The sequence below is a fragment of the Devosia sp. Micro-HW1 genome (assembly GCF_056341075.1).
Genome location: NZ_CP094375.1, coordinates 2,158,430 through 2,213,684, shown reverse-complemented (window position 1 = coordinate 2,213,684; position 55,255 = coordinate 2,158,430). Strand labels below are relative to the sequence as shown.

The window sequence follows — 55,255 nt, the reverse complement described above, 5'->3', positions numbered from 1 at the left end:
AGGGCGTGCCGACGAATTATGCGTGAGGGAACACGCTGACCCTTTTGGGGAACGTGCGCCAGGGGCGCTCACTGCTGCGCCCATCGTCACCACCCGGCTTGTCCGGGTGGTCCATGATGACGCAGCAGGGTGGATTGCCCGGACAAGCCGGGCAATGACGGTCGCTGAGGCACCGCGCTTGAGCCTAGAAGACGTGCTAGCCGTCAGACCTTCGCCAGAGCCGCCTGCATGGCGGCCTGGTCATAGCCAAGCGCGGTGAGCGCAGTGGCGACGATGCCTGAGCGGTCGAGGCCGGCGGCGGCATACATGTCGGCCTGGCTGGCATGCTCGACAAAGGTGTCGGGGATCATCAGCGGGCGGAAGCGCAGCTTGCCGTCGAGGAGGCCATTGGAGGCAAGGAAGGTCGCGACATGGCTGCCGAAACCGCCAAGTCCGCCTTCTTCCGTGGTCACCAGCACGTCGTGGGTCTGGGCCAGCCTGGCGATCAGCTCCTCGTCGAGCGGCTTCATGAAGCGCGCGTCGGCAACGGTCGGGTTGAGGCCGAGAGCGGCCAGCTTGTCGGCAGCGGCGAGGACCTCGACGAGGCGCGTGCCGTAGGACAGAAGCGCAATGGTCGAGCCCTGCCGGAGGATGCGGCCCTTGCCGATGGGCAGGATTTCGCCGCGCTGGGGCATGTCGACGCCCATGCCATCGCCACGCGGATAGCGGAAGCTGATCGGGCCTTTGTCATAGGCGGCAGCGGTCGCCACCATGTGGCGTAATTCGGCCTCGTCGGCGGCGGCCATCTGCACGATGCCGGGCACGGCGCCGAGATAGGCATTGTCATAGTTGCCGGCATGGGTCGGGCCATCGGCGCCGACATAGCCGGCACGGTCGATGGCAAAGCGCACCGGCAGGCCCTGGATGGCCACGTCGTGGATGACCTGGTCATAGGCGCGCTGCAGGAAGGTCGAATAGATGGCGCAGAAGGGACGGGCGCCCTCGGACGCCATGCCGGCGGCAAAGGTCACGGCATGCTGTTCGGCAATGCCCACATCGTAGATGCGGGTGGGGAACAGCTCGGCGAACTTGTCGAGGCCGGTGCCCGAGGGCATGGCGGCGGTGACGGCGACAATGCGCGGATCGGCTTCGGCTTCCTGAATCAGCGAGGAGGCAAAGACCGAGGTATAGGAGGGCGCATTGGACGGCGCCTTGGCCTGGGCCCCGGTGATGACGTTGAACTTGGAGACGCCGTGATACTTGTCGGCCGAGTTTTCGGCCGGGGCATAACCCTTGCCCTTCTTGGTCACGGCATGGATGAGGACCGGGCCATCGCCCATGTCGCGCACGTTTTCGAGAATCGGCAGCAGGTCGTCGAGATTGTGCCCGTCGATGGGCCCGACATAGTAGAAGCCCAGTTCCTCGAACAGCGTGCCGCCCGTGAAGAAGGAGCGGGCGAATTCCTCGGTCTTGCGAGCGGGCTCGTGCAGGAATGGCGGCAGCTTGTGGACGATGTTCTTCGCCGCCTCGCGGGTACCGCGATAGACCGGGCCCGAGACCAGTCGTGCGAGATAGGTGCGCAGGGCTCCGGTTGGCGGGGCGATGGACATGTCATTGTCGTTGAGAATGACGATGAGGCGCGCATCCATGGCGCCGGCATTGTTCATGGCCTCATAGGCCATGCCCGCCGACATGGCGCCGTCGCCGATGACGGCGATGACATTGCGCGGCGTGTCGAGATGCTTGCTGGCCTCGGCCATGCCCAGGCCGGCGGAAATCGAGGTCGAGGAATGGCCGGCGCCGAAGGGGTCGTATTCGCTTTCGGCGCGGCGGGTGAAGCCGGAGAGGCCGTCCTTCTGCCGTAGCGTGCGCATGCGGTCGCGGCGGCCGGTCAGGATCTTGTGTGGATAGGCCTGGTGGCCGACATCCCAGATGATGCGATCATGCGGGGTGTCGAAAATGGCATGCAGCGCCACGGTCAACTCGACCACGCCCAGCCCGGCGCCAAGGTGTCCGCCCGTCACCGAGACGGCGTCGATCATTTCGGCGCGCACTTCGTCGGCTAGCTGCCGCAGGCTTTCACGCGGCAGGGCGCGCAGATCGGCGGGCGAGTTGACGGTGTCGAGCAGCGGCGTTTCGGGCTTGTCGGGCAAGCGTGTCCCCATGGAAGTCTGGATCGACCCTGTTTAGGCGCAGGGTCCGGGCTTGGCAATGCCATGGGGCCGGATGCGGCGAAGGGTCCGCCTGTTATTGCGGGCCTTTCTGGCTTTTAGAGGGCACCACTTGCCCGGCCCGGGCCTACTGGCCGGCAACCGCCGGTGGCGCCACGCGGGTAAAGCGGTTGTGGACCGGAATGAAGTCGCTCGCACCAATGCCCTTGACGGTGACCTGGGCGCCCATTTCTGGGGTCGGATCGAAGTCGGCAACATCGTGGTCGAAGATGACGGCATAGCGATCGGACGTCAGGGCGGCCGGATCGGTGAAAATATCGGCTACATGTTCGAGATCGGGCGGCACCAGATCAGGCCGCCGCATGTCGCCCGGAACCGGTTGCCGGGCCACCAGCTGGGCCAGTGCATCGGCCAGCGGCGCTGCCTCGGCGGCGTCGGTCGCGCCAAAGGTGCCTGAGAAAAGCGAGGTCACGTCGCCACCGAGCGAGGCGGTGCGCGCAGCCGGAACCAGCGCCGGCAACTCCGGAAGGCTGGTGGTGGGGCTGGGCGTGACGCTGCCGGTGGTCGAATTCTGGATGATCATTTCCAGCGCCCGCTGCGCGCCCGGTTCCGTCGCAGGACCGGCGGCGGCATAGGCGGTGAGAATGTCGGCTCCCGGCTCGGTCATGATGACGCGCGGGGTCGGCATGGTGGGGGCGGTGAGGGCCGCCAGCGCCGTTACCGCGGAATTTTCGCGCAGGTCGGCCGGCATGCGGACCGGCATGGTCACGGCGGCGACAAGGCCAAGCTCTTCCGGGGTCAGCGGCGCGCTGCCGGCGGCGCCGAAGGGGATCGTGGTGTCGGTCAGCGAAGCCACGGCCATTTCGGCGCCACCCAGATCGGCGGGGCGGCTGACGGGCATGGTCGGGGCGACCTGAGAGGATGGCCGCTGCTGGGGGACCAGCGAGGCAGTCTGCACCTGCGGGGCCGGCGCGGCCTCGGGAGCAGCCTGGTCATTGCCGCCAAACAGCACATCCATCAGCGTTCGGCCGTTGCCGCCGGTGCTGGCGACCTGGGTGCCCGAGGACGATGAGCCGCCGCAGGGATAGGCATGGCAGCGTTTCCATTCGGCCATGGCGACCTGATAGCCCTCCTGCGAGAGCGGCTTGCCATCGGTCGGCAGATGCATGGTGCGGCCGTCGGGGAAGATTTCCTGCAATTGCGCGCGGGTCATGCGCGGCCAGGCGCGCACCGAACCGGTGTCGAGATGCACGAAGGGGCTGCCCGAGGTCGGGTAGTAACCGACGCCGCCGACCTGCTTCTTCATGGCAGCGGCGCGCAGACGCGTCAGGGGCACGCCGGGGATGAAGAAATCCATGGCCGTGCCACGCATGTGCTGGGAATTGTCGGCCACGCCCGAGGACTTGGCGGCCAGCATGGCATTGGTCTTGGGCGAGCGATAGGCGGAAACGACGTTGATGGGCTGGGTGCCGCCGACTTCCTGATAGACTTCCCAGATCAGGTCGAAGAGGCGCGGATCCATATTGGCCGGCTCGTTCTGGCGCCAGTCGCGCAGGAAAACATTGAGTTCGCGCAGGCCCGACTGAACATAGCTGCCATTGCGCTTGAAGACGATGCGCGCCGTCTCCTTGGTATGGGTATAATAAAGATAGAGAGCGCGCTCGCTCGCCGCCTGCGCCGGCACGACCGGAAGCAAAGCCGTAATGCTCACCACCGCTGCGGCAAGAACCCGCGCGGCACGCCGCCAATTGATCAACCCCATAACCGCCACGCCAAACTCTGTCCGGTTCACTCGTCAGATTAATGGTGGGACGTTAGCGTCCAATTCGCACGAATTGATTAACGCTAACCAGTTGTGAACAGGCTCCCATGCCCCCTCACGTCCCTGTTACTAAGGTAAAAACGGGGCGCAACCAAGGCGAAAATACTAACGCCGGGTTAACCGGTGCATTTGTGAAGAGGCGGTCAGATCGCAAGAAAAGCGCGATCCGGAGGTCCGGGCCGCGCCGTTTCAATCAGGGCGAAAGTTCGGCCGGTGCCGTCTCGACTGCGGCAACAATGGCCGGTTCGGCCACGGGATTGAGGCCCATGGCGGCAATCAGCTTTTCATTGTGGCCATAGACATCGCCATAGGAGCGGATGGTGCCATCGGCATCGATGCGCAGTGTGAAATAGGCCAGGTGCACGGGAATCTGCGTCTGCGGGTTCACCCAGCGCTCGCTGGGACCGAACATGGCCTCGAGCGAGCTGCGCGAAATATTGGGCTCATTGGCCATCAGCGCATCGGCAAAGGCCATGGGGTCTTCAACGCGGACGCAGCCATGGCTGAAGGCGCGGTAGGAGCGCGAGAACAGCGACTTGGATGGGGTATCGTGCAGATAGACGTCGTGCTTGTTGGGGAAGAGGAACTTGATCTGGCCCAGCGCATTGCCTGCACCCGGCCGCTGGCGCACGCGGAAGGGGAAATTGGAGGGTGAGACCTGGCTCCAGTCCACCTGCCAGGGGCTGATCGGCGACCCATTATAGAGAAGGTCCATATTGTGGCTGTCGGTATAGCCCGGATTGGCCAGGACCGCCGGGGCGATCTCGCCGCGAATGATGGACGAGGGCACGTTCCAATAGGGGTTCACCACCACATGCCGGATATTGTCGGAGAAGACCGGCGTCTGGTTGCGCGTGGTGCCGACCACGACGCGGGTCGTATATTCGGCCTGGCCGTCGCGCTCGATCCAGAGGCGGTATTCGGGAATGTTGACGAAGACACGGAAGTCGCCGAGGTCCGACGGCATCCAGCGCCAGCGTTCCATATTGGCGATGATATCCTCGCGCCGCGTGGCGGCGCCGCCATTGAGCGCGGCCACCGTCGCCGGCCCGATAATGCCGTCGACCTCAAGACCCTGACCTTCCTGGAAGGCCTCGACGGCGCCGACGGTGAGGTCGTCATAAAGCTCCGAAGTGGAGGCCGAGAGCTTGAGGCGATCACGAATGGCGGGCAGGCGCGCATCCGAATTGCCGGGGCGCAGCACCGGGCCGTCGCTGATCGGGGTGGGGCGGGTGGCGTTGGACTGCTCGAACGTGGCGAGTGCCGCCTTCAGCGCCTGGAATTCGGGATGCTGCGGTTCGAGCTTGGCAAGGATTGCGGCCGGATTGTCGCTCCCGGCCAGCTGCTCAAGCAGGGCCGCTTCGTCAATGGGCTTGGCCTTGATGTCGAGCAGCGGGCTGATCGAGAGCGGGTCGATGCGCCCATTGTGGATGTGCCGGGCATAGCGCATCGTCGCGGCCGAAAAGGCGGTTTCGAGCGTGGCCAGCGCGACCCCGTCGCCGCCCAGCTTGTCGCGCGAGATGGAGGGCGTCAGGTAGTCGGCCGGATCGAGCCCCTCGGCCCCGGCTTTTTCAAACAGGGCGATAAGCTTGGCGGCCGCCGGAGAAAAGGTGACCTTGCCCTTGGCGTCTTCGGACAGCCAGATCGGTTCGAAATGGCGTTCGCCATAGAGAAAATAGAGCCGCTGCGCCTCGGCATGGGCCGCCGTCTCGGGACGAGCGCCGTAATAGGCGGCCGACAGGCCTTCCTTGATGGTGCGGGCCAGTTCGGTCTGGGGCGGCGCGATGACAATGCGGCTGGCCTTGATCTCCGCCACCTGTTGGGAGTTTGCCGGCACCACAGAAACGGTGGCGGCAAGAAGGGCGACCAGACTGACCAGAACCTTGTTCATCATTGCTCCTGACGGCGCGACGCTGGACCCGGCTCAAGCCGAATCCGGCCCGAAAGAGCCCGCCGCTCCGGTCTCAATACGCTGCAAACCTTAACAGGGGCAATTGCTCGCAAATTCGTGAAACGCGCCTGTGGCAGACCTGCAACGGATGTCGTCCCGGGGTCGCAGGTGCCGGGTGTTTGGGGATGCAGGCCAGCCGAACGCGGTTCGCCTTGTTCTGGTCATCAATATCTGCAATAAGGGCGTCATACGTTTTCAGCCTAAGTCGGCTCGCTGCATGCTGGTCTTTCCAGCTCTGGCTCTCGATATGATTTGCGAACGTTTATACCCCCCGAGCATGTTGCCAAGGGGAGAATTGCTCGTTTGCATGTGCTCCGAGCCAAAAGGAAATACCTATGTCCAGAATCAACGGCACCGTTAAGTTCTTCAACACCACCAAGGGCTTCGGCTTCGTTACCCCGGAAAATGGCGGCAAGGACCACTTCGTCCACATCTCCGCCGTCCAGCGTTCGGGCGTCGACGGCCTCTACGAGAACGACAAGATCTCGTACGAACTCGAAACCGGTCGTGATGGCCGCGAGTCCGCGATCAACATCATTCTCGAAAAGTAAGTTCGGGCGCAAAGCCTGGAGTTCCGAAGGCCGCCCCAGGGCGGCCTTCGTCGTTTCCGGTGGTCGGACAGGGCGGTTGAAGCACTCAGCGCTCGACCAGCCGGTAGCCGACGCCCGCCTCATTGACGATGACGCTGCCGGCATCGTCGTTGTCGAGCTTGGCCCGCAACTGGCCGACGAGGACACGCAGATACTGCGTGTCCTGGCTATGGGCCGGGCCCCAGATGCGGCCGAGGGCAGTGGCATGGGTGACCACGCGGCCCGCATGGTCGGCCAGCAGCACCAGCAGGTCATATTCCTTGGGCGTGAGATGCACGGGATGGCCCGCGCGGGTCACGGCGCGGCGCTCGCGGTCCAGCGTCACCGCGCCAAAGGTCTGCGGCCCCGCGGCCGCGACAGACGGTGCGATGTGGCGCAGGGCGACGCGGATGCGTGCGAGCAGCTCACCAATGCCGAAGGGCTTTTCGAGATAGTCGTCGGCACCCGCATCGAGGGCTGCGATCTTTTCGGTTTCCTGGTCGCGCGCGGAGAGCACGATGATCGGAACGCTGGAAAAGGCGCGGACTGTGGTGATGACGTCCTTGCCGTCGCCATCGGGCAGGCCCAGATCGAGCACGATCAGCGCCGGAGAGCGCGTGGCAGCGAGGCGTTTGGCCATGGCCGCGGTGTCGGCAGTTTCGACCTCGAAATCCACCGCTTCGAGGGCCGGACGCAGGAAGCGCTGGATCTGCGGCTCGTCGTCGACGACGAGGATGCGGGGTTTCATCGCGGGCTATTCTCCGGCGCGGGGCAGGCGCACGATGAAGCGGGTGCCGCGCCGGCGCAAGGCCGGGCTTTCGGCGCGGATCGTGCCGCCCATGGCGGTGACGAACCCGCGGGCAATGGCAAGGCCCAGGCCCGTCCCGGCCTGGCGCCCGTCGCCCTTGGCACGGCGATAGAATTTCTCGAAAATCCGCTCGAGCTCGTCTTCGGCAATGCCCTTGCCCTGATCGGTGACGGCGATGACAATGTCCTGCGCCTCGGCACGCGCATAGACGGCCACCGGCTCTTCGCCGGCATATTTGGCGGCATTGTCGAGCAGGTTGAACAGGACCTGTTCCAGCAGCGCCGCATCGGCCGAGGCCGGCGGCAGCTCTTCGGCAAGGCTGACCTGAACCTCGAGGTCGGCATGCACGCGTTCGGCGCGGGCGACAGCGCCGGCAATGGTGGCGCCGACATCGACAAGCGACAGGCGCACCGAGGCAATGCCGGCCTCGATCCGGCTCATTTCGAACAGGTTCGAGACAAAACGGTTGAGACGATCCGATTCCTCCTCGATGGACAGGAGCAGATCGTCCCGGCTCTCCGGCGACATGCGCTCACCCAGTTGGCGCAGCGTGGTGACGGCGCCGGTAATGCTGGCCAGCGGGGTGCGCAGGTCGTGAGAGAGCGAGGAGAGCAGGGCGCCCTGAACCTTCTGGCCCTCGCGGGCCACCGAGGCGCTGGTAATCTCGCGGGTGAGGCGGGCCCGGTCGAGGGCAATTGCGGATTGCTCGATCAGGGCGTCGATGGTGCGCTGGTCGTCCTCGGAAGGCGGGCCGTCCTCGTGGCGCATGGCAAGGCCAATAACGCCCAATACGCGCTGGCCGGACTGGATGGGGCGCAGGAGATAGGGCACCTGTGGCAATGTCGCAGTGAGGAAGCCGGCGGGCTCGCGCTTGTCGGCGGCCCAGCGGGCGGCGGTCATGGCCGCGGCGTCCAGTTCCTGATCGGGTGGCCAGGTGGCGGCCATTTCAAGCTCCCCGGTTTCGTCGGGCACCAGCACGATGGTGGACCGCTTGAGGGCACCCTGCAGGTGGCTGGCAATGGTCTCGACCACCTGCTCATAGCCGAAGGCGCCCGACATCTTGCGGGCAAAGTCGAGGAGCGCCCTTGTCTGGCTGGCCTGGCGGCGGGTGCGTTCGACGCTGAGGCGCAGGCTGGCCGCCAGCTGGCCGGCGGCGAGGGCGACGACCACGAAAATGGCGAGCGAGAGCACTTCCTCGGGCTGGGCGATGGTCAGGCGCCCGGTGGGCTCGATGAAAAAGAAATTGTAGGCCAGGAAGGACAGGGCCGAGGCGATCAGCGCCGAGAACCGTCCCGCAAAAACGGCCGGCAGCAGAACGGCCGCAAGGTAGAGCATGGCCAGGTTCTGCAGGGCGACAACGGCCGAGAGGCCAAGGCCGAGCAGCGTCGTCGCGCCGACGGTCAGGACCGGCAGGGCAAAGGTGAGCAGCCATTCGGGCAGGCCACTCTTCCGTCGCCGGCGCGGCTGTGGCCTCGTGGCGGCAAGCGGCACGATATGGACGCCGATATCGCCTGCCTGCTGCAGGAGGGCGTCGGGCAGGGAAGGGCGCAGGCGGAAGCGGCGGGCGCTGCGGCCCACGATGATCTGGGTGGCGTTTTCACGCCGCGCCGCCTTGATTATGGCTTCGACGAAATCGTCACTGGTATCGCGGCGAATCTGCGCCCCAAGTCGCTCGGCCAGTTGCAGTGTGGCTTCGAGCCGATCCACGGTGGCGGCGCCGGGGGGCATGCCGTGGCTGCGCGAGAGGGTCAGCACGGTCCAACGGGCATTGAGGCCCGAGGCGAGCCGGCTGGCCTCGCGCACGAGGCGTTCGGCGCTTTCATCGCGCCCGACGCAGACAAGCAATCGCTCGCCGGTGGCCCAGGGTCCTTCGATGGCGGCCTGGCGCAGAAAATCGACCATCTGGTCGTCGACGCGGTCGGCGGCGCGGCGGAGGCTGAGTTCGCGCAGAGCGGTCAGCGTGGTGGGCTGGAAAAAGCCATCCAGCGCCCGCCCCGCATTGTCGGGCAGATAGACCTTGCCGGCTTTGAGCCGTTCGATCAGTTCGTTCGGCGGCAGATCGACCAGAATGACGTCGTCGGCCTGCTTGAGCACGATGTCGGGCACGGTTTCGCGCACCGGCACGCCGGCGATGCGGGCCACGAGATCGGAGAGGCTTTCCAGGTGCTGTATATTGAGCGCGGTCCAGACGTCGATGCCCGCGCCGATCACTTCGGCAATGTCCTGGTGGCGTTTGGGGTGGCGCGCGCCCTCGGGGTTGGAATGGGCCAGTTCGTCGACGATCAGCAGTTGCGGGCGGCGGGCGAGGGCCGCGTCGAGGTCGAGCTCGCCATAGGCCCCGGCGCCATTGGCGCGCGGCAGGGTTTCAAGCCCTTCGGCCAGGTGAGCCGTTTCCGAGCGACCATGGGTTTCGACCAGGCCGATGACCACGTCCTGGCCCTTGGACTTGAGGGCCCGGGCGCGCTCGAGCATGGCATAGGTCTTGCCCACACCGGGCGCCATGCCCAGGAAGATGGTGAGCTTGCCGCGCTTTTCGCGCGAGGCAAGCTGCAGCAAGACCTCGGGGTCGGGCCGATTTTCGTTTGCAGCCAGGGTCATTCTACCTCGCCGGAGGCGTCTCCTGATCGAGCGCCAGATTGAGCGCGAGCAGGTTGATGCGGGGTTCGCCGAATATACCGAAGACGGGCCGCTCCGTCATGCGATCAACAATGGCCTGCAGCGCGGCGGGTTCCACAGTGCGGGCGGCGGCAACGCGCTCGACCTGCCGGGCGGCATTTTCCGGCGTGATATGCGGGTCGAGCCCTGATCCGGAGGCAGTGGCGGCGTCGGCCGGCAAAGTGGGTGAACCGGATGCCGCAATGGTTGCGGCGGTGCGCTCGACCAGCCTTGCATCGGTGGGACCGAAATTGGAGCCGCTGGAGGCGCCGGCATTGTAGGGCTCGGGTCCGGTCGCCGACGGCCGCGACCAGAAATAGTGCGGCGCCGTGAAGGACTGGCCGATCAGCGCCGAGCCGACAAGCACGCCGTCGCGCTCGACCCGGCTGCCATTGGCCTGATCCGGAAAAACGGCCTGGCCGATACCGGTCATGGCAAGTGGATAGGCAATGCCGGTCAGGAGCGTGAAGGCAAGGGTCAGCACGATGGCGGGGCGAAGCTGATTGATCATGATGAACTCCTAGATGATGCCCAGCGCCACGACGGCCATGTCCACCAGCTTGATGCCGAGGAAGGGGGCGACGAGCCCGCCAAGGCCATAGACCAGCAGATTGCGGCCCAGCAGCGCCGCGGCGCCGACCGCACGGTATGTGACGCCGCGAAGGGCCAGCGGGATCAGCGCCACGATGATGATGGCGTTGAAGATGACGGCCGAGAGAATGGCCGATTGCGGGGAGGTGAGGCCCATGATGTTGAGGGCGTTGAGGCCCGGATAGTTGGCCACGAACAAAGCCGGGATGATGGCGAAATACTTGGCCACGTCATTGGCGATGGAGAAGGTGGTCAGCGCACCGCGCGTCATCAGGATCTGCTTGCCGATTTCGACGATCTCGATGAGCTTGGTGGGGCTGGAACCGAGGTCCACCATATTGCCCGCCTCGCGCGCGGCCTGGGTGCCCGATTGCATGGCGACGCCGACATCGGCCTGGGCCAGAGCGGGCGCGTCATTGGTGCCGTCGCCGCACATGGCCACGAGCCTGCCGCCGGTCTGTTCGCGGCGGATGTAGTCGAGCTTTTCTTCCGGCGTGGCCTCGGCGATGAAGTCATCGACCCCGGCTTCCGAGGCGATGGCGGCGGCCGTGACCGGATTGTCGCCGGTGACCATGACGGTGCGGATACCCATGGCCCGCAGGGCCGTAAAGCGCTCCTTGATGCCGGGCTTGACCACGTCCTTGAGGTGCACGACGCCCAGCAGCTGGTCGGCTTCGGCCACGGCCAGTGGGGTGCCGCCGGAGCGGGCAATGGTATCAACCGCCCTGTTGAAATCGGCGCCGGCCTGGGCCTTGTCGAGGCCGACAAAGCGCAGCACGGCATCCACCGCCCCCTTGCGGATGCGGCGGCCTTCGACATCGACGCCGGAGAGGCGCGTCTGGGCCGAGAAGGGAATGAAGGTCGTGGCCCGGGCAGCGTGAACCGGCTCGGTCACGCGATAGTCGTCGCGGGCCAGGGCCACGATGGAGCGGCCTTCGGCGGTCTCGTCGGCAAGGCTGGCCAGCAGCACGGCCTCGGCCAGGTTCTGCTCCTTGATCCCGTTCACGGGGATGAACTCTGAGGCCATGCGATTGCCGAAGGTGATGGTACCGGTCTTGTCGAGCAGCAAGGTGTCGACGTCGCCGGCCGCCTCCACGGCGCGGCCGGACGTCGCCACGACATTGAAGCGGATCAGCCGGTCCATGCCGGCAATGCCGATGGCCGAGAGCAGGCCGCCAATGGTGGTGGGGATCAGCGTCACCAAGAGGGCGGCCAGGACCGCAACCGGCAGTTCGGTGCCCGAATAGGCGGCGAGGCCATAGAGCGTCACGACGACTATCATGAAGATCAGGGTAAGGCCCGAAAGCAGGATCGAGAGCGCAATCTCGTTGGGGGTCTTGTGCCGCCGGGCGCCCTCGATGAGCCCGATCATGCGATCAACGAAACCCTCGCCCGGCCGCGTGGTGATGCGCACCTTGAGCCAGTCGGAAATCACCTCCGTGCCGCCGGTCACGGCCGAGCGGTCGCCACCGGCCTCGCGGATGACGGGGGCACTCTCCCCGGTAATGGCGCTTTCGTTGACCGAGGCAACGCCTTCGATGACCTCGCCATCGCCAGGGATGATGTCGTTGACTTCGACGATGACGACGTCCCCGACCCTAAGACTTGCGGCAGGGATGACTTCGGATGCGCGGTCGCCGGCCCTTTCGGGGAAAAGCAGCTTCTTGGCGATGAGGTCGGTCTTGGATCGCCGCAGGCTCTCGGCCTGTGCCTTGCCCCGGCCCTCGGCGACGGCCTCGGCAAATGTCGCGAAGAGCACCGTGAACCAAAGCCAGAGCGCGATCTGGCCTGAAAAGGCCACGCTCTCATTGCCGGTGACCACATCCTCGATGACGACAGCGGTGACCAGGATCGCCACGATCTCGGTGACGAAGATCACCGGATTGCGGATCAACTGGCGCGGGTCGAGTTTTGCGACGGCGTCACGCAGTGCCGGCAGAAGGATGGACGGACTGAAGACGGAAACGGGTTTGGCTGATGTGGACATGAGACGTTCCTAGAAACTCTGGCCGGCGAGCATGGCGAAATGCTCGGCAATCGGTCCGAGAGCGAGGGCGGGGAAGAATTGCAGGCCGCCCATGATGAGGATGATGCCGATGAGAAGGCCGACAAACAGTGGCCGGTCGGTGGGGAAGGTCCCGGATGAGACGGGCACGCGCGGCTTTGCGGCCAGCGATCCGGCAATGGCCAGGACCGGCACGATATAGGCGAAGCGCCCCAGCAGCATGGCCATGCCAAGGGTGGTGTTGTACCATTGCGTATTGCCGGTCAGGCCCCCGAAGGCCGAGCCGTTATTGCCGGCTGCCGAGGTGAAGGCATAGAGGATTTCGCTGAGGCCATGAGGGCCCGCCGTCAGGATCGAGCTGACCCCAAAAGTGGCGGTGGCCGAGATGGCGGTGAAGCCCAGAATGGCCAGCGGCAGGATGAGAATGGCCAGCATGGCCAGCTTCATCTCGCGCGCCTCGATCTTCTTGCCCAGGAATTCCGGGGTGCGGCCGACCATGAGGCCAGAAACGAAAACGGCGAGAATGGCAAAGACCACCATGCCGTAAAGACCCGATCCGACGCCGCCGGGCAGAACTTCGCCAAGCTGCATGAGGAACATGGGCACCATGCCGCCCAAGGGAGTGAGCGAGGTGTGCATGGCGTTGACGCCACCATCGGAAAGGCCGGTGGTCACGGCGGCATAGAGCGCGGTCATGGCCTGGCCGAAGCGGACGTCCTTGCCTTCCATATTGCCTTGAAACGCCTCGACGCCCACAGCATGGAGCAGCGGATTGCCCGCGGTTTCGGCCCAATAGACCCCGCCGATACCTGATGTGAGCAGGACCATGGTGACCGCGATCAGCGCCCAGCCCTGGCGGCGGCTGCCAACCAGCTGGCCGAAGCTGTAGACCAGGGCCAGCGAGATCGAGAGCATGGCTGTTATGTTGAGGTAGTTCGAAAAGGCATTGGGGTTCTCGAACGGGTGGGCGGCGTTGACGTTGAAGAAGCCGCCGCCATTGGTGCCGAGCTGCTTGATGGCCTCCTGGCTGGCAACCGGGCCGGTGGCAATGGTCTGATGGCCGCCCTCGATGGTGGTGGCGACGAAACCGGCATCGAGCGTCTGCGGCAGGCCGAGCGCCACGAAGGCCAGCGCGACGGCAATGGCCAGGGGCAGCAGCACATAGAGGGTGGCGCGGGTCATATCGAACCAGAAATTGCCCAGCTCGGACACGTTCGAGCGGGCAAAGGCGCGGGTCAGTGCGATGGCCACGGCCATGCCTGACGCGGCCGACAGGAAGTTCTGCACCGTGAGGCCGGCCATCTGGCTGAAATGGCTCAGCGTGGTTTCGCCACCGTAGTTCTGCCAGTTGGTATTGGTGACAAAACTGACTGCGGTGTTGAAGGCCAGATCCGGCGGCATGCCGGCAAAGCCCTGCGGGTTGAGCGGCAGAAACTGCTGCAGGCGCAGCATGGCATAGAGCGCCGCAAAGCCGGCAAGGCTGAAGGCCAGGACGGCCATGGTGTAGACGAGCCAGGACTGTTCCCTGTCCGGGCCAATGCCGGCCAGGCGGTAAAGGCCCCGTTCGATCGGGACGAGGATTGGCGAGAGCCAGGTGCGCTCTCCGGCAAAGACGCGGGCCATGTAGAGCCCGAGTGGCTTGGTCAGCAAAAGGACTGCGATCAGCACGAAGCCGATCTGCAGCCATCCGGTAGTGGTCATGGGACGTCTCCGGCTCAGAACCGCTCCGGACGCAGCAGCGTCAGGAGGAGATAGGCGGCCAGGCCTAGGGCGATGGCAAAGGCGAAGATCAGCATGGAATCCTCACAGCCGGTTGAGCGCCAGCGCATAGGCCGCGAGCAAAGCAAGCGTGCCGGCGCCGAGCAGAATGAACAGGAAATCGAGCATGGCTTGAGCCTCCAAAGTGGAGCCTCGCTATGCGCCCTCCTGCCGTGAGGTTTCCATTCGGAATGGGCCGGGACGGCGTAAGGATTTCATAAGGAACGGCCGGGCGGGCAGGGGTGCGTGTTCGTGTTCCGGGGCTCGTGCGGGAACGCAAAATTAACCAAGACGTATCAGTTTCCAGTCTTGATTGATCCAGATCAAGATGGACGACTTGCCGGTGGATCATAGGGCCTGAAACGTAGCGGAAGCACCCTCTTGACCACTCCCAGTTCCCACGATCAGCTGCAGTCGCGGCTGGATTTTGTTCACCTCGACGCGGCGGCGCGCGCGCGTCTGGCGCGTATCCAGCCTCAGATCGAGAAACATCTCGGACCGGCGCTCGAACGCTTTTATGCCCATATCGCCACCGTGCCCGAAGTGGCGCAGTTCTTTGATGGCAAGGGGCAAATGAATCGCGCCCAGGGCAAGCAGGTGGAGCACTGGCAGGCGATCGCCTCCGGCCAGTTCGACGCCGACTATTACGAGGCCAGCAGCAAGGTGGGGCTGGTGCATGCGCGGATCGGGCTCGAACCGCGCTGGCATATCGGGGGCTATGGCCTCATCATGGAAACGCTGATCAGCGGCATTGTGGCTGACTGCATGGCCGAAACCCTCAAGCCCACCAGGGGGCGCTTCGGGCGCATGGTGCCGCGTGAGCCGGCCGAGGTCATGGCCGATGTTGCCGAGATGACAGCTTCGCTGGTCACGGTCATCAAGGCCATCATGCTCGACATCGATATCGGCATTTCGGCCTATTTCGACCGGCTGACGCATGATGCCCACAATGCCGAACTGGCGGCGCAGCAGAAGATTCGCTCGGCGGTCACGGCGACCGGCGCCGTGCTTCAGGATGTGGCGCGGGGTGACCTCACCACCAGGGTAACGGCAGAGCTTGACCCCGAATTCGACCAGATCAAGCAGGACACCAATGGTGTGTCGGAGCGCCTGGGCACCATGGTGCGGCAGCTTCAGCACACCTCGCGTGCGCTCAAGACCGCGACCGGAGAAATCCTCTCGGGCGCCAACGATCTGGCTGATCGCACCACAAGGCAGGCCGCTTCCATCGAACAGTCGAGCGCAGCCATCGAGCATCTGACCACCGCCGTGGCCGACAATGCCCGCCGCGCCGCGACAGCTAGCCAGAAGGCCCGCAGCGTGGCCGAGAGCGCCACCAGCGGCGGGCAGGCGATAACCGCCGCCACAGGGGCAATGGGCGCCATCGAAGCGTCGTCGTCCAAGATTTCCAACATTATCGGGCTGATCGACGACATCGCCTTCCAGACCAATCTGCTGGCCCTCAATGCTTCGGTGGAAGCGGCGCGCGCGGGTGAAGCAGGGAAAGGCTTTGCCGTCGTGGCCGTGGAAGTGCGGCGGCTTGCGCAGTCAGCCGCGCAGGCATCCTCGGACGTCAAGGCGCTGATAGAGACCAGCGCCAACGAGGTGCGCAACGGCACCCAGCTCGTCTCGCGCGCTGCCGAAGTGCTGCTCGACATTCTCGCCGGGGCCGAGGACAGTGCCGTGCTGATCGACACCATCGCCCAGGCCAATCGCGAACAGGCCGTGTCGCTTGAGGAAGTGTCCGTGGCCGTGCGGCAGATGGACGAAATGACCCAGCACAATGCGGCTCTGGTGGAACAGACCAATGCCGCCATCGAGCAGACCGAGGCCGAGGCCACCGAGCTCGACCGCATCGTCGAGGTCTTCCAGGTCGACGGCTCGGTGCCGGCGGAGACGGTCCGCCGGCCACAGCAGGCCCGCCGGGCAGTGCCGCGCGCTCTCGGCAACACCGCCCTGTCGGCGGATTGGGACGCCTTCTAAAAATGCAGCGACGCTGCTCCCGGTGGGAACAGCGCCGCCTTTGTCTTCGGCGCTGGGCCGGGGCCTAGAACTTGTAGTTCAGGCCCGCGCGGACCACCGAGAAGCGCTGGCCGATGTCGCGATCGCCGACGGAGGGCAGGCCGTTATAGGGCTGGGTGCCGAGGTCGACATAGAGATATTCCGCCTTGAACGACAGGTTGGTCGTGGCCTGGGCCTCGAGACCCACGCCGGCCGTCCAGCCGAAATGGTTGGCGGTCCTGGTGGAGGTGATGCCCGTGTCGACGGTGGCCGAGCCACGGCCATAGGCAACGCCGAGGGTGGCATAGGGCATGACCTGGCCGATCGGGACACCGGCTCTGGCGCGTAGCGTGCCGAAGAAGTCGGTCTTTGCCTCGAAGGTGCCGCCGGCGATGTTTTCCTGATAGCCGATATTGGCCCATTGCAGGTCGCCTTCGCCGCCCAGCACGAAGCCACCCATATCCATGTTGTAGCCGGCCTGGCCGCCCAGGGTCCAACCCGAGGCATTGTTGTCGGTGACGCCACCGGCGAGAGCCGGGGTGTTAACCGTGGTGCCCCAGGCATAGCCGCCGCTGACGCCGGCATAAAATCCGGTCCACTGGGCAACGCTGGTCGGCGAATAGATCGGCGAGGGGCTGGCAGTGTTGCCCCAGGCATTGAGGTCGGCGGCCTGTGCGTTAGCCGAGGCCAGCAGCAGGGCGGAAAGGGCGATAAGGGACAGTCTCATGATGGCCTCGTCGTTAAGTTCAAGGCGCAAATTGCCGCCAATCCCTTAACGGCTCGGTAAGGAACAAGGTTAACGCGTGCAGTTTGCGAAATGGCCTTGTCTCTCAGGCCGCGTCGTTGATGAGCCCCTCGGCCATGCCGTATTCATGCAGCTTGCGATAGAGGGTCGAGCGGCCGATGCCGAGGGCACGGGCGACCCGCGACATGCGTCCGCCGTGATGGGCGATGGCAAAGGCTATGGCCTCGCGTTCGATATCAGCCAGGGCATGCAGCTCGCCGCTGTCGGACAGGAATCTGTCCCTCGTCGGCAGGGCCTCGGGCTCGGGACGCTGTCGGGCGACGGCAGCGTCGATATGCACGGGCTGGCTGGGCGCGGGGAGCTTCTCGACCGCACGCAAGGCCTCTTCGCGACCGGCCGACTGGGCGATGATCTGCGGGAAATCCTGGGTTTCGAGGAACGGTCCGTCGCTGAGGACGATGGCCCGATAGACGGTATTTTCGAGCTGGCGGACATTGCCCGGCCAGTCATAGGCGTTGAGCAGGTCCATGACTGATGCCGAAGCGCCCAGCACGCGCTTGCCGGCCTCGGCCGAGAAGCGGGCGATGAAATGGTCGACCAGGGCCTGCAGATCTTCCCGGCGCTCGCGCAGGGGCGGCACGTAGATGGGAAAGACATTGAGGCGATAGAACAGATCTTCGCGGAACTCGCCTGACTTGGCGAGATTGAGCAGACGCCGGTTGGTGGCCGAGATCACCCGCACATTGACCTTTTCGGGACGCGTCGCGCCGACCGGCTCGATCTCGCCCTCCTGCAATGCCCGCAGCAGCTTGACCTGGGTCTCGAGCGGCAGCTCGCCCACTTCGTCGAGAAACAGGGTGCCGCCATGGGCCTCGGCGAATTTGCCGATCTGGTCGGCATGGGCGCCGGTAAAGGCCCCCTTCTTGTGGCCGAACAGCACCGACTCCACCAGATTGGGCGGGATGGCGCCGCAATTGACGGTGATGAAAGACTTGCCGGCGCGTTCGCCGGTGCCCTGGATGATGCGGGCGATCAGTTCCTTGCCGACGCCGGTCTCGCCTTCGATCAGCACGGGAATGGTGCTCTTGGCGGCTTTGGCGCAGAGGGTGATGACCCGCGCCATGCTGGGTGCCGAGGCGATCATGTCCTTGCGCGAGAACGTGCCGGCCCTGCGCGCCTGCTCGGAGCGGATGGCGGCTTCGAGCGCGTCAAGCTTCATGGCATTGCGCAGCGAGATGACGAGACGTTCGGGTGAAACCGGCTTGACGAAATAGTCGGCCGCGCCCTGGCGCATGGCGGTGACGACGGTTTCGAGCGAGGCATTGGCGGTCTGGATGATGACAGGGGTGGTCAGACCCTCCTTGCGCATGATTTCCATGACCGACATGCCATCGAGATCGGGCATGACCAGATCGAGGATCATGGCGCCAAGCTGGTTGTCCTGGCGCAGGATGTCGAGCGCCTGCTCGCCGCCCGTAGCGGTGATCGGCTTGAAGCCGGCCCGGTTGGCAATCTCTGCGGTCAGCCGCAATTGCACCGGATCATCATCCACCACCAGAACACGCGTCATAGGGCCCAAAACCTCTGTCTACTGGCACGAATCGTGTTGTGCCGTTTTGGGATAAACGATGCCCCCGGCTCCTTAAGAGGATGTTAAGCCTACCGAATTTTGCACGCGATCGGCCGAGTAAGGGCATGAAAAAGGGCCGCGGCAAAAGCCGTGACCCTCCAGAACGTTCGATGATTATCTGTGCTGCCTTATTGCCGCGTGGCGCCCTGGAGCTTGTAGAGTTCGTCCTTCACCTCGAGCTTCTTCCGCTTCAGCGCTGATACCATCAGGTCGTCGGCCTGCCTGTTTTGCATTTCCGACTGGATCATCCGGTCCAGTTCCTGATGGCGCCTTTCCAGCGCTGCGATGTGGCCTTCAGTCGTCATGACAAGTCCTTTCCGCGTGTTGGACAAAGGTATCGTCACAAATATTTCATGCTTTGTCGACGCCCGATTCCGGGTCGTCGAAATTCAGATGCAAAACTCTCTGTGATGGGCTAACCAAGAGATAATCGATGCCTCTTTGCGCCGGTCACCCATGTTGCAGTTGAACAAGGAACAGGAAGCCCAGCTGGGGCTGGAACTGGCGACAAAACGTCAGGAACACTCGGACCTTGACGCTGCCATCCACACCTTGCTGCAATCGCAGATGGCCGACCGGATGCTGATCCAGCGCCTCAAAAAGCGGAAGCTTTCGCTCAAGGATCGGATCGTCCAGCTGGAGAATATTCTCTTGCCCGACATCATCGCCTGACGTTTCTGGCTGCCTTGAGTTGTGGCGAGAATTGGGCTAATTGCGCGCTTTGCGGAGCGGCACGGGGGAATCGCCATGCTCAAGCCACCGGTCGCCATCGTCATGGGCAGCCAATCGGACTGGCCCACCATGCGGCTGTGTGCCGAAACCCTCGAAAATCTGGGCGTGGAATATGAGGCGCGCATCGTTTCTGCGCATCGCACGCCCGAGCGCATGGTGGATTTCGCCACCAATGCCCGCGCCGAGGGGATCAGGATCATCATTGCCGGCGCCGGCGGGGCCGCACATCTCCCCGGCATGATCGCATCCATGACCTCGCTGCCGGTCTTCGGGGTGCCGGTGCGCTCCAAGGCGCTCAATGGTCTCGACAGTCTCTATTCCATCGTGCAGATGCCCGGCGGTATTCCGGTGGGGACGCTGGCCATCGGCGAGCCCGGCGCCATCAATGCGGCGCTGCTTGCCGCTTCCGTGCTGGCCCTCAATGATGAGGACCTGGCCGAGCGGCTCGATGCGCATCGCGCCCGCCAGACCCAGTCCGTGCCCCAGTTCCCGTCCGACCTCGAGTAGTACCTTGACCGACACGTCCACGATCCTTGCTCCCGGCTCCACCATCGGCATCCTGGGCGGGGGGCAGTTGGGCCGCATGCTGGCACTGGCGGCGGCAAAGCTTGGTCTTAAAAGTCACATCTATTGCCCGGATCCGCAGAGCCCGGCCTTCGATGTGACACCGCTGAAGACCGTCGCCGCCTATGAAGACGTCGAGGCGCTGAAGGCCTTTGCCGCGCAGGTCGATGTCGTCACCTATGAGTTCGAGAATGTCCCGGCGGCCACGGCCGAAGTGCTGGCCGGCATAAAACCGCTCCGGCCCGGCGCCAATGCCCTGGCCATTTCGCAGGACCGCCTCCTCGAAAAGGGCTTTCTCGCGTCCAAGAATATTCCCGTCGCGCCGTACCGTGCCGTGCACAGCCTCGACGACCTCAACCAGGCCGTGGCCGAGCTGGGGCTGCCGGCTGTGCTCAAGACCACGCGGCTTGGTTATGACGGCAAGGGGCAGCGGGTGCTGCGCGAGCCGGAAGATGCGGAAGGGGCCTTCAATGAATTGAAGCCGCATCCGCTGGTGCTCGAAGGCTTCGTGCCCTTCGAAAAGGAAATCTCGGTGGTGGTGGCGCGCGGGCTCGATGGCACGGTGCGCGCCTTCGACGCGGCCGAGAATGTACATCGCCATCATATTCTCTATACCTCGACCGTGCCGGCCAATGTGCCACCGGGCATCGAGAAGCATGCTGCCATGCTGGCCAAGGTCATTGTCGTGGCGCTCGACTATGTGGGCGTGCTGGGCGTGGAGTTCTTCGTCACCGGCGGCGAGAAGCCGGGCCTGCTGGTCAACGAGATCGCGCCGCGCGTGCATAATTCCGGGCACTGGACCGAGGCGGTATGTCTCACCGACCAGTTCGAACAGCATATCCGCGCCATTGCCGGGTGGCCGCTCGGCGACCCGCGCCGCATGGCCGATGTGGTGATGCAGAACCTTGTCGGCGACGAGGTGGACATTGTCCCCACTGGCCTAGACGGCGACACGCAACCGCATCTTTATGGCAAGGCGGAAGCAAGGCCGGGCCGGAAAATGGGGCATATCAATAAGATCGTGCGGGGCTGAGCCCTCCCGGAGCCCCCTTCTCCCCTTAGGGGAGAAGGAAAGGCAGGCTCTCTATCTTCCCAGCCACCTTTGCATCGCCTCGACCACCGGCGCCGGGTTCTCCATCGTCGGCAGATGCGCTGCATCAGGAAAGGTCACCAGCTCTGCACCCGCAATGCCAGCGGCCATTTCCTCGGCCAGTTCTGGCGGGGTCATCTTGTCCAGGACTCCGACGCCGACCAGGGTGGGAACGGCAATATCCTTCAGATGCGGCACGGAATCGATCCTGTTCATGATCGCCTTCTGCTGGCGAATGTAGGCGTCAGGTCCCACGCGTTCGGACATGGCCTGCACGTCCTCGGCCAGCGGCGTGCCCAGGTGATGCGGGGCAACGAGCTGGCCAAGCAGGCCCCTGGACACACCGATGAACTTGCCCTGGCCAATCATCTCGATGCCCTTGCGGCGGGTTTCGCGGCGCTCCTCGGTATCCGCACGGGCCGAGGTGTCGAACAGGGCCAGATGGGTGACGCGCTGAGGTGCCTGGCGCATGATTTCGAGGGCGACATATCCACCCATGGAGAGGCCCGCCATGGCAAAGCGCTCGGGCGCGGCGGCAAGGGTCCTTGCGGCCATGGCGGCGATGGAATCGTCGAGCCTCAGATCCGCCACCATGGGCGCAATGCTGCCCGAGAGGCCATCGATGACGTCGCGCCACAGCCGCTGATCGCAGATGAGTCCGGGCAGGAAGACGACGGGCTGATACATGGTGCTCTCCGTTGCTGGGCGGAACAGGGGTAGCCGGGGAGTCGAAAACCCACAAGATGCCTGCATTTTTCATGCGGCCAGTGTGGACAGGTGCAGATTGATGGGCTATAGAGCCCGCCACGGTGACCGGTTCAGCTGGTCGGCGGGGTGGCCATTTGGCCGCAACGCTTCCATCCACACAGATTGCATAGCTTTGAAAGGGCGGTTGACCTTTGCAAGTAGTCGTTCGCGATAACAATGTTGACCAGGCGCTGCGCGCACTGAAGAAGAAGCTGCAGCGCGAAGGCGTTTTCCGCGAAATGAAGCTGCGCAACTATTACGAGAAGCCCTCTGAGAAGAAGGCTCGCCAGAAGGCCGAGGCCGTGCGCCGCGCCCGCAAGCTGGCCCGCAAGCGCGCTCAGCGTGAAGGCGGTATCGTTGCCGCTCCGGGTCGTCCGAGCTAAGACGCGCGCCAACAGCGTGAAGAATTTGACGCCGTCCCTCGCGGGGCGGCGTTTTCTATTGCCCGGGATAGAGGCGCCGGTGCAGCAGCGCAGTGGCAATGCCTGATGCGGCCAGGAGCGGCAGCAGCGTCGAGATGGCCTGCCGGGCGTCGGGAAACAGCGAGATGGCGAGCAGCGAGGCGACAAAGCCGCCACCCATCTGGAAGAAACCGGTCAGCGCCCCCGCCGAGCCGGCAATGTGCCCATAGCGCGCCATGGCGCTGGCGGTGGCGCTGGGGCCGATGGCGGCCAGCGCCAGCATCCAGAGGCTTACCGGCGCCATGGTGGCCAGCACCGCATCGGGGAAAAGCCGGGGCAGTACCGCAAAGCCGAGCCCGCCCAGAGCCAGGAAGACCAGTCCCAAAAGGATCAGTTTCGGACCATCGAGATTGCGCGCCAGCCGGCCCGCCAGCACGTTGCCCGTGATGAAGGAGCCCGTCTGGATCAGCATGGCCATCGCGAACTGGAACGGCGTCAGCCCGATGGCATCGATGAGAATGAAGGGCAGCAGCGCCGAGAATCCATAGAAGCCGCCGAAGGCCATGGCCAGGACCAGAGCGGGCAGCAGGAAATCGGGCGCGGCCAGGAGACGCCCGTAATTGGCGAGGATCGTGCCGGGATTGAGAGGCGTGCGCGCAGTTTCCGGCAGGGTCTCACGGGCGCCGAAACTGAGCAGCGCGATGATGGCGAGACCAAATCCCGCCATGACCAGGAACATCAGGTGCCACGACCCAAGGAGCAGGATGATACTGCCCAGGGTGGGGGAGATGGCCGGGGCCACGGTAAGGATCAGGTTGACCATGGTGAGGATGCGGATGGCATCCATGCCGACGAACTGGTCACGCACCATGGCGCGCGACAGCGCGACGCCCGCCGAAACGCCAAAGCCCTGCAGCAGGCGTCCCAGCAACAGCACTTCCAGGGTCGGCGCGAAGGCGCCGACCAGCGAGCCCAGCACATAGATGGCAAAGAAGCCAATGCCCACCCAGCGGCGGCCGAACCGGTCCGACAGGGGGCCGCAGATCAGCTGCGAGAGGGCAAAGGCGGCAAAATAGACGCTCATGGTCAGCTTGCCGCCGGCATCCGACGTGGCAAGGTCGGTCACCATGGAGGGAAGGGCCGGACCGTAGAGCGTCAGGCTCAGCGGCCCGGTCGTGACCATGAGGCCACCGATAATGGCGGTGCGCCGGGGCGACATGCCCAGCATGCGGGGCGGTTTCACGGGCCAGCTGCTGCCTTGAAGAAAGGTTCGGCACGGCTCCAGATGCCGGCATCCCAGAGATCGGAATGGTCGGCACCTTCGACGATCCAGAGCTCGGCCGGATTGGGGGCGAGGGCATGGAGCCGCTCGCCATTGGTGACGCCGATGGTGCGGTCGGCCGTGCCGTGGGCCACGAGGACCGGCTCGGTCACATCCTTGATCCAGAGATCGTTGCGGAACTGGTCTTGCATGACGAGGCTTACCGGCAGGATGGGGTAGCGCTCGGCGGCGACCGTAACGGCCGAGAGAAAGGGCGTTTCGAGCAAGAGGGCGGCAGCATCGCGCTGGCTGGCGACATAGGTCGCGGGACCCGAGCCCAGTGAACGACCCCAGATCAGGATCGGGCCATCGACCTGGTTATCGAGCCAGTCATAGGCGGCAATGGCGTCGGTCAGGATATTGGTCTCCGAGATTTCGCCGGGCGAGGCGGGAAAGCCGCGATAGTCGAAGGCGAGAAAGCCATAGCCGTCGGCGACGAACTGCTCGTAGCGCTCATGTTCTTCCGAAAAGCTCTTGGAATTGCCCTTGTAGTAGAGAATGACCGGCTTGCCGGACGCCGGGGGCTGGTACCAGCCGTTGACCACGGAGCCGTCGCTGGCAATCGCCACATCCTGGGCGTCGGCCAGGTCTGTATCCGACAGCGAGAAAACCTCGCCCTGAGCGCTGTACTGCAGCGCGCGCTGGTTGAAATACATATAGGCGACGACGCCCCCGTAACCGGCAATGACCAAGAGGAGGAGGGCGAGCAGCAGGCGGGAAAGCAGTTTCAACAGACGAATCCTGACAGGGCTGGACGCGCCACCATAGCAGGTGGCGCATTGGTGTCAGAGTTCGGAAATGGTCTTCTCGAGCGCCTGGGCAAAGACCTCGTCGGGCTGGGCGCCCGAGAGGGCATACTTCTCGCCGAAAACGAAGAAGGGTACGCCGCGAATGCCCTGCTGGGCGGCGCTGGTGGCCAGCTGCGCGGTGATGTCGAGTTCGGTCTGGTCGTTAATGGCATCGAGCGCATCCCCGCGATCCCAGCCAAAGTCGGCGGCAATGTCGACCAGCACATTGTCGTCATTGATCTGGCGATGGCCAAGGAAATAGGCCTCGGCAATGGCATTGGCCAGTTCGTGCTGGTTGCCATTGGCCTTGGAGAGCCGGGTCAACGTATGGGCCTTGGCGGTATTGAACATGCGCGGCTGCTGGCTGAGGTCGAGCGTGATGCCGGCCTTGGCTGCCTCGCCCTCGACGCGGGCCCACATTTCCTTTGGATCCCGCCCATATTTCTCGGCCAGCATCTGCCCCACATCGACGCCTTCGGGCGGGACGCTGGGATCGAGATAGAAGGGGTGGTTTTCCACCTCCACCTCGACATCGTCGGGCAGGTTGGCGAGCGCAGAATCGAGTCGCGCCGAGCCGACCAGACACCAGGGGCAGACCACGTCGGTGAAAACGTCGATCTTGAGCAGCTTGGGCATGATGCACTCCGAAACGAAAACCTCCCGTCCAGATGGCTTTCCGGACGAGAGGTGGCAAGAGGGTACCTGGAGGTAACCGTGGGACGGTACCGGGGTAGTCGCCCGACGCTGGAATGGTCAGGCGGCGGGCGCCGCGTGGTGGGCCTGCATCAGGGCAAAGGGCGGAGCATAGGCGGCGGCAATAACCAGACCCATGACGGAGCTGAGGCCGACAACGGCCAGCATCGGTGCCATCAGCCAGCCGGCCAGCGGCGACGTGGCCCCGACGCGGGTCGCTGTGGCGATCGCCAGCAGGAATAGGCTGGTGCACAGGATGCTGAGGCTCAGCGAGTCGAGCGGCGGGGTGATGAAGGGCAGGGCGATATAGGCGGCGATCAGGGCCACCAGCCAGTAGCGGCCGCTCGCATGCAGGTCGCGCTGCGTCAGCGCCCAATAGGCGCTCCCCAGGAGAGCAAGCTGCACAAGATGCGCCACGGCGCCGAACCAACCCGGCAGGCCAAACGGCGAAAAGTAGAGCGGAAGAATGCCGAGCGCTTCACCGCCCAGATTGGCGAGGCCGAACAGGCCGACGGGCAGGCCGGTCAGGGCGAAAAAGGCGAGGATGCTGTCGCGCTTGCCGCGGGTCGCGGCGTGGTCGTGGCGGGCAATGTCGAAGCTTGCAGTGGTGGCCATCGAACGGCTCCCAGTGTCGTTTTGTTGCCAGAACAATCCCCCGACGCGGTAACAGGTTCCGTATGCGTCAACCCTCTTGTGCTACACTAGGACGCACGGGAGTGCAGATTCCCCACCTGTTTCGATGGGTAAACAAAAAGGAAACGCCTTGGCTGACATGGATCACAGCGAGCGGATCGACGCGCTGGAAACGCGGATCGCCTTTCAGGATCAAACCATTGAAGAGCTCAATGCCGCACTGACCGAGCAGTGGAAAATCATCGATCTTCTGACCAAGAAACTGTCAATGCTGGAAGAACAGATGCGCTCGGGCAGTTTTATCGCCGACCCGGCGACCGAAAGGCCGCCGCCGCATTACTAGGCGAGCTGGCTATGCGTGGCGACGCTCGAGCCCCACAGCGTCGCGGAAGGCGGTCACATGGGCGGAAGGCGGCTCGCCCGCGGTTGCGGTATCGGTCCAGTAAAGATTGTGTGTAAACAGGCGCCAGCCCATCTGTCCCCAGGTGATCTCGACCCTGACATCGCAGATTCCGGGGCCAAAGCGCTCGTCTCCCGATAGCGGTCCCGAAATCGCGTCGCCCAGCACGAAGAGCGGGGAATCGGAGCGATCATAGAGATTGGTCCAGCGCACCGCCGCAAATACCCCGGCATGATGGGCCACCTGGCCCTTGGCTGCGTCGGGATAGAGCGTGCCATGGCTCTGGTCATAATTCTGGGGCGGCGCGGTCGGCAGGACGCGCTCGATCTTCATGCGCGCAAAGTCGTCCTGGCCGTCGGTGATCAGGAACTCTGCGCTGGAGAGCGGAGAACCCAGGGTCACGAGATCGGAAATCTTCCAGCCCGAAAGGTCCGCTGTCCCCGCCTTGCCCTTCTGGGCGCGCAAGGTGTCGAACAGCTTCCATTGCAGCGCCTGGTAGGCCTGCACCGTCTCAGGGGGCCAAGTGTCCTTCGGCGCGGTGGCGACAAAGGCGTCAAGCGCCGCAAAGGCGGCGACCGCTTCCGGGCCGGGCGGGTTGTCCTTGGTCGGGCCCACTTCACGCCAGAGAATGTGCAGGAGGTCATAGGCGAGGACCGAGCCCAGCGAATGGCCGATAAGGATCACCCGGTCATATTCAGGGTCTTCGTGCAGCGCCTTGAGGAGCGCGAGGCCCCGATTGCGGACGCCCTGGCGCGATTGCACGGTTTCCGTCTGGGCCGAGAGGTAGCTGGCCGCGTCGCCGAAATAGGGCAGGAGCAGTGTGCCCGCGAAATAGGCCATGGTCCCAAGGAACATCAGGTTGGCCACATGCCCGTTCCAGCCAAAGCTGTCGAGAATGCCCACGGCAATGATCAGCACCATGATCTGGCGCGGCAGGCGCCTGATGAAGGCAAGGGGCCTGAAAAATTTCGGCAGCAGGATGAGTGCGAGTCCAACAAGGCTGATGATGTGGCCGCGGCGGGCCGCGTCGGAGAAGAAGTGGTCGTACCAGTTGATGTCGAGCACCTGCGGCAGCGCCAGGATGGCCCCCAGAGCGCTGGCCGCGGCAAATATGGTCAGCACCCAGAAGACCGCCCAGGGCCAGCGCATATGCACCGGGACATAGGCGGGATCGATCCAGAGCAGGCGGCGGATCCAGCGCCAGAGGTTGCGCACCGGCGTCGCGTTGAGCAGGTCGGCGTAGTAGAGCTCGAAGAAATCGGAGCGGCGGCCATTGTGCTCGGGCGTGGTGATGCGCTGCAATTCGTAGAGCCCGCTCTTGTCATCGGGTACGATCCAGATGGGGCGCGGCCGCTTATGGGCTTCCGTCGCAGTGTCGAGCTGCGGATTGTCCTGCCAGAGGACCTGCACGAAATCGCGGATCGTCCCCATCGGGCGCTGCTCGCCCTGGCCATGGACGATGACGATGGCCTGCCGCCTGATCGGCTCGGCCGTGCTTGCAGGCGGGTTCTTGCGTGCTGATCTGGCCATGATCCCCTCCCGGTCGCCGGCGAGACTAGGACAAGTGCGCCACTGAAGAAACCACCTCTAGCGAGCCGTCGAATAGGCAACCCAGAGGGCAATGCCGACCAGCAGGACGGAAAAGACCACACCCATGCTTCGCCGCCGCGCCGGCTCGGTCAGGAGCGGTTGCACGCTTCCGGCCAGCAGCACCACGCCTGCATGCACCGCCGTGGCGACGACGACATAGACCGAGGCGAAAAGGAGTGCTTCGCTGGTCGTCGCGGTGGACAGGAAGCTGGGCATGACCGTCACGTAGAACAGCGCCGCTTTGGGGTTGAGCAGATTGGTGATCAGCCCGCGGCGGAAAAAGCGCCACTTGCCCTCATTCGGGTCGAGCGAACCGATGGGCTTTCGGGCGTCGCGCCACGCTTCCCAGGCCAGATAGAGCAGGTAGGCAATGCCGGCCCAGCGCAGGGTCTGGTACAGCCAGGGCTGTTCGAGCACCAGCGCACCAAGCCCATAGATGGCGAGAAGGCCAAGCAGTGCGAGTCCGAGAGCGACCCCGGCCACGGCGGCAAGCCCGGCAAACCGGCCGCGATCAGCCGACAGGATGGCGAGATAGGCCATGTTGGGGCCGGGTGTCAGCTCGATCAAGATGCTCGCCAGCGCGAATGACAAAAGCGCGGCACTCATGGCCGCGCTTCCAAAATTTTGGAGTCTCCCGCCACCGAGTTAGTGGCCAAGTGCCTTGACGATATCTTCTGTCATCTTCTTGGCATCGCCGAACAGCATCATGGTGTTGTCGCGGTAGAACAGCTCGTTCTGCACGCCCGCGTAACCAGCCGCCATGCCGCGCTTGATGAACAGCACCGTGCCCGCATCCTCGACGTTGAGCACCGGCATGCCATAGATCGGCGATGACTTGTCGGTCTTGGCGGCCGGGTTGGTCACGTCATTGGCGCCGATGACAAAGGCGACGTCGGACTGGGCGAATTCGGAATTGATGTCTTCCAGCTCGAACACCTCGTCATAAGGCACATTGGCTTCGGCCAGGAGCACGTTCATATGCCCGGGCATGCGGCCAGCCACGGGGTGGATGGCATACTTGACCTCGACGCCTTCCTTCTTGAGCAGGTCCGCCATTTCCCGCAGGGCATGCTGGGCCTGGGCGACGGCCATGCCATAGCCGGGGACGATGATGACCTTGCCGGCATTTTTCATCAGGAAGGCCGCGTCGTCGGCTGCGCCCTGCTTGACCGGACGGTCATCCTCGGCGCCACCGGCGGCCGCGGCGGCATCACCACCAAAGCCGCCCAGGATCACCGAGATGAAGCTGCGGTTCATGGCCTTGCACATGATGTAGGAGAGGATCGCGCCCGAGGACCCGACCAGTGCACCGGTGATGATCAGTGCGGTATTGCCCAGGGTGAAGCCGATGCCGGCTGCTGCCCAACCCGAATAGGAATTGAGCATGGAGACGACGACCGGCATGTCGGCGCCGCCGATGGGGATGATCATCAACCCGCCCAGGATGAGGGCGAGGATGGTGATCAGCCAGAACAGCCACGGATTGCCGGTAACGGTGAAGGCCCAGACCAGAGCCACGATGGCGACGCCAAAGGCGATGTGGATCAGGTGGCGGAAGGGCAGGATGATCGGCTTGCCGCTCATATTGCCGTTGAGCTTGGCGAAGGCGATGACCGAACCGGTGAAGGTAAAGGCGCCGATGGCGGTGCCGATGCTCATTTCCACCAGCGCCTGGGCATGGATATGGCCGATCACACCATCTACCACTTCGGCGATGTGGAAGGCGTCAGGCGCATAAAGCGCGGCTGCCGCCACGAAGACCGCCGCAAGGCCCACCAGCGAGTGGAAGGCAGCGACGAGCTGGGGCATGTCGGTCATCTTGACCGAGCGGGCCATGTAGGCGCCGATGCCGCCACCAATGGCGATACCGCCCACGATCAGCACCCAGTTGAACCAGTCGCCCGGCTGGGCCACGGCCAGGGTGGTGACGATGGCAATGCCCATGCCGACCATGCCGAAGGTATTCCCCTGGCGCGACGATTTGGGACTCGAGAGGCCCCGCAGTGCGAGGATGAACAGCACGCCCGATACGAGGTAGAGAAGGGCTGCAATATCTGCAGAAATCATCGCGTCAGCCCTTCTTCTTGTACATTGCCAGCATGCGCTGGGTGACGAGGAACCCGCCAAAGATGTTCACGCTGGCAAAGACCAGGGCGATGAAGCCGAAGGCTTTCGAGAGCCAGCTCGTGTCGGCAATCGAGGTGACGCCGAGGGCGAGCAGGGCGCCCACCACGATCACCGAGGAGATCGCATTGGTGACGCTCATCAGCGGCGTATGCAGGGCCGGGGTGACGCTCCAGACCACGAAATAGCCCACGAAGATCGCCAGCACGAAGATGGCGAGGCGGAAGGTGAACGGATCGATCGCTTCCATTTATTTGTCCCCCTTGGTTGCTGCCGGTTTTTTGACGGCAGGCTTTTTCGCGGCCGGCTTCTTTGCCGCGGGCTTGGTCTCTGCGGGCTTGGCTTGGGCGGGTGCCGCAACCTTGGCAGGTGCCGGCACCTTGGAGGCGACTGGCTTTTTGCCAGCGGGCTTTCCAGCAGGTTCGGCGACGACAGGTGTGACGACAGCCGCTTCAGGCTTTGCTGCGGGCTTTTTCGGTGCGGCCGCCTTCTTTGCGGATGTAGTCTTGGCCGGCGCCGGTTCTGCCTTGACGGCAGCGGGCTTGGTCGCGGGCTTCTTGGCGGCACCGGTCTTGATTGGCGCGGCCTTGGCCTCGACGCTCCTGGCGGGCGCCTTGGGCGCGTCCTTGGGGACGGCGACAGGGGCCGCAGCCACAAAATTGGGATGCACGACCGCGCCGTCGCGCGTGAGAACTGTGGCCTTGACCAGTTCGTCGTCCCAGTTGATGGCGAGCTTCTTTTCCTTCTTGTCGATCAGCGTGTCGATGAAGGAGAGGAGATTGCGGGCATAGAGCTGGCTGGCGGTGGTCGGGATGTGTGCGGCGAGGTTCGAGTGGCCGATTATGGTCACGCCATTGTGGACCACCACCTTGTCCTTGACCGTCAATTCGACATTGCCGCCGCGTTCGGCGGCGAGATCGACGATGACCGAGCCGGGCGCCATGCTCTCGACCATGGCCCTGGTCACCAGCTTGGGTGCGGGCCGGCCCGGAATGAGCGCCGTGGTGATGACGATGTCCTGCTTGGAAATGTGCCCGGCGACCAGTTCGGCCTGGGCCGCCTGCTCGTCCTTGGTCAGCTCGCGGGCATAGCCGCCAGTGCCCGAGGCATCTTTCAGCGCGTCGGTCATGATGAACTTGGCGCCCAGCGATTCAACCTGCTCACCGGCAGCGGCGCGCACGTCGGTGGCCGAGACAACAGCGCCGAGACGCTTGGCGGTGGCAATGGCCTGGAGGCCGGCGACGCCCGCGCCCATGACGAAAGCCTTGGCCGGACGCACGGTGCCGGCGGCGGTCATCATCATTGGCATGGCGCGCTCGAAGACTGCAGCCGCCTCGATCACGGCCTGGTAGCCTGCAAGGTTTGCCTGGGAGGAGAGAATGTCCATCACCTGGGCGCGGGTGATGCGCGGCATGAACTCCATGGATATGGCCGCCACGCCCGCCTTGGCGAGGGCGGCCACGTCCTGTTCGTTGCCATAGGGGTCGAGGGCGCCGATCAGCAACGCGCCCTTGTTGACGCCTGCGAGGTCGGCAGCGGCAGGACGGCGGACGCAGAGCACGATGTCGGCGCCCTTGAGCGTCTCGGCTCCGTTGGCGCCAATGCTGGCGCCCGCTTCGCTGAACTGCTGGTCGCTGATGCGAGAGCCTTCGCCGGCGCCCTTTTCAACCGTCACCTCGGCGCCAAGGCCGATCAGCTTGGTGACCGTCTCAGGGGTGGCCGCCACGCGGCTTTCACCCTCGAACCGTTCGCGCAAAACGGCAATCTTCATTGAAACCCCTCCTGCCCGCCTGCCAGCGGGCAGGCTCGTTTCATGTGCCTGCTTATCTTGGTCGGATCAGGGATTGATCACGAAGAAGAGGATCACCAGCAGGGCTGCGGTGCCGTAGATCGACCACTTCACCCCGGTGATGAAGCCGTTATAGGTCTTTTCGTGCTCGGCATAATCCATGGCGGATTCAAGTACCGGCGCGGGGTGGTGTTCTGGGCGGGTTTTGGCCATCAGGTCCTCGAAAGTATAGTCGTCTATTCGTGTTACGCCGAAAGTAGCCCTAGGGGGACGTGGCTTCCAGCTCGTCGATCAGCCGCTCGATCATGGAGAGGCCCAGCGACCAGAATTGGGGATCTTTTGCATCCAGCCCGAACGGCTTGAGCAATTCGGAATGATGCTTGCTGCCCCCTGCCTTGAGAAGCTCGAAATACCGCTCCGCAAAGCCTTCGCTGGATTTCTCATACTGTGCGTAGAGCGAGTTCACAAGGCAGTCGCCGAAGGCATAGGCATAGACATAGAAGGGCGAATGGATGAAGTGCGGAATATAGGCCCAGAAGCTCTCGTAGCCTTCATTGGCAATGATGCCGTCGCCGAGGGATTCCGCCTGCACTTCGAGCCAGAGTGCGTTGATTTCCTCGGCGCGCAGCTCGCCCTGGCGGCGGGCGGTGTGAACCTTGCGCTCGAAGGTGTAGAAGGCAATCTGCCGCACCACGGTGTTGAGCATGTCTTCCACCTTGCCCGAGAGCAAAGCAAAGCGCTGCCTGGGGTCGGTGGTCTTGTCGAGAAGGGCCCGGAAGGTCAGCATTTCGCCAAAGACCGAAGCGGTCTCGGCCAGGGTCAGCGGCGTATTGGCGAGGATCGGTCCCTGCGCTGCGGCGAGGCGCTGATGCACGCCATGGCCCAGTTCATGGGCCAGGGTCATGATATCGCGGGTGCGGCCGAGATAGTTGAGCATCAGATAGGGATGAGCGCTGGGCACGGTCGGGTGCGCGAAGGCGCCCGAGAGCTTGCCATTGCCGGTCGGCGCGTCGATCCAGCCCGAATTGAAGAAGGGTTTTGCCACATCGGCCAGCTCGGGCGAGAAGCGTCCATAGGCGTCGAGCACTGTGGTGACCGCCGTGTCCCAGTCCCAGATGCGCTCGTCGCTGGTGGGCAGGGGGGCGTTGCGGTCCCAGGCATTGAGCTTGTCCTTGCCGAACCATTTCGCCTTCATCTTGTAGTAGCGATGGCTGAGCCGCGGATAGGCGGCCTGAACGGCGGTCTGCAGCGCATCGACCACTTCGCGCTCGACCGAATTGGCCATGTGCCGTGAATCGGCAATGTCCTCATAGCCGCGCCAGCGGTCGGAGATTTCCTTGTCCTTGGCCAGGACATTGGTGATGTGGGTGAAGAGCCTTCCATTGGCCTTGAGCACCTTGCCCAGCGCCTTGAAGGCGCTCTCGCGCTTCTTCTCGTCCTTTTCGGAGAGCAGGTGCAGCGTCGATTCCAGGTTCAGTACCTCGCCATCGACGTCGAATTCGAGGCTGGAGAGGGTCTCGTCGAAGAGCCGGTTCCAGGCCGAATAGGCGGTGACCGACTTGTCGTGGAACAGCTCTTCGAGCTTGTCATCGAGCTGGTAGGGTTTTGCTTTCCTGAGGTCGGCGAACCAGGTCCTGTAGCGGGCAAGCTCGGGGTCCTGGTCGAGGGCCGCGTCGAGATCGGCATCGGCAATGCGGTTCAGTTCGAGTTCGAAGAACAGCACCCGGGTGGAAAGCGCCGTCAGCGCCTCATTGGTATCGCCCATGAACTTGGCGCGGTCCGGATCGGTCGAGCGCTGCGCATATTGAAGGAAGGAGAACGAGCCGATGCGGCCGGTGAGGTCGCCAAGGACCTCGCTGTCCTTGATGGCCTCGATCAGCTTGCCTGCGGCCGTCAGCCCGGCGAGCTTGCCCTTGTATTTGGTCTCGAAAGCGACAGCCAGCGCCTTGGCCTCTTCCAGGGCGGCCTTGAATTCGGGACTGTCCTTGCCCGGATAGAGGTCGTCGAGATCCCAGACCGGCAGATTGCCAAACTGGTTGTGACCCTTTTGTGCGGCTTGCGACATGGAACGCGACTCCCGAAACAGTTTTCGGGGCGGACCTTAGCGAGGGTGAGTCGCGCTGTGAAGGTGTGGCGGGGACGCAGGTGAGAGACGTATTTGTCGAAGGCCCCCTCACCCGCCGCTGTGCGGCGACCTCTCCCCCAGGGAGAGATGGGAGTGGCCCAAAGTCGCGGAGCGACACCTCTCCCTTTGGGGGAGAGGTCGGCCGAAGGCCGGGTGAGGGGGCCTTTCTTGTGTGAGGACCTCTTTCTTGTGTGAGGACCTCAGGCCCCAGCCATGATCCCGGTGATCCCATCCCAGACCAGCTTCAGCGCCAGCAGGAAAACCAGCCAATAGGCGATGCGGTAGAAGAGTTTGGCGTCGATGCGGCGCACCAGGTAGACCCCGATCAGCACGCCGACGATCCCCACGGGCGCGAGGGCCGCCGAGAGGGTGAGGTTCTGCACGTTGAGCTGGCCGAGGAAATAATAGGGCACAAGCTTGGACGTGTTGACGATGGCAAAGAAGAAGGCCGAGGTCCCGGCATAGATGGCCGGGCTCATGCGGCGGGGCAGGGTGTAGATCTGGTAGGGCGGGCCGCCGGTATGGGAGATGAAGCTGGTAAAGCCGGCAACGGCGCCCCAGAACACGCCCCACGGCTTTGACGGCGGCAGCCCCTCGAGCTTCTTGCGCAGCGGCAGGATGGCGTCGAGCACGAAGAGCAGGGTCACGACGCCCACCATCAGCAGCACGACCGCATCGGTGACCACGGCCCACATGGCCCAGCCCGCGAGCGTGCCGATCGCGGCGCCCGGCAGCATGATCCTGAGGAGGCTCCAGTCGCATTCCTTGCGGTACATCCAGATGGCGACCGCATCCATGCAGAGCAGCACAGGCAGCATCATCCCCGCGGCATCGCGCGGGGCCATGATGAGGGTGAGCAGCGGCACGCCGACGACACCGAGGCCACCGAGAAGGCCCGCTTTCGACAGGCCGACGATCAGCACGGCGGAGACGGCGATGGCGATGGAGAGGGGGTCGAGCATGGTGGGTCCGATGGAAGCACGGCGTAGACATCGCTGCCACTGCGTTCACCGGGCCGCCCTCGGGCTTGACCCGAGGGCCAGCAGCGACAGGCACGAGGCTGGTGGGGTGGCTAGGGGTCCTCGGGTCAAGCCCGAGGACGGTTCCGTGTGCGCGGTGGCAATGCGGGTGGGCAATAAAAAATCCCCGCCGGAGCGGGGATTTCAAACTTATTCTTCTTCGCTATTGCCCTTGAGCGACTTGAGCTTGGCGAACACCGAATCGGCATCGAGCGCGTCGTCGGCCGCCGGGGCGCGGTGACCGCCTTCGCCGTCGTAGCCGGCATCGCCTTCGGGAGCCAGGCGGGCTGTGGCGCGGGCCAGGGCTTCCTCGGCGGTGAGCAGGGTCGTGCCTTCATGCAGCTCGTGCTGGGCCGGGGCGTCCTTGCTGGCGCGCTTGACCTCGAGGTCAAGATCGATCTGGCTGCACAGACCGAGCGTCACCGGGTCCATGGCGGTCAGGTTGGCGGCGTTCCAGTGGGTATTCTCGCGCACCGATTCAATGGTCGACTTGGTGGTGCCAACGAGGCGCATGATCTGCGCGTCCTTGAGTTCGGGATGGTTGCGCACCAGCCACTTGATGGCATTGGGGCGCTCGTTGCGACGCGAAATCGGGGTGTAGCGCGGGCCCTTGCGCTTGACGGCGGCAACGCGAACCTTGGGCTCGGAGACCTTCATGCGATAATTGGGATCGGCTTCGGCCTTCTCGATTTCCTCGCGGGTCAGCTGCCCGTTCTGGACCGGATTGACGCCCATGATGCCGCTGGCCACGTCACCGTCGGCAATGCCCTGCACTTCCAGCGGATGCAGGGTGCAGAAGGCGGCGATCTGCTCGAAGGACAGGGCGGTATTGTCCACGAGCCAGACGGCGGTCGCCTTGGGCATCAGAAGGGACTGGGACATGGTTAAATTTCTCCTGCTGGCGCGGCCGGTCTTCAACCGGGCCGCTCCGCCTCTTGGCCAAATGCTGAGGGGGAACTGACGGCCAATATAGGCAAAATGCCGCGCAATCGCAACGGCTAACTCGCTCTGTCCCCTGCTCCGAAGGCGGTCACGAGGATGAGCTTGCCACGATGGCGCCGGCTTTCCATCTCGGCATGGGCCCGATGTGCCTCCGCAAGCGGGAATGTGTCGATCTCGGGCTTGATCCAGCCGGGTGCGCCAAGGGCCGGCAGGAAGTCGGTGCGGATGCGCGCGGCTATGGCCGCCTTGGTTGCGGCACTTTGCGGCCGGAGGGTCGAGCCGGAGAGGGTCAGGTCCTTGGCCATCATGGTGCGCAACGGCACGGTGGCATTGGCGCCATCGAGAGTGGAAATCTGCACGATGTGGCCGCCCCGGGCCGAGGCGGCCACATTGACGGCTGTGAGGGCGCCACCAGCGAGGTCAATGACGCGGTCGGCGCCATGCCCGTCGGTCAGCGCCATGACTCGTTCGGTGATGTTTTCCTGTGTGCGGTTGATGGCGGCAATGGCCCCGAGGTCCTCGCAATAATCGGCCTTGTCCTCGTTGGAGACGATGGCAATGGCCCGCGCGCCGACAATCGAACAGATCTGGATGGCCGCCCCGCCAATGCCGCCGGCGCCGCCATGCACCAAAACGTTCATGCCGGGACTGAGACCCGCGCGCATCACGAGGGTCTGGGTCACGGTGAACCAGGTTTCAGGCAAGGCTGCCGCTTCGACCAGGCTCCAGCCTTCGGGCACAGGCAGGACCTGGCCCGCGGGCACGGCGGCATATTCGGCATAGCCGCCGCCATTGGTCAGCGCCATGACACGGTCGCCAATGGCAAAGCCGGTGACATCGGCGCCAAGGGCCACGATCTCGCCGGCCACTTCGAGCCCGGGCAGGGGCGAGGCATCGGGCGGGGGCGCATAATGGCCGCGCCGCTGCGCCAGATCCGGGCCATTGACCCCGGCGGCGGCAATGCGGATCAGCACGTCCCCGGCGCCTGGCAACGGCACCGGCTCGCGCACCGGCTGCAGCACGTCCGGGCCGCCCGGCGCGCTAATGGCAATGGCAATCATCTCGGCTGGAATGGTCATGCAACCATGCTGGCGCATGCCGGCTTGTCCGGCAAGGGGAAGGGATTACACTCGCTGCCTCGAGCGAAGGAGAAAAAGATGGACGAGGAAATCCGCAAACGCCCGCTGAGTCACGACATCGGCATGGCTCTCGACAGTCTTTCGGTGATCGAGCTGGAGGAACGCATCGCCCTGCTCGAAGCCGAAATCAGCCGCCTGCGCACTGCCATTGCCAGCAAGGGCGATTCACGCAAGGCCGCCGAGGCCGCTTTCAAGTTCTAAGGCTCCGTCTGACGCGGCGCCGCTGTTAGTCTTAACAAAGGGTTATTGTTCGCGCCGTTCCGTTTCGCCTGTAGCCTCACGGCTGATCTTGGGGGAGTTGCGGATTGGACTGGAATTTACTGGGCATCGCCCTGCTGCTGACCATGAGCGGTCTCTATCTTCTTGAATCCGCCCTGTCCAGGGCACCGCTGGTGACCGTGCCAGCGCGTGTCCTCCGTCCGGCCCGCACGGCGATTGAACGCGCCTGGGCCACCGAGCCGGTGCAGGTCTTCATGCGCCAGGTCCTTGCGACCCGGCGCCGCCGCTCCGACCTTTGGCGTATGGACAGAAGCGGCTTCCCGTCCCATTTCAGTGACTAGGCGTGGAGGAGCAGCACTAATGGCACAACAGCAGGATCGTATTCTCGAAGGGGTCAGCGCCCGCGAACTGGCTTCGCTGCAGGCCCTGGACGGTGGTGGCGCACAGCCGACGGCCGGGGATATTCATCCCTTGCAGGCCAAGGGCTGGGTCGAGGTGGTGGGCAAGGAAGCGCTTATCACGTTGACGGGAAGGGCGCTGCTGGATGGGCGCGCAACAGGGTTGCGCTGAAGTCAACGGGCACGGTTAAGAAATTCTGGTCCATTAAGGGCAAATTAATGTTTGGGCGTTAGGGTCTTATTATTCAGATTTGTTCTGGATTTTTCAGAGTGGTTTCTCCCTCTGTTTGACGCCTCCCTGTTAACTTCGAGAGCTGCATTTTTGCGGCTCTTTTTCTTTTTGTGGTCGTGCTTTGCGGCGTCACGCTCCGACCACAAAATTAACAATACTCCGACCCTTGAGATGACCATGTCGGCGCTTGCCGCTAGCATGGCGCAATCGGAGGAGCATTCTTGGCTGACAGTGGCGAAATCAGACAGGCAATCGCAATCGGTCCGCGCATCGTGGCGTCGGGCGGGTTCGACGCGCTCTATCGCGAGGGCATGGGCCTGATTGAAGCCGTGGCCGCCTATCTCGATGCCGATGGTCGCATCGAAAGCCGCATGCTGCCGCGCGAAGCGGGCTTCCTCTACGCCACCGAATCCATGCGCCTGACCACGCGGCTCATGCAGCTCGCCTCATGGCTGCTGCTGCAGCGGGCGGTCAATGAAGGCGAGATCTCGCGCGACAATGCGCGGTCCGAAAAGGAAAAGGTCAAGTTCTCCGCGACGCCCAGCCAGCGCGGCGGACCGGGCTACGATGACCTGCCGGTTCAGTTGCGCGATTTCATCGACAAGGGCGATCGCCTGTTCGAGCGGGTGATGCAGCTCGATGCGCTCGAGCGGGGTGCGATGCCTGATGTGGTTCCCAGCGTGGCCAATGGCGTGGCCGATCAGCTGAGCCGGCTCAAGGCCGCCTTCGCCGCCCGCACCGAATAGCCTAACCCTTGAGCCGTTCCAGCCCGGGCGCGGTGCGGCTCAGCGCCAGCTGCGTGATCTCGTATTCAGCCACGCCTGCGGTGACGAAGGGGTCGCTGGCCACCAGCTTTTCGAGGAAAGCGCGTTCGCCATGGGCAAGAATGACGCCGCCGGTGCGCGGCTCCTTGCGGCCGGAGGCCAGGAAAATCCCCTCGTCATACCCCTTGGCGACCCAGTCCATATGCGGTGCAATATGCTGGTCCACCTGATCGAGCGGTACGAGATAGGTGAGCGAGAGGATGAACATGTCGAAACTCCAGGCAAGACAAAGCCCGGCGCGAGGGCCGGGCTTGATCGAATTCCAGTCGGGTCGGCTTAGATGCCGAGGCCCTTGAAGCGCTCCTTGAAGCGCGAGACGCGGCCGCCGCGGTCCATCAGCTGGCCCGTGCCGCCGGTCCAGGCGGGATGGGTCTTGGGGTCGATGTCCAGCTGCAGCGTGTCGCCTTCCTTGCCGTAAGTCGAACGGGTCTGGTAGCTGGTGCCGTCGGTCATAACCACGGTGATGGTGTGGTAGTCGGGATGGATATCGGTCTTCATCTTTTGCCTCAAATCAAACGGGCGCCGCAGCGCCCGGAGAGCATCAAACTGGTGTTGGGCGGCTTCCTAGCGCAGAAGATCGGGTTCTGCAAGGGCCGGTAGCGTGTTGCGGTGAAGAACTGGCGCGTCAATATTGCCCGCAGCGCTCCGGTTGCGGCTCTCGGGGCCAGGCCCTATATGGATGCGACCGCTGGCCGAGGCCGGCTCTCCAGCAGAAGCGGCGTGTTCCAGCCATGACAGACCAGGCCGTTTCGGCAGCATCCGACCCTGAAAAGATCGTCGAGGAAGTGAAGGCCGCCCCGCGCCGCCTGCAGCCGCTGCGACGGCTCCTGCCCTTTCTGCTGCGCTATCCGCTGCGCCTGACGCTGACCATCCTCTTTCTGCTGGTCTCGGCGATTTCCTCGCTGGCCATTCCGGCCGTGCTAGGCGGGGCCATCGACGAGGGCTTCATTGCCCAGAATCTCGAAGTGGTGGGCCAGTATGGCTGGCTGATCGTCGGCATCGCCGTCATCATGGGCGTGGCCAGCGGCGCGCGTTTCTATTTCATCTCGGTGATTGGTGAACGCGTCGTCGCCGATCTGCGCAAAGCCGTCTTCGCCCATCTCCTGCGGCTCGACGCCCGTTATTTCGATACCCATCGGGTTGGCGAGCTGACCAGCCGGCTCAATGGCGATACGGCCGTCATTCGCGGTGCCGTCGGCTCCAACCTGTCGCTGGCCCTGCGTTCCCTGGTCACCATCGTGGGCGCGCTGATCATGATGCTGCTGACCAGCCCGCTGCTGACCCTTGGCGTTGTCGTCGCCCTGCCGGCCATCCTCATTCCGGTCATGATCTATTCGCGGCGCCTGCAGGGCATGTCGCGCAAGACCCAGGATGCGCTGGCCGAGCTCTCGGCCATGTCGACGGAAATGCTGGGCGCCAACCGCACGGTCAAGGCCTTCACCCAGGAGGCGAGCCAGTCCGCCCATTACGATCGCAACAGCGAAGACAGTTTTCGTGCCGAAACGCGCCGCCTCGGGGCCCGCGCCTTCCTTGTGGGCATGGTTATCTTCCTTGGCACGGCGGCTCTGGTGGGTCTTGTCTGGTGGGGTGCCCGTTCGGTCTTTGAAGGCACGGTAACGGCCGGACAGCTGGCGCAGTTCCTCGTCTATGCCCTGATGGCGTCGGGGGCGCTGACCAATCTGTCCGAGGTTCTGGGATCGCTGCAGACCGTCGCCGGCTCGACCGAAAGGCTCATCGAAATCCTCGATACCGAGCCTGAAATCGTCGATCCCGTCCGTCCGGTCGCCCTGCCGGCCCAGCCGCTGGGCACGGTGGAATTTGCCGATGTCAGCTTCTCCTATGGCGGGATCGGCGGCGACAAGGTGCTCGATGGCGTCAGCTTTGCCGTGGGCAAGGGCGAGACCGTTGCCCTGGTCGGCCCTTCGGGCTCGGGCAAGTCGACGACGCTGTCGCTCCTCCAGCGCTTCTACGATGTCACCGGCGGCGCGATCCTGGTCGATGGTGTGGATGTTCGCGACGTGACCATGGCGGGTCTCAGGCAACGCTTTGCCTATGTCGAGCAGGAGCCGATCATCTTCGCCGGCACGATTGCCGACAATATCCGCTTCGGCAAACCCGATGCGGGCATGGATGAGGTGGTCGCGGCCGCCAGGGCCGCACTGGTCGATGATTTCGTCGCCGACCTGCCCAGGGGCTACGAGACGGTCGTGGGCGAGCGGGGCGTCATGCTGTCGGGCGGGCAGAAGCAGCGCCTCGCCATTGCCCGCGCCATTCTCAAGAATGCGCCCATCCTGCTGCTCGACGAGGCCACCTCGGCGCTCGATGCGCAGTCCGAACGGCTGGTGCAACTGGCGCTCGAGCACCTGATGGCAGGCCGCACCACACTGGTCATCGCCCATCGCCTCGCCACGATCAGGGACGCCAACACCATCCTGGTGCTCGATGGCGGCCGCATCATCGATCGCGGCACCCATGACGAACTCGTCGCCAAGGGCGGCCGCTACGCCGAACTGGCCCGGCTGCAGTTCCGTCTGGACGAGGCGGTTTAGGATCGCCTGTTGTCAGCCACAGGCTCACCCCTCTCCCCTTGTGGGAGAGGGTGGTTCCGCCCGCGTTCAGCGGCGGAACCGGGTGAGGGGTTCTCTCCGCGCACGCAGTGGCCGGATTGATATCCCGGACCCCTCATCCGCCCTTCGGGCACCTTCTCCCGCAAGGGGAGAAGGGGACTCGCCTATCGCTCCGGATGGGTGAAGGACTGACCCTTCAAACATCCCTCTACCAGATCCCACAGCCGCTCCCGCCCGAGAATGAGCAGCCAGGGCGTATCGTCCTTGGGCACGATCTCGACCCGGCCGCCGGTGCCCTCATTGGACGTACCCAGCCGTCCGGCCGGATCGAGCAGCAGGTCGTTCATGGGATAGTAGAGGCCTTGGGTGCGCGCGAAGGTGATCGGCACTAGCGGATGTACGGAAATCCGCTCCTTCACCGCCGCATCGAAGGCAAAGGGGCCCGAAACGGCCAGCGCCACGTCAGTTTCATCCACCAGGATAACCCGGCGATGCGGCGCGACCTCGAGCAGGGCGCCAAGGGCAGCCAGCGTATGGTCGAGCCTCTTGCCGGTCATGCCCAGAGCGAGCGTAACGGGGGCCGCCGTCGAATAAAGCGCCTTCTGGAAATCGGTGGTGATCTGCTCGGGAATGTGAATGACGCGGGTCCGGCTTTCCCAGCCCGCGCGGTCCTCGAGCGAATCAAGATCGCCCAGGATGGCTTCGGGCACGAGGCCCGCATCGCCGATCGTATTGCCGCCGCCATCGGCGCCGACCAGTGCCACGCCGCGCGCAGCGAGGTCCCGCAACAGCCCGGCCTCCACGGTGCCGCCGCCGACAATGGCCAGCGGGCGCTCAAAGCGCAGCAGGGTTTTTTCTGTCATTCGAATGGGGGATTGCACTCGGGGTTTTCTCTCAATAAGGTCCGCACCGTCTCGCTGGGGTGTTCCGGTTACCGCCGGAGCTGAGAGTTACCCATAGAACCTGAACCAGGTCATGCTGGCGGAGGAAGTTCGAGATGGCAAGGGTGCCCTCGCGCGTCCTCTCCATTGACCACATCCCTTCACCCATGGCCGCACACCAAACGAAGGGAGACCATCATGGTCAAATCCTCCTCGCTGGCGCTTGCGGTCCTTCTTGCCGGAATTTCCGGCTCGGCCATTGCCCAGGACAAGCCCACCCTCACCATCTACACCTATGATGGCTTTGCCTCAGAATGGGGCCCGGGCCTTCCCCTGAAGGAGGGCTTCGAAGCCACCTGCAACTGCACCGTCAACTGGGTCGCCGCCGACAGCTCCATCGGTACGCTGCGCAAGGTGCAGCTCGAGGGCGACAGCACCGAAGCCGACATGATCCTCGGTCTCGATACGGCCATTGCCGGGGAAGCCCGCGCCACCGGCCTTTTTGCCGATCATGGCCTCGACATGAGCCATCTGGCGCTCCCGACCGCATGGACCGATGCGCAATTCGTGCCCTTCGACTATTCGCACTTTGCCTTCATGCATGACACCGACACGATACCGACCCCGCCGGCGTCGTTCGAAGAGCTGATCGCGCTGCCCGACGAGGTCAAGATCGTCATCCAGGACCCCCGCTCGGCCACGCCGGGCCTGGGGCTGCTGCTCTGGGTCAAGGCCGCCTATGGCGACCGCGCTCCGGAAATCTGGGCCGGCCTCAAGCCGCATATCCTGACCATCACCCGCGAATGGAGCGAGAGCTACGCCCTTTTCCTCGATGGGGAAGCTGACATGGTGCTCTCCTACACGACCTCGCCCGCCTACCACATTTTCGATGCTGACGATCACACCATCAAGGCAGCGATGTTCAGCGAAGGCCACTTCCCGCAGATTGAAGTCGCGGGGATTCTCAAATCCTCCGACCAGCAGGACCTGGCACGCGGCTTCCTCGCCTTCCTGACCTCGGTCGAAGGGCAGAAAGCCATTCCCACCACCAACTGGATGTTCCCGGTCGTCGATCTGGGCACCGATCTCGATCCGGCCTTCCAGGGCCTGCCGCAGCCGGAAAAGACCCTGGCCCTTGACGAGGCCGAGATCACCGCCAATTCGGCGGCCTGGATCGAGGAAATGCTGGCGGCTGTGCAGTAACTGCGATGACCTCCACCGGCACGATGCACCCTCCCCCTCGCGGGGAGGGCCGGGAGTGGGGCTTTTTACCCCACCCTTCCCATCAAGGGGAGGGCGGCGGAAGCCTCGATCTTCAGTGGTCATCGTCTCCCTCCCCCTTTTGGGGAGGGATAAAGGGTGGGGGTGTTTTCGTGGGTAAAGCGGCGAACATGTCATGCTGACCCTCCCCCACCGCCCGCTGCGCCTGGCCTCTGCCTCGGCCCTCACCGTCATCATCGCGGCCCTTATCGGCGCGGTGCTCTGGGCCATTCTGGCTGCGGCGACCGGGGCCGAGACCGGTTCGCGCGTCGATATTGCTCATCTCCTGCGCATGACGAGCCTCCAGGCAGGGCTCACCATGGTGCTGTCGCTGCTTGTCGGCACCGCTCTGGCCTGGGCGCTCAACCGCCTGCGGTTTGCCGGGCGCGATCTCGTGGTAGGCCTTTTTGCCGCGGCCATTGTGACGCCGGGCATGGTCGTGGCCTTTGGGCTGTTGTCGATCTGGGGGCGCAATGGCTGGATCAATCAGCTGACCGAGAGTCTGTTCGGCGTCAGTTTCGACAGCCCCGCCTATGGGCTTTCGGGCATCCTCATCGCCCATGTGGTGCTCGACGGCGCGTTTGCGGCCCGCATTCTTCTGGCGCGGCTCGACAGTATCCCGCAAAGCCGCCTCAAGGTCGGGCAGTCACTGGGGCTCTCGGCCTGGCAGCGCTTCGCGCTGATCGACTGGCCGGCGCTGCGCGGCAGCCTGCCCGGCCTGGGGGCGATCATCTTCCTCCTGGCCTTTACCAGCTTTCCCATCGTGCTGCTGCTGGGCGGCGGACCGGCCAACCAGACGCTGGAAGTGGCCATCTATACCGCCGTGCGCTTGGATTTCGATCTGGTTGGTGCGGTGCGTTTGGCGCTGACCCAGATCGCCGTCTGCTCACTGGTCATCCTTCTGGCCTCCGCCTTCACCCCCGTGCCCTCGGCGCTCGCCCGCTCGGCCCAGCCGACCTGGCGTGATGCCGGTCCTGTCCGCGTGCTGCAATGGCTGGTGCTGGTCCTCGGGACAGTGGGATTTGCCCTGCCGCTTCTTTCGGTGCTCTATGACGGCCTATCGAGCGGGCTCTGGCGGGTCCTCGGGCAACCTGGCTTCTGGCGCGCTACAACCACCAGCATTGCCATCGGCGCCAGCTCGGCACTGCTCACCCTGGCGCTGGCGCTGGCGCTGTCACTGGGCCGAAGCGCGGCCCATCATCCGGCCGCAAGGACGCTGCTGGGCGTTCCTGCCTATGCCTATCTTGCGGTTCCGGCGGTGGTGCTGTCGCTGGGCTTTTTCCTTCTCGTCCGTTCCCTGGGCGTGCCCACGGGCATGGCCGCGCCTGTCGTCGTGGTGTTTGCCAACAGCCTCCTGTCACTGCCCTTTGCCATCGCCACCCTCGGGCCGCCGCTCGATGCCATCATGCGCAGCCGGGGTAAGCTGATCCGCGCGCTGGGCCTTTCAGGCTGGGTCCAGTTCACGCGCATCGAATACCCGCTGATCGGGCGCGATATCGGGCTGATGCTGGCTCTGGCCTTCTGTTTCTCCCTGGGGGATCTGGGCGTCATCGCCCTCTTCGGCACCCAGGATTTCCAGACCCTGCCCCTTCTGATGTATCGCGCGCTGGGCTCCTACAAGTCCAATGACGCCGCCGCCATCGCCGCATTGCTGCTGCTGTTCACCATTGCCGCCTTTGTCGGCCTGCCGCGCCTCGTTGAAAGGATCGCCCATGCTCCGCGCCGATGATCTGGCCTTTGCTCATCCAGGGCAGACTGGGGCCTATCAGTTCACCCTGGTGGCCGAGCCGGGCGAAGTGACTGCCATTTCCGGGGCCAGCGGCTCGGGCAAGTCGACCTTGCTCGATCTGCTTGCAGGCTTTCTTCGTCCCACTGGCGGCGCGCTGGTCCTTGACGGCACGGATCTGCTGCCCTTGCCCCCGGAACGCCGTCCGGTCTCCCTGCTGCTGCAGGCCGACAATCTCTTCGAGCATCTGAGCGCAGAGGAAAATGCCGCCCTTGGCCTGCCCAGAGGCACGCCAGAGGCCCGGGAGCGGGTGGCCGCGGCGCTGGCGGAAGTGGGCCTTGCGGGCTTTGCCGGGAAATCGGCCGCCACGCTTTCAGGCGGGCAGAAGCAGCGCGTGGCATTGGCGCGTACCTTGCTGCGCGCCCGGCCAGTCCTCTTGCTGGATGAGCCTTTCTCGGCCCTCGACGACGAGACCCGCAGGACCACGCGGGCGCTGGTGGGTGAGTTGACCCAGCGGCACAACTGGCACACCGTTCTGGTCAGCCACCATGCCGACGACATCGCCGCACTGGCGCGCCGGCACTATCGGATCGTGGAGGGGAAGCTGGAGCGCGTCTGACGCGCCCCGATGCTTTTACTCTGCCCAGGCCGCGAGCACGGTATCGAACAGGGCCTGCGCCTCTTCATCCTTTTCGAGGGTGAGGATGGCATTGCGGCCGGTGCCGTAGACTATGGCCAGATCCATCCAGCGGCGTGTGTCGAGCAGATTGGTATTGGCCGCAAGATCCTCAGGCGAAGCGCTGAGCGCGAAGAGGAAATTGTTGCCCTGGATGCGGGCGGCCGCGCCGGCAAGGGCCGTTCCGGGCACCAGTTCCTCGTCCTTGAGCAGCACGCCGGCAAGGGTCGAAATCGACCCGCCGATAAAGGTCTCGGGCACGTCGAAGGTGATTTCCATCAGGTGGCTGGCGGGCAGCACCGGATCGTTGTTCTTGCGGATGGTGATCGAGACGCCCAGATTGCGCGCCGGGATACTGGCCTGGCCGTTCAGCGTCGGCAGCCCGAGCTCGTCCGTGCCCTGGGTCCATTCGACCGTGCCGGAGAAGGGCACGGCGCCGCCCTGACCATTGGTCGAGGCCTCCAGCAGCAGCGACTGGTTCCCGGCCAGCAGCGCCGGATCGACCGTTGCGGCCGGATCGTCGGTGGTGGCGGCAATGGAAGTATCGCTGCCCGAAAGGCGTTCTTCGCTCTTGGGCTCGCTGCCGATCGAGGGCAGTACGGTTTCGTTGCCTGTCGGGGTGACCGGTTCGGGTGTCGGCTCCAGCCGGTCCTCGGTCACTTCGAGCGCACTGGTGGGCTCGGTGGCGGTGGTGGTGGCCGTATTGCCGGGGCCCGCAGCGCCTTCTTCCGACGAGGTCGGCGTCGTGCTGTCCATGGTCGGTCCGGTGACCGGCGGTGTTTCGGTCGCCACTTGGGTCGTTGTCGCGGCCGGGCTGCGGCCGAACATCTGGTCGAGATCGACATAGCCCTCGCGCCAGGCCCAGAAGCCCGCGCCACCCACGCCGGCCAGCAGTACCGCAAAGACGATGAGGAAAATGGTGAGGCCCGCGCCCGGGCGGCGTTCGGCACCAGCAGGAGCAAAGCCGGAATCTTCCTCGTCCTGCGACTCGGTCACGAGGCGCGGGCCGGCGCGCTGGGGCAGGGCAGGCGTGGCCTCGCCGCGCGCTTCGCGATCCAGCGTTTCGATGGCGCGTTCGATCACGCCCTGCGCTTCGCTGGCTTCGTCCTGTTCGAGTTCGACCTCGCGCTCGCTCGACAGGGCCGTGTCGACCAGGGCCTTGCCGATGACCACGGGCTCGGTCACTGCGGGCTGGGTGGCCGCCAGGGCGGTGCTGCCAAGGACCGGCTCGACACGCGGCGCGAGGGCGACGGCCGAAGCCGTGCCGCCCTGAGCGAGCGGAATAACCGGCTCGCTGCGCGGTGCGAAGAAAGAGGGGCGTTCCGGCTTTGTCGGCGCCGGGTTGGAGCTCACCCGGATGCTGAAGGGCAGCGTCTTGGTGGCGCCAGCCTGAGGTTCCGGGAGAAGCTCGGGCTTGGCCGGTGGCTCGAGCGTGGTGCCACTGCCGCCATTGGCGGGGTCCGACGCGGCCGCAATGATGTCCTCGATCGAGGTGGCCGGCGGGGCGGTCTCGGGCTCAGATTCTGTCTTGGGTGCTTCGGCCGGCGCGTCCTCGGCGCTCTGGCTGTCGAGCTCGGGCTCGGGCGCGTTAACGGTCTCGATCGGCTGGGGGACGGGCTCGACGACATCGGGCCTGGCTTCGGCCCTAGCGGTCGGCGCGGGGATCGGAGCCGGCTGGGCCGCTACCGGCGCAGGTGTCGCCACTGGCGCGGCGGTCGGAACAGGCGCCGGTACGGGTGGCGTATAGACGGCGGGCGCCGGGCGTGGCGGGGCGGGGACTACGGACGGACGGGCAGCCAGGGCACCATCGCGCCCCAGGCTGATGACCGCTTCGCTGGCTTCCTGTTCGACCTGGCGGATACAGTCTTCGAGCTGCAGGCGATGCTGGGTGATATCGCGCGCCGGCAAGGGGGGCTGGATGGCGCGCAACTGTCCCACCAGGGCGGAACGCGCCTTCTCGTACACCGCGCGACGCGCGGCCCCGTTATTCTCCGGCAGCGCCGAGATCGCCCGACGCAACAGCTCCTTGTAATCCGCCATTGGCTACTTGGTACTCACTATGACAGCGCAGTCTTTTATCAAAAATTCTCAGTCTTGGAATGGGTCAACCACAAGGATGGTATCGGCCCTTTCAGGGCTGGTAGACAAGAGGGCAACCGGCGCGCCAATCAGTTCTTCGATATAGCGCACATATTTTACCGCCTGAGCCGGCAATTCGGCCCAGGAGCGCGCGCCTGCAGTGGTTTCGGACCAGCCTTCGAGCGTCTCGTAGATCGGCTTAACCCGCGCCTGTGCTCCCATTGAGGCAGGCAAATAATCAATCCGTGATCCGTCCAGCTCATAGCCGACGCAGACCTTGATCTCTTTCAGGCCATCGAGGACGTCGAGTTTGGTCAGCGCAATGCCCGTTATGCCCGAGGTCTTGACGGTCTGGCGCACGAGGACGGCATCGAACCAGCCGCAGCGGCGCGGGCGACCGGTATTGACCCCCACTTCGCGCCCGACAGTGGCCAGATGGCGACCGATCTCATCATCGAGCTCGCAAGGGAAGGGGCCTTCACCCACGCGGGTCGTATAGGCCTTGGTAATGCCCAGCACATAGCCGATGGCCGTGGGCCCGAGGCCCGAACCGGCAGCGGCCTGGCCGGCAACCGTGTTGGACGAAGTGACGAAGGGATAGGTGCCGTGGTCGTTGTCGAGCAGCGCACCCTGCGCCCCTTCGAACAGGATCCGCGCGCCGGCCTTGCGCTTGTCTTCGAGCACGCGCCAGACCTGGTCCATGAAGGGCAGGATTTCCCCGGCGATCGAGGTCAGTTCGTCGTGGATGGTCTGTGCCGCAATTTCGGTGAGGCCCATGCCGCGCCGCAGCGCATTGTGATGGGTCAGCAGGCGCTCGATCTTGGGCATCAGCGTTTCGGGTTCGCTGAGGTCGATGAGGCGGATGGCGCGACGGCCGACCTTGTCCTCATAGGCCGGGCCGATGCCGCGGCGGGTGGTGCCGATCTTGAGGCCGGAATTGGCGTCCTCGCGAATGCCGTCGAGCTCGCGATGCAGCGACAGGATCAGCGGTGCATTGTCGGCGATGCGCAGGACTTCCGGGGTGATCTTGACACCCTGGCCGCGGAGTTTCGCCATTTCGGCCACGAAGTGGTGCGGATCGACGACCACGCCATTGCCGATCACCGAGAGCTTGCCCTGGACAAGGCCGGAGGGCAGCAAAGCCAGCTTGTAGCTGACGCCATCGATGACCAGCGTATGGCCGGCATTGTGTCCGCCATGGAAGCGCACGACGACGTCGGCGCGCTCCGAAAGCCAGTCCACGATCTTGCCCTTGCCCTCGTCGCCCCACTGCGAGCCGACGACAACCACATTCGCCATATTTCAGTCTTCCCCAAAGAAGGCACAAAAACGGGAAAGCCGCATGCGCGGCAGGTCCCCTGATGATTGGACGTCTGTCCCCCCGGCCACCTTTGTCGGGTTTGATTGTGGCCGAATAACTGTTAAGTCCTGACGTCCTTACATCACCGCGACGACAATGACAAAGCCGCAGACACACCAAAACAGCGGCATTTTCGCCAGTATTCTCGATCAGCCCTACCTGCTTCTGGTCCTGGCGCCGCTGTTCTGGGGCGGCAATGTGGTGGCGGCCAAGCTCGTCGTGGGCGAAATCGACCCCTTCCTGCTGCTGGCCTGCCGCTGCGTGCTGGCCACCGCCTTCATCCTGCCCTTTGGCTGGCGCCACCTCGAGCGCGACTGGTCCGTGGTGCGCCGCACCTGGCCGGTGCTGATGGCCTTCGGCATTGTCGGCTATGCGCTGTTCAATGCCTTTCTCTATGTCGGGCTCAAATATACCACGGCCGTCAATTCAGCGATCGAGCAGGCATCGCTTCCCATGCTGATCCTGGGCGCCAATTTCATCGTTTTCCGGGTGCGGGCAAAATTGATCCAGGTCATCGGGGTGATCCTGGCCATATCGGGGGTGATCCTGACCGCAACCCATGGTGATCCGGCCCGGCTTGTGACCATGGACATCAATATCGGCGACGGCTTCGTCATCCTCGCGTGCCTGGCCTATACCGCCTATACGCTCGGGCTGCGGTTCCGGCCGCAAGTCCATATCATGAGCTTCATGGCCGTGAGTTTTCTCGGTGCCGCGATCAGCGCCGTCATCATGCTGGCTCTGTTCGGCGGCGGGCTGGGCCAAGTGGCGACGCTGGCCCATGCCTCGCCCACGGTCTGGGCCGTCATCGCCTATGTGGCGATCTTTCCCTCAATGTTCAGCCAGGTCGCCTATGCGCGCGGGGTGGAACTGGTCGGCCCCAACCGCGCCGCGCCCAGCCACAATCTCATCCCGGTCTTCGGGACGCTGGGCTCGGTCATCATCCTGGGCGAAAGCCTGCAGCCCTATCATTTCGTGGCGGCAGCCATCATCGTCTCGGGCATTGTCCTGGCCGAATGGGCGGCGCGGCGGGGGTAGCGTCCCGTCTAGGACGGAAAGATGGACCGGGCAATCCAGTGCTCCACGTATATAATTATCCCCGCCCCCCAAACCTCCCGTATTCTCATCCCATCAGCCGGGTGGAGATGGGGTTGCAACGATCAACCGTCCGGCGACAGTCGGGGCACCCTGAATCGTTACGGGGCGTGGGTCCGGGGATGGGAAATTCCGGCACAAGCCGGCCCTAGCGAAACCCCCTGCCGGAAATCCCGACGCCCCGAGGCGACTTGCGTCTCACTAAACTAAAACTCCAGGGACGAAAGCCGTCTCGGGGCTTCCATCACCAATATGACCCGGAGGCATACGCGCCGGCCGGTGGTTCGGCACGTCTCGACGGTGCGGAATGGTCTTTGCAATCAAAAAAGGCGGCCAATGGCCGCCTTTAAGGTGGTCGTGTGTTGGTTCTCAGAACTTGAGGGCCTTGGCCTGCTTGACGCCTTCGAGCTTGGCAATCTGGCCGAGCTGGTCGTCGGTCAGGGTGCCGTCGATGGAGACCAGGGCAATGGCGTCGCCACCGACTTCGGCCCGGCCGAGGTTGAAGTTGGCAATATTGATATTGAGAGCGCCCAGCGTGGTGCCGAGGCGACCGATATGGCCCGGCTTGTCCTCGTTCGTGACATAGAGCATGTGCGGGGTGATTTCCGCTTCCATGTTGATGTCCTTGACCTGGATGATGCGCGGCTTGCCATTGACGAACAGCGTGCCGGCAATGCCGCGGGTCTGGCGTTCGGTGGTCACGGTCAGGCGGATATAGCCTTCATAGGCACCCTGCTGGTCGCGGGTGGTGGTTTCCACGGTGATGCCGCGATCCTTGGCGATCTGCGGGGCCGAGACCATGTTGATGTCGCCCAGCGAGGGCTTGAGCACGCCATTGATGGCGGCGGCGATCATCGGCTTGATGTTGAGGCTGGCCGGGGTGCCCTCGAATTCGATCTTGATGCCCGAAATGGCCGTCTCGGTCAGCTGGCCGGCAAACGAGCCCAGGGTCTCGGCAAGCTTGACCCAGGGGGTGATGATCGGGGCTTCTTCCGCCGAAATGGACGGGAAGTTGAGCGCATTGGTGATTTCGCCGGTCATCAGATAGGCCGAGATCTGCTCTGCCACCTGCAGGGCGACGTTCTCCTGGGCTTCGGTGGTCGAGGCGCCCAGATGGGGCGTGCAGATGACGTTGGGCAGTTCGAACAGCGGATTGTTCTCGGCCGGTTCGACCAGGAACACGTCGAGGGCAGCGCCCGCCACATGACCGGACTTGAGCGCATCGTAAAGCGCGGCCTCATCGATCAGGCCGCCGCGGGCGCAGTTGATGATGCGCACGCCCTTCTTGGTCTTGGCCAGGGTTTCCGCATTAAGAATGTTGCGGGTGGCGTCGATCAGCGGGGTATGGAGGGTGATGAAGTCGGCGCGGGCCAGCAGCTCGTCGAGCTCGACCTTTTCCACGCCCATGGTCTGGGCACGTTCGGGCGTCAGGAACGGGTCGAAGGCCACGACCTTCATCTTGAGGCCCAGCGCGCGATCGGCAACGATCGAGCCGATATTGCCGGCGCCGATCAGGCCCAGGGTCTTGTTGGTGACTTCCACGCCCATGAAGCGGTTCTTTTCCCACTTCGAGGCGCGGGTCGAGGCGTCGGCTTCGGGCAGCTGGCGGGCCAGGGCGAACATCATGGCGATGGCATGTTCGGCCGTGGTGATCGAATTGCCGAAGGGCGTGTTCATCACGATGATGCCCTTCTTGGTGGCCGCCGGAATATCGACATTGTCGACACCGATGCCGGCGCGGCCCACGACCTTCAGGTTCGTGGCGGCCGAGATGATCTTCTCGGTGACCTTGGTGGCCGAACGGATGGCCAGGCCATCATACTGGCCGATGACTTCGAACAGCTTGTCCTTGTCCTTGCCGAGGTCCGGCAGGTAGTCCACCTCGACGCCATTGTCCTTGAAGATCTGGACGGCGGTCGGGCTCAGTTTGTCGGAAACGAGAACTTTGGGCATTTTGGCTTTTCCGGTTTTTGGCTGCGGAGCCAGGTCCTGGACCTGAGGAGCCGCATGAATGTGTCTTGCCGTCGCCTCCCCACCATCGTCACCACCGGGCTTGTCCCGGTGGTCCATGGACTGCCGGGACAAGCCCGGCAATGACGAAAGAGCGAATGGCGTCGCGTGGGCGAAAGCGTCTTAAGCAGCTGCCTTCAGCGCGGCCTTTTCCTGAGCAAAGGCCCAGTCGAGCCACGGGGTCAGCGCCGCAAGGTCGGAGGCTTCAATGGTCGAGCCGGCCCAGATCCGAAGGCCCGCCGGAGCGTCCTTGTAGGAGCCGAAGTCATAACCAACGCCGAGCTTGTCGAGGCGGGCGACAATGGCCCTGGCAAAGGCGGCCTGGCCGTCGGCATCGAGCGCCACGACGTCAGGATCGACGATCGAGAGACACACCGAAGTGTTCGAGCGCTGATCGGCCTTCTTGGCGAGGAAATCGACCCAGTCGGTCTTTTCGACCCAGTCGGCCAGAACCCCGAAATTGGCATCGGCGCGCGCCTGCATGGCCTGCAAACCACCGATCTTCAGGCCCCACTGCATCGCGTCAATGGCGTCCTCGATACAGAGCATCGAGACGGTATTGATGGTCTCGGCCTTGAAGATGCCTTCGATCAGCTTGCCGCCCTTGGTCAGGCGGAAAATCTTGGGCAGCGGACGGTCGGGCTTGTAGGTCTCGAGCCGTTCGACGGCGCGGGGCGAGAGGATGAGAATGCCGTGGGCAGCTTCGCCGCCGAGAGCCTTCTGCCAGGAGAAGGTGACGACATCGAGCTTCTGGAAATCAAGCTTCTGGGCAAAGGCAGCCGAGGTGGCGTCGCAGATGGTGAGGCCTTCGCGGTTCTCCGGAATCCAGTCGGCATCGGGAACGCGGACGCCCGAAGTGGTGCCGTTCCAGGTGAAGACCACGTCGCGCTTGAAATCGACCTGAGTGAGGTCGGGCAGCTCGCCATAGGGCGCTTCGAGCACACGTACGTCATCGAGCTTGAGCTGCTTCTGCACATCGGTGACCCAGCCGGCGCCAAACGATTCCCAGGCCAGCATGTCGACGCCGCGGGCGCCCAGGGCGCTCCAGAGGAACATCTCCACCGCGCCGGTATCGGAGGCGGGGACAATGCCGATGCGATAGTCGGCGGGCACTTCGAGCAGTTCGCGGGTGAGGTCGATGGCCTGCTGGATGCGGGCCTTGGCGACCTTGGCACGATGCGAGCGGCCGGTCAGGGCACCGGCAAGCGCATCAATCGTCCAACCTGGACGCTTGGCACACGGACCCGACGAAAAATTTGGATTAGCCGGTTTCACCGCCGGTGCGGTTTGAGGCATTTCAGCCATATCAAGCGGCCCTCCCAGGCCTATGCGCCTCGCGTTAGGGCGAGGTGTCCTGAGGCCGGAAATACGCCCGGGCGGGGGCGCTCGTCAATGGGGATTCGGTGGAGGTCAGGGGGCGTTCTTCTGCACGATGCAATTTCCCCCGGCGGCAAGCAGGCGCTGGCAGAGGTCCTCGGCTTCACCCCGGCTCTGGCGTCCGACCATGGCCGAGAACCGCAACTGGTTGGAGAACTTCGGATTGCGCGCGGTGATCAGCATCAATTGCTCGCTGCCCAAAAGGCCAGCGAACTGGCTCTGGGTCGACTGGAACTTGTTCTGCGCCAGGTCGGCCGAGGCGGTCTGGGCGATCAGCACGCCCCAGGGCTGCCATTGAGCCGGGCTGGCGGTGAGATCGGGCGGGCGGACGGCGGCAGCCATGTCGAGGCAGGCGGTCTGGAAGTCACTCGACTGGTCGAGGGTATAATCAACCTCACCCACCGTGCCCGCCAGCCAGTGGTCGACCGGGTGCCCGGTGACGATCATGACGTATTCACGCGTCTCGGCAGGCAGCACCCCGCCATTGGCCACATAGCGCCCCATGCGCCCTTCACCGCCATTATAGGCGGCTGCCGCCAGCCCCAGATTGCCAAACTTGAGTTCAAGAAAGCGCAGATACTCGGCCGAGCGGGCCATGGCCTCGGCGGCATCGAACGGGTTGACGACGCCGCGCAACTCCGCAGTGGTCGGCATGAACTGGGCGATGCCCTGGGCGCCGGCGGGGCTCAGGGCAAAGGGATCGAAGCGGCTTTCCTGCCAGATCAGGCGGGCAAAATAGGCGACCGGCAGTTCCCAATGGGTGGCGAAGGCTTCGATGGCGCGGCAGACATCAGTCCGGTAGTTGTCCTCCGCAATACAGATGTCGCGCCCGGCGAGGCCAAAACACGATTTGTCAGCGTCCTGGCCCGTCGCTTCGGCCATCAACGGTGCGCCAGTGGCCAGGACCAGCATGATGGCACCCAATGCTCCCGATGCGGCACGCGCTCTACCAGGCATAGTCAGCCCAGGCATTCTTTGCGAGCGGCTTGACGGGCATGGGCGCGCGGTTCTCTTTGAAAGGCATGGGCTGCTTGATCTGCTTGAATGGTGTGGGCCGCGGTGTTGGCGTCAGCGGGCCACCCCTGGCGCTTCCCGAAAAATAGATGCGGTAGCCCTGGTTGTCGACGATCCACCCCTTCGTGTACCAGCCGAAATGGGCGCCGGAAAACAGATAGACATGGTCGCCATAGAAATAGCCGATGGGGACGCCGTCCCAGGCATAGAGGTGCTCATCGTCATCAGAATAGAGGCATGCCGAGCCATGCCGGTCATAGAATTCGATGCTCATGCCCGTCCTCCATGCCCCGCTGACCGGGCCGCTCGGAATAAGACGACAGTGGGCACCCCGCCGGCCCGACCCTCATGGGCGAGCCATGCCGCACTGGCGCGGGCGCGTGCGTGAAACGCACCACCTCTAACCCAGGCGGTCGCGGTTGGTTCCCGCCATGCCTGGCCGTGCGGACACCCATTCTGGTTCACGAGCGCGTGAAGCGATGCACATGCTTTCCGCCTCTCCCATGGCGAATCAGGGCTTAGCGAAATCAAGCCCAAAAACGCGAATCATGGCGGTCATGTGACGCGTCTGGCGCGTTGACGAATCCGTCCTGTCACATACTATATGTAGCGTTGAAGGTTCCTTCGCTCCCAAGGGGTGGAGGCTAAGACGGGAATTCGGTGCGTCAGGCGTGTGCAGCGGCTGGTCATTCCGGAGCTGCCCCCGCAACTGTCAGCGGTGAGTCTCTGTTCGCGTGTGCCACTGGGTTCCAGTG

The 55,255-nt window shown here is 64.3% G+C and carries 53 protein-coding genes and 2 riboswitches (2 of these 55 cut by a window edge); of the genes, 17 read left to right on the top strand and 36 right to left on the bottom strand.

Features of this window, described 5'->3' with window-relative positions:
- On the top strand, positions 1-26 hold the end of the coding sequence (locus MQW79_RS10500) for an Lrp/AsnC family transcriptional regulator (protein ID WP_476584435.1). It extends 436 nt beyond the left edge of the window; 26 of the gene's 462 nt are visible here — the last part of the coding sequence; its start codon lies off the left edge, out of view; its stop codon occupies positions 24-26.
- 177 nt (positions 27-203) lie between these two features.
- On the opposite strand, the gene dxs is transcribed toward MQW79_RS10500, so the two are convergent.
- The 3 genes from dxs to MQW79_RS10485 all read right to left on the bottom strand — a co-directional run bounded on the left by dxs (position 204) and on the right by MQW79_RS10485 (position 5,863).
- Positions 204-2,132 carry a 1-deoxy-D-xylulose-5-phosphate synthase gene (gene dxs, locus MQW79_RS10495; RefSeq protein ID WP_476584434.1) on the bottom strand — a complete coding sequence of 643 codons (1,929 nt, stop codon included), beginning with the start codon at positions 2,130-2,132 and terminating at the stop codon, positions 204-206.
- 145 nt (positions 2,133-2,277) lie between these two features.
- Entirely contained in the window at positions 2,278-3,912 is a 1,635-nt protein-coding gene (gene mepK, locus MQW79_RS10490; protein WP_476584433.1) for a peptidoglycan L,D-endopeptidase MepK, read from the bottom strand.
- A gap of 253 nt (positions 3,913-4,165) precedes the next feature.
- Entirely contained in the window at positions 4,166-5,863 is a 1,698-nt protein-coding gene (locus MQW79_RS10485; RefSeq protein ID WP_476584432.1) for a L,D-transpeptidase family protein, read from the bottom strand.
- Positions 5,864-6,258: 395 nt separating this feature from the next.
- Here MQW79_RS10485 and MQW79_RS10480 point away from each other — a divergent pair, with 395 nt between their 5' ends.
- Positions 6,259-6,474: a cold-shock protein gene (locus MQW79_RS10480; protein ID WP_476584431.1), complete on the top strand. Its 216-nt coding sequence runs from the start codon at positions 6,259-6,261 to the stop codon at positions 6,472-6,474.
- A gap of 85 nt (positions 6,475-6,559) precedes the next feature.
- Here the strand turns inward: MQW79_RS10480 and MQW79_RS10475 are convergent, their stop codons facing one another.
- Genes MQW79_RS10475 through kdpF form a run of 6 tightly spaced genes read right to left on the bottom strand, consistent with a single transcriptional unit; the run spans position 6,560 to position 14,380 of the window.
- On the bottom strand, positions 6,560-7,240 hold the full coding sequence (locus MQW79_RS10475; RefSeq protein ID WP_476584430.1) for a response regulator: 681 nt from the start codon (positions 7,238-7,240) through the stop codon (positions 6,560-6,562).
- Between the two features lie 6 nt (positions 7,241-7,246).
- The gene (locus MQW79_RS10470) at positions 7,247-9,898 is read right to left on the bottom strand and encodes an ATP-binding protein (RefSeq protein ID WP_476584429.1); all 2,652 of its coding nucleotides are present in this window, start codon (positions 9,896-9,898) and stop codon (positions 7,247-7,249) included.
- Position 9,899: 1 nt separating this feature from the next.
- Complete coding sequence (gene kdpC / locus MQW79_RS10465; protein ID WP_476584428.1) at positions 9,900-10,466, bottom strand: potassium-transporting ATPase subunit KdpC; 567 nt, start codon at positions 10,464-10,466, stop codon at positions 9,900-9,902.
- Between the two features lie 9 nt (positions 10,467-10,475).
- Positions 10,476-12,533: a potassium-transporting ATPase subunit KdpB gene (kdpB, locus tag MQW79_RS10460; protein WP_476584427.1), complete on the bottom strand. Its 2,058-nt coding sequence runs from the start codon at positions 12,531-12,533 to the stop codon at positions 10,476-10,478.
- 9 nt (positions 12,534-12,542) lie between these two features.
- Positions 12,543-14,252 carry a potassium-transporting ATPase subunit KdpA gene (gene kdpA / locus MQW79_RS10455; RefSeq protein WP_476584426.1) on the bottom strand — a complete coding sequence of 570 codons (1,710 nt, stop codon included), beginning with the start codon at positions 14,250-14,252 and terminating at the stop codon, positions 12,543-12,545.
- Between the two features lie 14 nt (positions 14,253-14,266).
- Positions 14,267-14,380 carry a K(+)-transporting ATPase subunit F gene (kdpF, locus tag MQW79_RS10450; protein WP_476584425.1) on the bottom strand — a complete coding sequence of 38 codons (114 nt, stop codon included), beginning with the start codon at positions 14,378-14,380 and terminating at the stop codon, positions 14,267-14,269.
- 310 nt (positions 14,381-14,690) lie between these two features.
- Here kdpF and MQW79_RS10445 point away from each other — a divergent pair, with 310 nt between their 5' ends.
- Positions 14,691-16,292, top strand: coding sequence for a methyl-accepting chemotaxis protein (locus tag MQW79_RS10445; protein ID WP_476584424.1), 1,602 nt, complete (start codon positions 14,691-14,693; stop codon positions 16,290-16,292).
- Between the two features lie 64 nt (positions 16,293-16,356).
- Here MQW79_RS10445 and MQW79_RS10440 read toward each other — a convergent pair whose 3' ends face one another.
- The 3 genes from MQW79_RS10440 to MQW79_RS10430 all read right to left on the bottom strand — a co-directional run bounded on the left by MQW79_RS10440 (position 16,357) and on the right by MQW79_RS10430 (position 18,990).
- Positions 16,357-17,037 (bottom strand): outer membrane protein, encoded by a 681-nt coding sequence (locus MQW79_RS10440; protein ID WP_476584423.1) that lies wholly within the window; start codon positions 17,035-17,037, stop codon positions 16,357-16,359.
- Between the two features lie 103 nt (positions 17,038-17,140).
- A complete protein-coding gene (locus tag MQW79_RS10435; protein ID WP_476584422.1) occupies positions 17,141-18,625 on the bottom strand; it encodes a sigma 54-interacting transcriptional regulator in 1,485 nt (494 codons plus the stop codon).
- Between the two features lie 188 nt (positions 18,626-18,813).
- Complete coding sequence (locus MQW79_RS10430; RefSeq protein WP_198877988.1) at positions 18,814-18,990, bottom strand: YdcH family protein; 177 nt, start codon at positions 18,988-18,990, stop codon at positions 18,814-18,816.
- Positions 18,991-19,141: 151 nt separating this feature from the next.
- Here MQW79_RS10430 and MQW79_RS10425 point away from each other — a divergent pair, with 151 nt between their 5' ends.
- The 3 genes from MQW79_RS10425 to MQW79_RS10415 all read left to right on the top strand — a co-directional run bounded on the left by MQW79_RS10425 (position 19,142) and on the right by MQW79_RS10415 (position 21,014).
- Complete coding sequence (locus tag MQW79_RS10425; RefSeq protein WP_476584421.1) at positions 19,142-19,357, top strand: YdcH family protein; 216 nt, start codon at positions 19,142-19,144, stop codon at positions 19,355-19,357.
- 75 nt (positions 19,358-19,432) lie between these two features.
- Positions 19,433-19,924 carry a 5-(carboxyamino)imidazole ribonucleotide mutase gene (gene purE, locus MQW79_RS10420; RefSeq protein WP_476584420.1) on the top strand — a complete coding sequence of 164 codons (492 nt, stop codon included), beginning with the start codon at positions 19,433-19,435 and terminating at the stop codon, positions 19,922-19,924.
- Positions 19,925-19,928: 4 nt separating this feature from the next.
- Positions 19,929-21,014 carry a 5-(carboxyamino)imidazole ribonucleotide synthase gene (locus MQW79_RS10415; RefSeq protein WP_476584419.1) on the top strand — a complete coding sequence of 362 codons (1,086 nt, stop codon included), beginning with the start codon at positions 19,929-19,931 and terminating at the stop codon, positions 21,012-21,014.
- A gap of 51 nt (positions 21,015-21,065) precedes the next feature.
- On the opposite strand, the gene MQW79_RS10410 is transcribed toward MQW79_RS10415, so the two are convergent.
- A complete protein-coding gene (locus MQW79_RS10410) occupies positions 21,066-21,758 on the bottom strand; it encodes an alpha/beta fold hydrolase (RefSeq protein ID WP_476584418.1) in 693 nt (230 codons plus the stop codon).
- Positions 21,759-21,970: 212 nt separating this feature from the next.
- On the opposite strand from MQW79_RS10410, the gene rpsU reads away from it, so the two are divergent.
- Positions 21,971-22,201, top strand: a complete 231-nt coding sequence (gene rpsU, locus MQW79_RS10405) for a 30S ribosomal protein S21 (RefSeq protein ID WP_086470604.1) — start codon at positions 21,971-21,973, stop codon at positions 22,199-22,201.
- Positions 22,202-22,256: 55 nt separating this feature from the next.
- On the opposite strand, the gene MQW79_RS10400 is transcribed toward rpsU, so the two are convergent.
- The 4 genes from MQW79_RS10400 to MQW79_RS10385 all read right to left on the bottom strand — a co-directional run bounded on the left by MQW79_RS10400 (position 22,257) and on the right by MQW79_RS10385 (position 25,636).
- Positions 22,257-23,462, bottom strand: a complete 1,206-nt coding sequence (locus MQW79_RS10400) for a multidrug effflux MFS transporter (RefSeq protein ID WP_476584417.1) — start codon at positions 23,460-23,462, stop codon at positions 22,257-22,259.
- Positions 23,459-24,271, bottom strand: a complete 813-nt coding sequence (locus MQW79_RS10395; RefSeq protein WP_476584416.1) for an alpha/beta hydrolase — start codon at positions 24,269-24,271, stop codon at positions 23,459-23,461. Before MQW79_RS10395 ends, MQW79_RS10400 begins: the two co-directional genes overlap by 4 nt.
- Before the next feature lie 54 nt (positions 24,272-24,325).
- Positions 24,326-24,964 carry a DsbA family oxidoreductase gene (locus MQW79_RS10390; protein WP_476584415.1) on the bottom strand — a complete coding sequence of 213 codons (639 nt, stop codon included), beginning with the start codon at positions 24,962-24,964 and terminating at the stop codon, positions 24,326-24,328.
- A gap of 117 nt (positions 24,965-25,081) precedes the next feature.
- Positions 25,082-25,636, bottom strand: a complete 555-nt coding sequence (locus MQW79_RS10385; RefSeq protein ID WP_476584414.1) for a hypothetical protein — start codon at positions 25,634-25,636, stop codon at positions 25,082-25,084.
- A 157-nt stretch (positions 25,637-25,793) separates the two neighbouring features.
- Here MQW79_RS10385 and MQW79_RS10380 point away from each other — a divergent pair, with 157 nt between their 5' ends.
- Entirely contained in the window at positions 25,794-25,997 is a 204-nt protein-coding gene (locus MQW79_RS10380) for a SlyX family protein (protein WP_476588218.1), read from the top strand.
- A gap of 9 nt (positions 25,998-26,006) precedes the next feature.
- Here the strand turns inward: MQW79_RS10380 and MQW79_RS10375 are convergent, their stop codons facing one another.
- From MQW79_RS10375 to MQW79_RS10330, 10 genes are all read right to left on the bottom strand, one after another.
- Positions 26,007-27,584 (bottom strand): hypothetical protein, encoded by a 1,578-nt coding sequence (locus MQW79_RS10375; protein ID WP_476584413.1) that lies wholly within the window; start codon positions 27,582-27,584, stop codon positions 26,007-26,009.
- 57 nt (positions 27,585-27,641) lie between these two features.
- Entirely contained in the window at positions 27,642-28,250 is a 609-nt protein-coding gene (locus MQW79_RS10370; protein WP_476584412.1) for a LysE family translocator, read from the bottom strand.
- A gap of 39 nt (positions 28,251-28,289) precedes the next feature.
- Positions 28,290-29,708 (bottom strand): NAD(P)(+) transhydrogenase (Re/Si-specific) subunit beta, encoded by a 1,419-nt coding sequence (locus MQW79_RS10365; RefSeq protein ID WP_476588217.1) that lies wholly within the window; start codon positions 29,706-29,708, stop codon positions 28,290-28,292.
- Between the two features lie 7 nt (positions 29,709-29,715).
- Entirely contained in the window at positions 29,716-30,018 is a 303-nt protein-coding gene (locus MQW79_RS10360) for a proton-translocating transhydrogenase family protein (RefSeq protein ID WP_476584411.1), read from the bottom strand.
- Positions 30,019-31,539, bottom strand: a complete 1,521-nt coding sequence (locus MQW79_RS10355) for a Re/Si-specific NAD(P)(+) transhydrogenase subunit alpha (protein ID WP_476584410.1) — start codon at positions 31,537-31,539, stop codon at positions 30,019-30,021. It lies immediately after the preceding gene.
- A 66-nt stretch (positions 31,540-31,605) separates the two neighbouring features.
- Entirely contained in the window at positions 31,606-31,770 is a 165-nt protein-coding gene (locus MQW79_RS10350) for an aa3-type cytochrome c oxidase subunit IV (RefSeq protein ID WP_476584409.1), read from the bottom strand.
- 49 nt (positions 31,771-31,819) lie between these two features.
- On the bottom strand, positions 31,820-33,622 hold the full coding sequence (locus tag MQW79_RS10345) for a M3 family oligoendopeptidase (protein WP_476584408.1): 1,803 nt from the start codon (positions 33,620-33,622) through the stop codon (positions 31,820-31,822).
- Positions 33,623-33,882: 260 nt separating this feature from the next.
- On the bottom strand, positions 33,883-34,644 hold the full coding sequence (locus tag MQW79_RS10340) for a sulfite exporter TauE/SafE family protein (RefSeq protein WP_476584407.1): 762 nt from the start codon (positions 34,642-34,644) through the stop codon (positions 33,883-33,885).
- 207 nt (positions 34,645-34,851) lie between these two features.
- Entirely contained in the window at positions 34,852-35,583 is a 732-nt protein-coding gene (locus MQW79_RS10335) for a DUF1013 domain-containing protein (RefSeq protein WP_476584406.1), read from the bottom strand.
- A 116-nt stretch (positions 35,584-35,699) separates the two neighbouring features.
- On the bottom strand, positions 35,700-36,722 hold the full coding sequence (locus tag MQW79_RS10330; protein WP_476584405.1) for an NAD(P)H-quinone oxidoreductase: 1,023 nt from the start codon (positions 36,720-36,722) through the stop codon (positions 35,700-35,702).
- 78 nt (positions 36,723-36,800) lie between these two features.
- Here MQW79_RS10330 and MQW79_RS10325 point away from each other — a divergent pair, with 78 nt between their 5' ends.
- The 4 genes from MQW79_RS10325 to rcdA all read left to right on the top strand — a co-directional run bounded on the left by MQW79_RS10325 (position 36,801) and on the right by rcdA (position 38,377).
- Positions 36,801-36,983: a DUF1192 domain-containing protein gene (locus MQW79_RS10325; protein WP_476584404.1), complete on the top strand. Its 183-nt coding sequence runs from the start codon at positions 36,801-36,803 to the stop codon at positions 36,981-36,983.
- A 104-nt stretch (positions 36,984-37,087) separates the two neighbouring features.
- Entirely contained in the window at positions 37,088-37,342 is a 255-nt protein-coding gene (locus MQW79_RS10320) for a hypothetical protein (RefSeq protein WP_476584403.1), read from the top strand.
- Between the two features lie 19 nt (positions 37,343-37,361).
- On the top strand, positions 37,362-37,571 hold the full coding sequence (locus tag MQW79_RS10315) for a hypothetical protein (protein ID WP_476584402.1): 210 nt from the start codon (positions 37,362-37,364) through the stop codon (positions 37,569-37,571).
- Between the two features lie 281 nt (positions 37,572-37,852).
- Positions 37,853-38,377, top strand: coding sequence for a protease adaptor protein RcdA (gene rcdA / locus MQW79_RS10310; protein ID WP_476584401.1), 525 nt, complete (start codon positions 37,853-37,855; stop codon positions 38,375-38,377).
- A gap of 1 nt (position 38,378) precedes the next feature.
- On the opposite strand, the gene MQW79_RS10305 is transcribed toward rcdA, so the two are convergent.
- Complete coding sequence (locus tag MQW79_RS10305) at positions 38,379-38,663, bottom strand: YciI family protein (protein ID WP_476584400.1); 285 nt, start codon at positions 38,661-38,663, stop codon at positions 38,379-38,381.
- A 68-nt stretch (positions 38,664-38,731) separates the two neighbouring features.
- On the bottom strand, positions 38,732-38,953 hold the full coding sequence (gene rpmE, locus MQW79_RS10300; protein WP_476584399.1) for a 50S ribosomal protein L31: 222 nt from the start codon (positions 38,951-38,953) through the stop codon (positions 38,732-38,734).
- 233 nt (positions 38,954-39,186) lie between these two features.
- Between rpmE and MQW79_RS10295 the strand changes: the two genes are divergently transcribed.
- Positions 39,187-41,004 (top strand): ABC transporter ATP-binding protein, encoded by a 1,818-nt coding sequence (locus tag MQW79_RS10295; protein ID WP_476584398.1) that lies wholly within the window; start codon positions 39,187-39,189, stop codon positions 41,002-41,004.
- Between the two features lie 182 nt (positions 41,005-41,186).
- On the opposite strand, the gene MQW79_RS10290 is transcribed toward MQW79_RS10295, so the two are convergent.
- Complete coding sequence (locus tag MQW79_RS10290) at positions 41,187-41,885, bottom strand: thiamine diphosphokinase (RefSeq protein WP_476584397.1); 699 nt, start codon at positions 41,883-41,885, stop codon at positions 41,187-41,189.
- Between the two features lie 45 nt (positions 41,886-41,930).
- Positions 41,931-42,029, top strand: a riboswitch (TPP riboswitch).
- A 72-nt stretch (positions 42,030-42,101) separates the two neighbouring features.
- On the opposite strand from MQW79_RS10290, the gene thiB reads away from it, so the two are divergent.
- The 3 genes from thiB to MQW79_RS10275 all read left to right on the top strand — a co-directional run bounded on the left by thiB (position 42,102) and on the right by MQW79_RS10275 (position 45,508).
- Positions 42,102-43,106 carry a thiamine ABC transporter substrate binding subunit gene (gene thiB / locus MQW79_RS10285; protein ID WP_476584396.1) on the top strand — a complete coding sequence of 335 codons (1,005 nt, stop codon included), beginning with the start codon at positions 42,102-42,104 and terminating at the stop codon, positions 43,104-43,106.
- A gap of 193 nt (positions 43,107-43,299) precedes the next feature.
- Positions 43,300-44,892: an ABC transporter permease family protein gene (locus MQW79_RS10280; RefSeq protein WP_476584395.1), complete on the top strand. Its 1,593-nt coding sequence runs from the start codon at positions 43,300-43,302 to the stop codon at positions 44,890-44,892.
- The gene (locus MQW79_RS10275) at positions 44,876-45,508 is read left to right on the top strand and encodes an ATP-binding cassette domain-containing protein (RefSeq protein ID WP_476584394.1); all 633 of its coding nucleotides are present in this window, start codon (positions 44,876-44,878) and stop codon (positions 45,506-45,508) included. The genes MQW79_RS10280 and MQW79_RS10275 overlap by 17 nt, the downstream gene beginning before the upstream one ends.
- A gap of 15 nt (positions 45,509-45,523) precedes the next feature.
- Here MQW79_RS10275 and MQW79_RS10270 read toward each other — a convergent pair whose 3' ends face one another.
- Together MQW79_RS10270 and MQW79_RS10265 are read right to left on the bottom strand one after the other, a co-directional pair.
- Complete coding sequence (locus MQW79_RS10270; RefSeq protein WP_476584393.1) at positions 45,524-47,605, bottom strand: DNA polymerase III subunit gamma/tau domain-containing protein; 2,082 nt, start codon at positions 47,603-47,605, stop codon at positions 45,524-45,526.
- Between the two features lie 48 nt (positions 47,606-47,653).
- The gene (locus MQW79_RS10265) at positions 47,654-48,943 is read right to left on the bottom strand and encodes an adenylosuccinate synthase (RefSeq protein ID WP_476584392.1); all 1,290 of its coding nucleotides are present in this window, start codon (positions 48,941-48,943) and stop codon (positions 47,654-47,656) included.
- A 157-nt stretch (positions 48,944-49,100) separates the two neighbouring features.
- Between MQW79_RS10265 and MQW79_RS10260 the strand changes: the two genes are divergently transcribed.
- Complete coding sequence (locus MQW79_RS10260) at positions 49,101-50,042, top strand: DMT family transporter (RefSeq protein WP_476584391.1); 942 nt, start codon at positions 49,101-49,103, stop codon at positions 50,040-50,042.
- A gap of 426 nt (positions 50,043-50,468) precedes the next feature.
- Here MQW79_RS10260 and serA read toward each other — a convergent pair whose 3' ends face one another.
- From serA to MQW79_RS10240, 4 genes are all read right to left on the bottom strand, one after another.
- Positions 50,469-52,052 carry a phosphoglycerate dehydrogenase gene (gene serA / locus MQW79_RS10255; RefSeq protein ID WP_476584390.1) on the bottom strand — a complete coding sequence of 528 codons (1,584 nt, stop codon included), beginning with the start codon at positions 52,050-52,052 and terminating at the stop codon, positions 50,469-50,471.
- Positions 52,053-52,232: 180 nt separating this feature from the next.
- Positions 52,233-53,405 (bottom strand): phosphoserine transaminase, encoded by a 1,173-nt coding sequence (locus MQW79_RS10250; protein WP_476588216.1) that lies wholly within the window; start codon positions 53,403-53,405, stop codon positions 52,233-52,235.
- Positions 53,406-53,519: 114 nt separating this feature from the next.
- Entirely contained in the window at positions 53,520-54,398 is an 879-nt protein-coding gene (locus MQW79_RS10245) for a lytic transglycosylase domain-containing protein (protein ID WP_476584389.1), read from the bottom strand.
- Positions 54,399-54,432: 34 nt separating this feature from the next.
- A complete protein-coding gene (locus MQW79_RS10240) occupies positions 54,433-54,774 on the bottom strand; it encodes a 4-fold beta flower protein (RefSeq protein WP_476584388.1) in 342 nt (113 codons plus the stop codon).
- A gap of 325 nt (positions 54,775-55,099) precedes the next feature.
- Positions 55,100-55,255: riboswitch (cobalamin riboswitch) on the top strand; it runs 67 nt beyond the window's last position.

What these genes read in the sequence shown, in the direction of transcription:
- MQW79_RS10375 (WP_476584413.1), bottom strand. Translation starts at nt 27,584, where the DNA reads ATGGCCAGATCAGCACGCAAGAACCCGCCTGCAAGCACGGCCGAGCCG.
- MQW79_RS10315 (WP_476584402.1), top strand. Translation starts at nt 37,362, where the DNA reads ATGGCACAACAGCAGGATCGTATTCTCGAAGGGGTCAGCGCCCGCGAA.
- thiB (WP_476584396.1), top strand. Translation starts at nt 42,102, where the DNA reads ATGGTCAAATCCTCCTCGCTGGCGCTTGCGGTCCTTCTTGCCGGAATT.
- MQW79_RS10330 (WP_476584405.1), bottom strand. Translation starts at nt 36,722, where the DNA reads ATGACCATTCCAGCCGAGATGATTGCCATTGCCATTAGCGCGCCGGGC.
- kdpF (WP_476584425.1), bottom strand. Translation starts at nt 14,380, where the DNA reads ATGCGCTGGCGCTCAACCGGCTGTGAGGATTCCATGCTGATCTTCGCC.
- MQW79_RS10280 (WP_476584395.1), top strand. Translation starts at nt 43,300, where the DNA reads ATGCTGACCCTCCCCCACCGCCCGCTGCGCCTGGCCTCTGCCTCGGCC.
- purE (WP_476584420.1), top strand. Translation starts at nt 19,433, where the DNA reads ATGCTCAAGCCACCGGTCGCCATCGTCATGGGCAGCCAATCGGACTGG.
- MQW79_RS10250 (WP_476588216.1), bottom strand. Translation starts at nt 53,405, where the DNA reads ATGCCTCAAACCGCACCGGCGGTGAAACCGGCTAATCCAAATTTTTCG.
- MQW79_RS10435 (WP_476584422.1), bottom strand. Translation starts at nt 18,625, where the DNA reads ATGACGCGTGTTCTGGTGGTGGATGATGATCCGGTGCAATTGCGGCTG.
- MQW79_RS10440 (WP_476584423.1), bottom strand. Translation starts at nt 17,037, where the DNA reads ATGAGACTGTCCCTTATCGCCCTTTCCGCCCTGCTGCTGGCCTCGGCT.
- MQW79_RS10485 (WP_476584432.1), bottom strand. Translation starts at nt 5,863, where the DNA reads ATGAACAAGGTTCTGGTCAGTCTGGTCGCCCTTCTTGCCGCCACCGTT.
- kdpB (WP_476584427.1), bottom strand. Translation starts at nt 12,533, where the DNA reads ATGTCCACATCAGCCAAACCCGTTTCCGTCTTCAGTCCGTCCATCCTT.
- MQW79_RS10380 (WP_476588218.1), top strand. Translation starts at nt 25,794, where the DNA reads ATGGATCACAGCGAGCGGATCGACGCGCTGGAAACGCGGATCGCCTTT.
- kdpC (WP_476584428.1), bottom strand. Translation starts at nt 10,466, where the DNA reads ATGATCAATCAGCTTCGCCCCGCCATCGTGCTGACCCTTGCCTTCACG.
- MQW79_RS10340 (WP_476584407.1), bottom strand. Translation starts at nt 34,644, where the DNA reads ATGCTCGACCCCCTCTCCATCGCCATCGCCGTCTCCGCCGTGCTGATC.
- MQW79_RS10410 (WP_476584418.1), bottom strand. Translation starts at nt 21,758, where the DNA reads ATGTATCAGCCCGTCGTCTTCCTGCCCGGACTCATCTGCGATCAGCGG.
- serA (WP_476584390.1), bottom strand. Translation starts at nt 52,052, where the DNA reads ATGCCCAAAGTTCTCGTTTCCGACAAACTGAGCCCGACCGCCGTCCAG.
- MQW79_RS10430 (WP_198877988.1), bottom strand. Translation starts at nt 18,990, where the DNA reads ATGACGACTGAAGGCCACATCGCAGCGCTGGAAAGGCGCCATCAGGAA.
- MQW79_RS10245 (WP_476584389.1), bottom strand. Translation starts at nt 54,398, where the DNA reads ATGCTGGTCCTGGCCACTGGCGCACCGTTGATGGCCGAAGCGACGGGC.
- MQW79_RS10390 (WP_476584415.1), bottom strand. Translation starts at nt 24,964, where the DNA reads ATGCCCAAGCTGCTCAAGATCGACGTTTTCACCGACGTGGTCTGCCCC.
- MQW79_RS10470 (WP_476584429.1), bottom strand. Translation starts at nt 9,898, where the DNA reads ATGACCCTGGCTGCAAACGAAAATCGGCCCGACCCCGAGGTCTTGCTG.
- MQW79_RS10350 (WP_476584409.1), bottom strand. Translation starts at nt 31,770, where the DNA reads ATGGCCAAAACCCGCCCAGAACACCACCCCGCGCCGGTACTTGAATCC.
- MQW79_RS10370 (WP_476584412.1), bottom strand. Translation starts at nt 28,250, where the DNA reads ATGAGTGCCGCGCTTTTGTCATTCGCGCTGGCGAGCATCTTGATCGAG.
- MQW79_RS10275 (WP_476584394.1), top strand. Translation starts at nt 44,876, where the DNA reads ATGCTCCGCGCCGATGATCTGGCCTTTGCTCATCCAGGGCAGACTGGG.
- mepK (WP_476584433.1), bottom strand. Translation starts at nt 3,912, where the DNA reads ATGGGGTTGATCAATTGGCGGCGTGCCGCGCGGGTTCTTGCCGCAGCG.
- MQW79_RS10290 (WP_476584397.1), bottom strand. Translation starts at nt 41,885, where the DNA reads ATGACAGAAAAAACCCTGCTGCGCTTTGAGCGCCCGCTGGCCATTGTC.
- MQW79_RS10305 (WP_476584400.1), bottom strand. Translation starts at nt 38,663, where the DNA reads ATGTTCATCCTCTCGCTCACCTATCTCGTACCGCTCGATCAGGTGGAC.
- MQW79_RS10325 (WP_476584404.1), top strand. Translation starts at nt 36,801, where the DNA reads ATGGACGAGGAAATCCGCAAACGCCCGCTGAGTCACGACATCGGCATG.
- MQW79_RS10360 (WP_476584411.1), bottom strand. Translation starts at nt 30,018, where the DNA reads ATGGAAGCGATCGATCCGTTCACCTTCCGCCTCGCCATCTTCGTGCTG.
- MQW79_RS10265 (WP_476584392.1), bottom strand. Translation starts at nt 48,943, where the DNA reads ATGGCGAATGTGGTTGTCGTCGGCTCGCAGTGGGGCGACGAGGGCAAG.
- MQW79_RS10270 (WP_476584393.1), bottom strand. Translation starts at nt 47,605, where the DNA reads ATGGCGGATTACAAGGAGCTGTTGCGTCGGGCGATCTCGGCGCTGCCG.
- MQW79_RS10475 (WP_476584430.1), bottom strand. Translation starts at nt 7,240, where the DNA reads ATGAAACCCCGCATCCTCGTCGTCGACGACGAGCCGCAGATCCAGCGC.
- MQW79_RS10480 (WP_476584431.1), top strand. Translation starts at nt 6,259, where the DNA reads ATGTCCAGAATCAACGGCACCGTTAAGTTCTTCAACACCACCAAGGGC.
- MQW79_RS10240 (WP_476584388.1), bottom strand. Translation starts at nt 54,774, where the DNA reads ATGAGCATCGAATTCTATGACCGGCATGGCTCGGCATGCCTCTATTCT.
- MQW79_RS10260 (WP_476584391.1), top strand. Translation starts at nt 49,101, where the DNA reads ATGACAAAGCCGCAGACACACCAAAACAGCGGCATTTTCGCCAGTATT.
- MQW79_RS10295 (WP_476584398.1), top strand. Translation starts at nt 39,187, where the DNA reads ATGACAGACCAGGCCGTTTCGGCAGCATCCGACCCTGAAAAGATCGTC.
- MQW79_RS10335 (WP_476584406.1), bottom strand. Translation starts at nt 35,583, where the DNA reads ATGTCCCAGTCCCTTCTGATGCCCAAGGCGACCGCCGTCTGGCTCGTG.
- MQW79_RS10355 (WP_476584410.1), bottom strand. Translation starts at nt 31,539, where the DNA reads ATGAAGATTGCCGTTTTGCGCGAACGGTTCGAGGGTGAAAGCCGCGTG.
- MQW79_RS10425 (WP_476584421.1), top strand. Translation starts at nt 19,142, where the DNA reads ATGTTGCAGTTGAACAAGGAACAGGAAGCCCAGCTGGGGCTGGAACTG.
- rpmE (WP_476584399.1), bottom strand. Translation starts at nt 38,953, where the DNA reads ATGAAGACCGATATCCATCCCGACTACCACACCATCACCGTGGTTATG.
- kdpA (WP_476584426.1), bottom strand. Translation starts at nt 14,252, where the DNA reads ATGACCACTACCGGATGGCTGCAGATCGGCTTCGTGCTGATCGCAGTC.
- MQW79_RS10385 (WP_476584414.1), bottom strand. Translation starts at nt 25,636, where the DNA reads ATGGCCACCACTGCAAGCTTCGACATTGCCCGCCACGACCACGCCGCG.
- MQW79_RS10345 (WP_476584408.1), bottom strand. Translation starts at nt 33,622, where the DNA reads ATGTCGCAAGCCGCACAAAAGGGTCACAACCAGTTTGGCAATCTGCCG.